Annotated in this window: 59 protein-coding genes and 1 tRNA gene (2 of these 60 running past the window's edge); 43 read left to right on the top strand and 17 right to left on the bottom strand. The window is 57.6% G+C overall.

Going from position 1 to position 55,078, the window contains the following annotated elements; genetic code table 11:
- On the bottom strand, positions 1-191 hold the 5' portion of the coding sequence (locus tag ACI3K0_RS01365) for a hypothetical protein (RefSeq protein WP_404944815.1). It extends 184 nt beyond the left edge of the window; the window shows 191 of its 375 coding nt (coding positions 1-191); its start codon is at positions 189-191; its stop codon lies beyond the left edge, outside the window.
- A gap of 208 nt (positions 192-399) precedes the next feature.
- Here ACI3K0_RS01365 and ACI3K0_RS01360 point away from each other — a divergent pair, with 208 nt between their 5' ends.
- The 3 genes from ACI3K0_RS01360 (at position 400) to ACI3K0_RS01350 (ending at position 2,116) form a co-directional block, all read left to right on the top strand.
- Positions 400-1,524, top strand: a complete 1,125-nt coding sequence (locus ACI3K0_RS01360) for an ATP-dependent RecD-like DNA helicase (RefSeq protein ID WP_148147661.1) — start codon at positions 400-402, stop codon at positions 1,522-1,524.
- Positions 1,525-1,704: 180 nt separating this feature from the next.
- A complete protein-coding gene (locus tag ACI3K0_RS01355) occupies positions 1,705-2,010 on the top strand; it encodes an ETC complex I subunit (RefSeq protein WP_148147662.1) in 306 nt (101 codons plus the stop codon).
- 29 nt (positions 2,011-2,039) lie between these two features.
- Positions 2,040-2,116, top strand: a tRNA-Arg gene (locus ACI3K0_RS01350).
- Positions 2,117-2,227: 111 nt separating this feature from the next.
- On the opposite strand, the gene ACI3K0_RS01345 is transcribed toward ACI3K0_RS01350, so the two are convergent.
- Positions 2,228-2,536 carry a hypothetical protein gene (locus tag ACI3K0_RS01345; protein WP_183821514.1) on the bottom strand — a complete coding sequence of 103 codons (309 nt, stop codon included), beginning with the start codon at positions 2,534-2,536 and terminating at the stop codon, positions 2,228-2,230.
- Between the two features lie 299 nt (positions 2,537-2,835).
- Here ACI3K0_RS01345 and ACI3K0_RS01340 point away from each other — a divergent pair, with 299 nt between their 5' ends.
- A complete protein-coding gene (locus tag ACI3K0_RS01340) occupies positions 2,836-3,492 on the top strand; it encodes a hypothetical protein (RefSeq protein ID WP_148147664.1) in 657 nt (218 codons plus the stop codon).
- A 52-nt stretch (positions 3,493-3,544) separates the two neighbouring features.
- On the opposite strand, the gene ACI3K0_RS01335 is transcribed toward ACI3K0_RS01340, so the two are convergent.
- The 4 genes from ACI3K0_RS01335 to ACI3K0_RS01320 all read right to left on the bottom strand — a co-directional run bounded on the left by ACI3K0_RS01335 (position 3,545) and on the right by ACI3K0_RS01320 (position 7,842).
- Complete coding sequence (locus tag ACI3K0_RS01335; RefSeq protein ID WP_183686040.1) at positions 3,545-4,318, bottom strand: amino acid ABC transporter ATP-binding protein; 774 nt, start codon at positions 4,316-4,318, stop codon at positions 3,545-3,547.
- A 27-nt stretch (positions 4,319-4,345) separates the two neighbouring features.
- Positions 4,346-5,464, bottom strand: coding sequence for an amino acid ABC transporter permease (locus tag ACI3K0_RS01330; RefSeq protein ID WP_394353629.1), 1,119 nt, complete (start codon positions 5,462-5,464; stop codon positions 4,346-4,348).
- A gap of 38 nt (positions 5,465-5,502) precedes the next feature.
- Positions 5,503-6,702 (bottom strand): amino acid ABC transporter permease, encoded by a 1,200-nt coding sequence (locus ACI3K0_RS01325; protein ID WP_183821515.1) that lies wholly within the window; start codon positions 6,700-6,702, stop codon positions 5,503-5,505.
- 117 nt (positions 6,703-6,819) lie between these two features.
- The gene (locus ACI3K0_RS01320) at positions 6,820-7,842 is read right to left on the bottom strand and encodes an amino acid ABC transporter substrate-binding protein (RefSeq protein WP_148148041.1); all 1,023 of its coding nucleotides are present in this window, start codon (positions 7,840-7,842) and stop codon (positions 6,820-6,822) included.
- A gap of 357 nt (positions 7,843-8,199) precedes the next feature.
- Between ACI3K0_RS01320 and ACI3K0_RS01315 the strand changes: the two genes are divergently transcribed.
- On the top strand, positions 8,200-9,387 hold the full coding sequence (locus tag ACI3K0_RS01315; RefSeq protein ID WP_183821516.1) for a cystathionine beta-lyase: 1,188 nt from the start codon (positions 8,200-8,202) through the stop codon (positions 9,385-9,387).
- On the opposite strand, the gene ACI3K0_RS01310 is transcribed toward ACI3K0_RS01315, so the two are convergent.
- Together ACI3K0_RS01310 and ACI3K0_RS01305 are read right to left on the bottom strand one after the other, a co-directional pair.
- Positions 9,388-10,551, bottom strand: coding sequence for an FAD-dependent monooxygenase (locus ACI3K0_RS01310; RefSeq protein ID WP_183821517.1), 1,164 nt, complete (start codon positions 10,549-10,551; stop codon positions 9,388-9,390). It abuts the gene before it with no gap.
- Positions 10,552-10,576: 25 nt separating this feature from the next.
- Entirely contained in the window at positions 10,577-10,822 is a 246-nt protein-coding gene (locus tag ACI3K0_RS01305) for a zinc-finger domain-containing protein (RefSeq protein WP_183821518.1), read from the bottom strand.
- A 146-nt stretch (positions 10,823-10,968) separates the two neighbouring features.
- On the opposite strand from ACI3K0_RS01305, the gene ACI3K0_RS01300 reads away from it, so the two are divergent.
- The 7 genes from ACI3K0_RS01300 to ACI3K0_RS01270 all read left to right on the top strand — a co-directional run bounded on the left by ACI3K0_RS01300 (position 10,969) and on the right by ACI3K0_RS01270 (position 17,498).
- Complete coding sequence (locus ACI3K0_RS01300) at positions 10,969-11,754, top strand: alpha/beta fold hydrolase (RefSeq protein WP_206825937.1); 786 nt, start codon at positions 10,969-10,971, stop codon at positions 11,752-11,754.
- Positions 11,755-11,868: 114 nt separating this feature from the next.
- The gene (gene cysE / locus ACI3K0_RS01295) at positions 11,869-12,693 is read left to right on the top strand and encodes a serine O-acetyltransferase (protein WP_183821520.1); all 825 of its coding nucleotides are present in this window, start codon (positions 11,869-11,871) and stop codon (positions 12,691-12,693) included.
- Between the two features lie 127 nt (positions 12,694-12,820).
- A complete protein-coding gene (locus ACI3K0_RS01290) occupies positions 12,821-13,027 on the top strand; it encodes a DUF3126 family protein (RefSeq protein WP_112457769.1) in 207 nt (68 codons plus the stop codon).
- A 392-nt stretch (positions 13,028-13,419) separates the two neighbouring features.
- On the top strand, positions 13,420-13,773 hold the full coding sequence (gene clpS / locus ACI3K0_RS01285) for an ATP-dependent Clp protease adapter ClpS (protein WP_112503791.1): 354 nt from the start codon (positions 13,420-13,422) through the stop codon (positions 13,771-13,773).
- Positions 13,774-13,783: 10 nt separating this feature from the next.
- Positions 13,784-16,318: an ATP-dependent Clp protease ATP-binding subunit ClpA gene (gene clpA / locus ACI3K0_RS01280; protein ID WP_183821521.1), complete on the top strand. Its 2,535-nt coding sequence runs from the start codon at positions 13,784-13,786 to the stop codon at positions 16,316-16,318.
- Positions 16,319-16,410: 92 nt separating this feature from the next.
- Positions 16,411-17,160: an AzlC family ABC transporter permease gene (locus ACI3K0_RS01275; protein ID WP_183821522.1), complete on the top strand. Its 750-nt coding sequence runs from the start codon at positions 16,411-16,413 to the stop codon at positions 17,158-17,160.
- Complete coding sequence (locus ACI3K0_RS01270) at positions 17,160-17,498, top strand: AzlD domain-containing protein (RefSeq protein ID WP_206825930.1); 339 nt, start codon at positions 17,160-17,162, stop codon at positions 17,496-17,498. Before ACI3K0_RS01275 ends, ACI3K0_RS01270 begins: the two co-directional genes overlap by 1 nt.
- Here the strand turns inward: ACI3K0_RS01270 and ACI3K0_RS01265 are convergent, their stop codons facing one another.
- The 4 genes from ACI3K0_RS01265 to ACI3K0_RS01250 form a co-directional block, all read right to left on the bottom strand.
- Positions 17,499-17,921, bottom strand: a complete 423-nt coding sequence (locus ACI3K0_RS01265; protein WP_183821524.1) for an HIT family protein — start codon at positions 17,919-17,921, stop codon at positions 17,499-17,501.
- Between the two features lie 79 nt (positions 17,922-18,000).
- A complete protein-coding gene (locus ACI3K0_RS01260; RefSeq protein ID WP_404944814.1) occupies positions 18,001-19,197 on the bottom strand; it encodes a GNAT family N-acetyltransferase in 1,197 nt (398 codons plus the stop codon).
- Positions 19,198-19,206: 9 nt separating this feature from the next.
- Positions 19,207-19,935, bottom strand: a complete 729-nt coding sequence (locus ACI3K0_RS01255) for a glycerophosphodiester phosphodiesterase (protein WP_183821526.1) — start codon at positions 19,933-19,935, stop codon at positions 19,207-19,209.
- On the bottom strand, positions 19,932-20,402 hold the full coding sequence (locus ACI3K0_RS01250; RefSeq protein ID WP_404944813.1) for a RidA family protein: 471 nt from the start codon (positions 20,400-20,402) through the stop codon (positions 19,932-19,934). The genes ACI3K0_RS01255 and ACI3K0_RS01250 overlap by 4 nt, the downstream gene beginning before the upstream one ends.
- Before the next feature lie 109 nt (positions 20,403-20,511).
- Between ACI3K0_RS01250 and ACI3K0_RS01245 the strand changes: the two genes are divergently transcribed.
- The 15 genes from ACI3K0_RS01245 to lpxB all read left to right on the top strand — a co-directional run bounded on the left by ACI3K0_RS01245 (position 20,512) and on the right by lpxB (position 35,032).
- A complete protein-coding gene (locus tag ACI3K0_RS01245) occupies positions 20,512-21,354 on the top strand; it encodes a cell envelope integrity EipB family protein (protein WP_183821528.1) in 843 nt (280 codons plus the stop codon).
- A gap of 116 nt (positions 21,355-21,470) precedes the next feature.
- Positions 21,471-21,668: a hypothetical protein gene (locus ACI3K0_RS01240; RefSeq protein ID WP_148148054.1), complete on the top strand. Its 198-nt coding sequence runs from the start codon at positions 21,471-21,473 to the stop codon at positions 21,666-21,668.
- A 197-nt stretch (positions 21,669-21,865) separates the two neighbouring features.
- Positions 21,866-22,633: a 30S ribosomal protein S2 gene (gene rpsB, locus ACI3K0_RS01235; protein WP_148148055.1), complete on the top strand. Its 768-nt coding sequence runs from the start codon at positions 21,866-21,868 to the stop codon at positions 22,631-22,633.
- Positions 22,634-22,873: 240 nt separating this feature from the next.
- Complete coding sequence (gene tsf / locus ACI3K0_RS01230) at positions 22,874-23,800, top strand: translation elongation factor Ts (RefSeq protein ID WP_148148056.1); 927 nt, start codon at positions 22,874-22,876, stop codon at positions 23,798-23,800.
- A 115-nt stretch (positions 23,801-23,915) separates the two neighbouring features.
- The gene (gene pyrH, locus ACI3K0_RS01225; RefSeq protein ID WP_148148057.1) at positions 23,916-24,638 is read left to right on the top strand and encodes a UMP kinase; all 723 of its coding nucleotides are present in this window, start codon (positions 23,916-23,918) and stop codon (positions 24,636-24,638) included.
- A 62-nt stretch (positions 24,639-24,700) separates the two neighbouring features.
- A complete protein-coding gene (frr, locus tag ACI3K0_RS01220) occupies positions 24,701-25,261 on the top strand; it encodes a ribosome recycling factor (RefSeq protein ID WP_148148058.1) in 561 nt (186 codons plus the stop codon).
- 49 nt (positions 25,262-25,310) lie between these two features.
- Positions 25,311-26,054, top strand: a complete 744-nt coding sequence (locus ACI3K0_RS01215) for an isoprenyl transferase (protein WP_183821529.1) — start codon at positions 25,311-25,313, stop codon at positions 26,052-26,054.
- Positions 26,054-26,887, top strand: coding sequence for a phosphatidate cytidylyltransferase (locus ACI3K0_RS01210; RefSeq protein WP_404944812.1), 834 nt, complete (start codon positions 26,054-26,056; stop codon positions 26,885-26,887). Before ACI3K0_RS01215 ends, ACI3K0_RS01210 begins: the two co-directional genes overlap by 1 nt.
- Before the next feature lie 39 nt (positions 26,888-26,926).
- Entirely contained in the window at positions 26,927-28,048 is a 1,122-nt protein-coding gene (rseP, locus tag ACI3K0_RS01205; protein ID WP_148148061.1) for an RIP metalloprotease RseP, read from the top strand.
- A 194-nt stretch (positions 28,049-28,242) separates the two neighbouring features.
- On the top strand, positions 28,243-30,579 hold the full coding sequence (gene bamA / locus ACI3K0_RS01200; protein WP_148148062.1) for an outer membrane protein assembly factor BamA: 2,337 nt from the start codon (positions 28,243-28,245) through the stop codon (positions 30,577-30,579).
- A 51-nt stretch (positions 30,580-30,630) separates the two neighbouring features.
- A complete protein-coding gene (gene lpxD / locus ACI3K0_RS01195; RefSeq protein WP_404944811.1) occupies positions 30,631-31,698 on the top strand; it encodes a UDP-3-O-(3-hydroxymyristoyl)glucosamine N-acyltransferase in 1,068 nt (355 codons plus the stop codon).
- Positions 31,691-32,158, top strand: a complete 468-nt coding sequence (gene fabZ / locus ACI3K0_RS01190; protein ID WP_148148064.1) for a 3-hydroxyacyl-ACP dehydratase FabZ — start codon at positions 31,691-31,693, stop codon at positions 32,156-32,158. The genes lpxD and fabZ overlap by 8 nt, the downstream gene beginning before the upstream one ends.
- Entirely contained in the window at positions 32,155-32,970 is an 816-nt protein-coding gene (gene lpxA / locus ACI3K0_RS01185; protein WP_404944810.1) for an acyl-ACP--UDP-N-acetylglucosamine O-acyltransferase, read from the top strand. Before fabZ ends, lpxA begins: the two co-directional genes overlap by 4 nt.
- Before the next feature lie 5 nt (positions 32,971-32,975).
- Entirely contained in the window at positions 32,976-33,872 is an 897-nt protein-coding gene (locus ACI3K0_RS01180; RefSeq protein WP_404944809.1) for an LpxI family protein, read from the top strand.
- Positions 33,869-35,032, top strand: coding sequence for a lipid-A-disaccharide synthase (gene lpxB, locus ACI3K0_RS01175; RefSeq protein WP_404944808.1), 1,164 nt, complete (start codon positions 33,869-33,871; stop codon positions 35,030-35,032). The genes ACI3K0_RS01180 and lpxB overlap by 4 nt, the downstream gene beginning before the upstream one ends.
- Before the next feature lie 99 nt (positions 35,033-35,131).
- Here lpxB and gltA read toward each other — a convergent pair whose 3' ends face one another.
- On the bottom strand, positions 35,132-36,421 hold the full coding sequence (gene gltA, locus ACI3K0_RS01170; RefSeq protein WP_148148067.1) for a citrate synthase: 1,290 nt from the start codon (positions 36,419-36,421) through the stop codon (positions 35,132-35,134).
- 274 nt (positions 36,422-36,695) lie between these two features.
- Here gltA and ACI3K0_RS01165 point away from each other — a divergent pair, with 274 nt between their 5' ends.
- On the top strand, positions 36,696-39,266 hold the full coding sequence (locus tag ACI3K0_RS01165) for a ComEC/Rec2 family competence protein (RefSeq protein WP_343226852.1): 2,571 nt from the start codon (positions 36,696-36,698) through the stop codon (positions 39,264-39,266).
- Here ACI3K0_RS01165 and lexA read toward each other — a convergent pair.
- Positions 39,247-39,960 (bottom strand): transcriptional repressor LexA, encoded by a 714-nt coding sequence (lexA, locus tag ACI3K0_RS01160; protein ID WP_148148069.1) that lies wholly within the window; start codon positions 39,958-39,960, stop codon positions 39,247-39,249. The genes ACI3K0_RS01165 and lexA overlap by 20 nt on opposite strands.
- 198 nt (positions 39,961-40,158) lie before the next feature.
- Here lexA and ACI3K0_RS01155 point away from each other — a divergent pair, with 198 nt between their 5' ends.
- From ACI3K0_RS01155 to lipA, 12 genes are all read left to right on the top strand, one after another.
- The gene (locus ACI3K0_RS01155) at positions 40,159-41,031 is read left to right on the top strand and encodes a VOC family protein (RefSeq protein ID WP_183821534.1); all 873 of its coding nucleotides are present in this window, start codon (positions 40,159-40,161) and stop codon (positions 41,029-41,031) included.
- A gap of 4 nt (positions 41,032-41,035) precedes the next feature.
- Positions 41,036-41,884, top strand: coding sequence for a 3-deoxy-8-phosphooctulonate synthase (kdsA, locus tag ACI3K0_RS01150; protein WP_183821535.1), 849 nt, complete (start codon positions 41,036-41,038; stop codon positions 41,882-41,884).
- A 119-nt stretch (positions 41,885-42,003) separates the two neighbouring features.
- Positions 42,004-43,278: a phosphopyruvate hydratase gene (eno, locus tag ACI3K0_RS01145; RefSeq protein WP_183821536.1), complete on the top strand. Its 1,275-nt coding sequence runs from the start codon at positions 42,004-42,006 to the stop codon at positions 43,276-43,278.
- A 198-nt stretch (positions 43,279-43,476) separates the two neighbouring features.
- Complete coding sequence (locus ACI3K0_RS01140) at positions 43,477-43,794, top strand: septum formation initiator family protein (protein WP_183821537.1); 318 nt, start codon at positions 43,477-43,479, stop codon at positions 43,792-43,794.
- 192 nt (positions 43,795-43,986) lie between these two features.
- Positions 43,987-45,045 (top strand): pyruvate dehydrogenase (acetyl-transferring) E1 component subunit alpha, encoded by a 1,059-nt coding sequence (pdhA, locus tag ACI3K0_RS01135; RefSeq protein WP_183821538.1) that lies wholly within the window; start codon positions 43,987-43,989, stop codon positions 45,043-45,045.
- Positions 45,046-45,065: 20 nt separating this feature from the next.
- On the top strand, positions 45,066-46,445 hold the full coding sequence (locus ACI3K0_RS01130; RefSeq protein ID WP_183821539.1) for a pyruvate dehydrogenase complex E1 component subunit beta: 1,380 nt from the start codon (positions 45,066-45,068) through the stop codon (positions 46,443-46,445).
- A gap of 15 nt (positions 46,446-46,460) precedes the next feature.
- A complete protein-coding gene (locus ACI3K0_RS01125; RefSeq protein ID WP_404944807.1) occupies positions 46,461-47,798 on the top strand; it encodes a pyruvate dehydrogenase complex dihydrolipoamide acetyltransferase in 1,338 nt (445 codons plus the stop codon).
- An 18-nt stretch (positions 47,799-47,816) separates the two neighbouring features.
- The gene (locus tag ACI3K0_RS01120) at positions 47,817-48,455 is read left to right on the top strand and encodes an SGNH/GDSL hydrolase family protein (RefSeq protein ID WP_183821541.1); all 639 of its coding nucleotides are present in this window, start codon (positions 47,817-47,819) and stop codon (positions 48,453-48,455) included.
- Between the two features lie 71 nt (positions 48,456-48,526).
- Positions 48,527-48,799, top strand: a complete 273-nt coding sequence (locus ACI3K0_RS01115; protein ID WP_183821542.1) for a YdcH family protein — start codon at positions 48,527-48,529, stop codon at positions 48,797-48,799.
- Positions 48,800-48,874: 75 nt separating this feature from the next.
- Positions 48,875-50,320: a dihydrolipoyl dehydrogenase gene (lpdA, locus tag ACI3K0_RS01110; RefSeq protein WP_404944806.1), complete on the top strand. Its 1,446-nt coding sequence runs from the start codon at positions 48,875-48,877 to the stop codon at positions 50,318-50,320.
- A gap of 84 nt (positions 50,321-50,404) precedes the next feature.
- Entirely contained in the window at positions 50,405-50,653 is a 249-nt protein-coding gene (locus ACI3K0_RS01105) for a GlsB/YeaQ/YmgE family stress response membrane protein (RefSeq protein WP_139677981.1), read from the top strand.
- A gap of 111 nt (positions 50,654-50,764) precedes the next feature.
- On the top strand, positions 50,765-51,739 hold the full coding sequence (gene lipA, locus ACI3K0_RS01100) for a lipoyl synthase (protein WP_183821544.1): 975 nt from the start codon (positions 50,765-50,767) through the stop codon (positions 51,737-51,739).
- A gap of 21 nt (positions 51,740-51,760) precedes the next feature.
- Here lipA and ACI3K0_RS01095 read toward each other — a convergent pair whose 3' ends face one another.
- The gene (locus tag ACI3K0_RS01095; protein ID WP_148144882.1) at positions 51,761-51,946 is read right to left on the bottom strand and encodes a hypothetical protein; all 186 of its coding nucleotides are present in this window, start codon (positions 51,944-51,946) and stop codon (positions 51,761-51,763) included.
- A 174-nt stretch (positions 51,947-52,120) separates the two neighbouring features.
- Between ACI3K0_RS01095 and ACI3K0_RS01090 the strand changes: the two genes are divergently transcribed.
- On the top strand, positions 52,121-52,681 hold the full coding sequence (locus ACI3K0_RS01090; RefSeq protein ID WP_183821545.1) for an AAA family ATPase: 561 nt from the start codon (positions 52,121-52,123) through the stop codon (positions 52,679-52,681).
- 31 nt (positions 52,682-52,712) lie between these two features.
- Entirely contained in the window at positions 52,713-53,171 is a 459-nt protein-coding gene (locus ACI3K0_RS01085; RefSeq protein ID WP_206825881.1) for a type II toxin-antitoxin system RatA family toxin, read from the top strand.
- A 7-nt stretch (positions 53,172-53,178) separates the two neighbouring features.
- Here the strand turns inward: ACI3K0_RS01085 and ACI3K0_RS01080 are convergent, their stop codons facing one another.
- Both ACI3K0_RS01080 and ACI3K0_RS01075 read right to left on the bottom strand, forming a co-directional pair.
- A complete protein-coding gene (locus tag ACI3K0_RS01080; protein ID WP_183821547.1) occupies positions 53,179-53,679 on the bottom strand; it encodes a CinA family protein in 501 nt (166 codons plus the stop codon).
- On the bottom strand, positions 53,676-54,869 hold the full coding sequence (locus ACI3K0_RS01075) for a bifunctional 2-C-methyl-D-erythritol 4-phosphate cytidylyltransferase/2-C-methyl-D-erythritol 2,4-cyclodiphosphate synthase (RefSeq protein ID WP_183821548.1): 1,194 nt from the start codon (positions 54,867-54,869) through the stop codon (positions 53,676-53,678). The genes ACI3K0_RS01080 and ACI3K0_RS01075 overlap by 4 nt, the downstream gene beginning before the upstream one ends.
- A gap of 166 nt (positions 54,870-55,035) precedes the next feature.
- On the opposite strand from ACI3K0_RS01075, the gene dusB reads away from it, so the two are divergent.
- Positions 55,036-55,078, top strand: the start of a protein-coding gene (gene dusB / locus ACI3K0_RS01070; RefSeq protein ID WP_183821549.1) for a tRNA dihydrouridine synthase DusB. It continues 986 nt past the right edge of the window; only the first 43 of its 1,029 coding nucleotides appear in the window; its start codon is at positions 55,036-55,038; its stop codon lies beyond the right edge, outside the window.

Here is a 55,078-nt window from a genome sequence, read left to right as displayed (position 1 = left end):
CAGTTCTGGGCGCATTTGTCGTAGCAGTTCGATGTGCCAGCCTTGTCGTTCTTGAAAGTGTAGACCGTCATGCCTTTTTCGCCGGCAAGCACGTTTCCCTTGTCGGTCTTGACCGTCGTAAACGGGCTGGCGGCTAGGGCTGCGGTGGCGAGCGCGGCGAATGCGGTAGTAGCGAGGATGAGCTTTTTCATCGGGCGTCTCCTGATTTGAGGTGGCTCTCTCCCGGCCACCGATGTCATGACACCGGCATGCGCGAACTTATTCCCGACGAGCCGAAGTTTTTTTCATTTTCGACAGACAGGCGGCCGATAAGCGCAGCAGGCGCCGTTATCCTCGGCTTTGATTCATCTTTCGTTCTTTTATGTTGCGCTTTCTCCGAGAATCCTGCCAAGTCCCGGCATGCAATTTGCACCGCAACAGGATGAGGCCCTCAAGGCCGTTTCGCGCTGGCTGAAGGATGGGCGCAGTCAGGTTTTCCGGCTGTTCGGTTATGCCGGCACCGGCAAGACGACGCTTGCCAAACATTTCGCCGAACATGTGGATGGCGAGGTTCTTTTCGCCGCCTTTACCGGCAAGGCGGCGCAGGTGTTGCGCTCCAGAGGCGCCCGCAATGCCAAGACCATCCACTCGCTGATCTACCGCCCGCGCGGCGAGGAGGCGGTCGAAGACGAAGAGACAGGCAAGACCTCGATCGCGCCGATGTTCGCCATCAATCGCCAGAGCCCCGTCGCCAAGGCAGCCCTCATAGTCATCGACGAATGCTCTATGGTCGACGAGGCGCTTGGCAAAGATTTGATGAGCTTTGGTACGCCAATCCTGGTTCTCGGCGATCCCGGTCAGCTGCCGCCCGTTTCAGGCGGCGGTTTCTTTACCGAGCAGGAACCGGATTATCTCCTGACCGAAATCCATCGCCAGGCGCAAGACAACCCTATCATCCAGCTCGCCATGCAGGTGCGCGAGGGCAAGGAGATCATGTATGGGGATTATGGAAAGGCGCAGGTCATTTCACGCGACGAGGTGACTCAGGATCTGGTGCTCGGTGCCGACCAGGTTCTTGTCGGCACCAACCGCACCCGCAAGCGCTATAACCAGCGCCTGCGCGAGCTGAAGGGCTTTACGGCCGATTATCCGCAATCCGGCGACAAGCTGGTCTGCCTGCGGAACGATCAGGTAAAGGGCCTGCTCAACGGTTCGCTCTGGCAGGTGATGAGCGCCTCACGAGAAACGGTGAAGCCGGGCATCAACCTGATGATCCGCCCGGAAGACGACGACATGGATCGCGGTGCCGCGAAAATCAAGCTTCTCAAGGCCGCCTTCGAAAGCGAGGAAGAAATTCCGTGGTCTATGCGCAAGCGTTACGACGAGTTCGATTACGGTTATGCGCTGACGTGCCATAAGGCGCAGGGTTCGCAATGGAACAATGTCGTGTTGTTCGACGAGAGCTTCGCGTTTCGCGATACGCGTGAGCGCTGGCTTTACACGGCGATCACCCGGGCCGCCGAGACGCTGACGATTGTAAGATAGAAGTCGGGGCTTGGCCCTAGCCTCCGCTGTTTCAATGGCCATGGAGGTCGTTGACAATGAACGGGGGACACGGCAAAAGCGTTGGTACCGCAATGCTGCGATATCGTTGAATCGGTTGGCGGCGTTCTCAGGCAGATAGGATGCCTGGATCGCGGACGAATTTATGGGGTTGGTGAACTCATGGCTGCGAAGATTTATCGTCCTGCAAAAACTGCAATGCAGTCTGGCAAGGCCAAGACCCGTCTATGGGTTCTGGAATTCGATCCTGAAACGCCGCGCAGCATCGATCCGATCCTGGGTTATACGTCATCCGGCGACATGAAGCAGCAGCTCCGTCTGACTTTCGAGACGCAGGAACTGGCTGAAGCCTATGCGCAGCGCGAGGGCATCGAATACCGGGTCATCCACCCGAAAGACGCAAACAGGCAGGCGGTATCCTATACCGACAATTTCCGGTTCAATCGCCTGCAGCCCTGGACGCATTGATTATTGCGGCACTTAGCTGCCGCCTTAAAGGCCCCTTAGCTCAACTGGATAGAGCAGCTGCCTTCTAAGCAGCAGGTCGCAGGTTCGAGTCCTGCAGGGGTCGCCACTCTCTTCTTTCTCCATATCGCAGATACATGCAGCTTGTTGTAACCCGGAGGCGGGTAAAGAACTCCTGATGAACCCGATTTGTAGAGCTTGCTGACCGGCACCACCCTGCTTATCGGCTACGCACGGGATTGCCGAATAGGGGAACCGGATAGACATAATCCCCCTTGCTCGAAAAGCCTTGGCGATAGAGGCAGGCTCTCAGCGCAGCCTGATTGAGGAAATTGTCGAAAAATGGGTGTCCGCGCGGCGGCGTTGAAGCTTCAAGCGTGCATTCGTCGCGTGCGCTCAAGAAGCGATTTTCGACATCCGATCCCTTGATAATTCCCAAGCTGCCATAGGTTATCGACGCGGCAGAGGCGCTTTCGGTTAGTGCTGGCGCCAAGGCAATCAGTAACGTTGACACAAATGTCAGCTTCATCGCTGTCTCCCTCAAATCGGCAGACAGCAACGACTCAAGGCCGATCTTGTTCCCGTTGGGGTGAAATTTTACCCGCGCTTGTTCGCATATGCGAAAGGACTTTTGGAATTTCGCTGCGTCGCATTCTCAGCTATTATCCAGTTCATCGGTTCCGTTGCGTCACGCAGGGGAAGGTAATTTTGGTGCCGGGAGCAGGAGCTTCGCGTTTGGCGCCTTCAATACACTGAAATGGTTTTTGCGGGCCGCGCTGAGCGGCCCGGACCTTTGCATTGTCTTTGAGCCTTCGAGTGGGGATACATATGAACAGAAATATTCTCGCCCTGGCGGGTGCGGTTTTGCTTGCAGCCTCCATCTCTAGTTCAAGTTGGGCGGATGAACGTCCATTGATATGGCAGCCGATCAAGAACTCGGACACAAGTTACGCCGTGAAGCTGGGACTTCGGCTGCCCGTGCGGCTCGAAACAGAGGCCGGATTCAATGTCGGTGTGGATTCGTCGAAGACTGGTGAGGTGGTGAATACACCTCTCAAGTTCTGGAGCAGGATAAAAACCGAGGATAGGAAGCGCCCCGCTTACCAGATGAGCCGTGATATCGGGATCAATATGGATGGCAATGCAGGCAGCGCTGCGATCAGCATGAACTATTATGAAAAGCAGATTGCTACGCCAACCTTCAATCTTGAGCGTCAATCCAGCTATGTGGTTCGCTATGACGGTGTGCAAAAAGACTGGGCAGGACTGGACGCGAGCCAATCGATCAAGTTGAGGCAGCGTGAGAGCGGAACCGCCTTCGTAGCCGTTGCCAATGGTTCCGCGAATTTTTCGGCAGTTGCTGCCAGTTTCGGGATCGAGCAACCTCTCGGTGAGAACATAACGCTGAGCGGCAGCGTGAACCGAAACTTCACCGATGCAACGACGGTATCGAGCGTTAACGCGAGTTATTCCTACAAATGGTGAGATGAAAAAGGGCGCTTCAGGCGCCCTTTTTCATCTCGATATTTAGCTGTCCTCAGTGCAGGATCTGGCTGAGGAAGAGTTTGGTGCGCTCGTGCTGCGGATTATCGAAGAACTCGGCCGGCGAGTTCTGCTCGACGATCTGGCCCTGATCCATGAAGATGACGCGGTTTGCGACCTGGCGGGCAAAACCCATCTCATGGGTCACGCACAGCATGGTCATGCCTTCTTCGGCAAGCGAGACCATGGTGTCGAGCACTTCCTTGACCATTTCCGGGTCGAGCGCCGAGGTCGGTTCGTCGAACAGCATGATCTTCGGCTTCATGCAGAGCGAGCGGGCGATCGCCACGCGCTGCTGCTGGCCGCCGGAGAGCTGGCCCGGATATTTGTTGGCCTGTTCCGGGATCTTGACGCGCTTCAGATAGTGCATCGCGATCTCTTCGGCTTCCTTCTTCGGCATCTTGCGAACCCAGATCGGAGCCAGCGTGCAGTTTTCCAGGATGGTCAGGTGCGGGAAGAGGTTGAAGTGCTGGAACACCATGCCGACCTCGCGGCGCACCTCGTCGATCTTCTTCAGATCGTTGGTAAGCTCGATATTGTCGACGAGGATATTGCCCGACTGATGTTCTTCCAGCCGGTTGATGCAACGGATCATCGTCGACTTGCCGGAGCCCGAAGGCCCGGCAATGACGATGCGCTCGCCCTTCATCACCTTCAGATTGATGTCGCGCAGCACGTGGAAATCACCATACCACTTGTTCATGCCGATGATTTCGACTGCAACCTCGGTCGAGGAAACGGTCAGTTTTTTCGTTAGGGCTTCAGCCATTGTTTTCCCCTTTAACTCTTGTTGCGGCTAGTGCCTGTGGCTGGTGTCGAGGTGTCGCTCCATAAAGGCGGAGTATCGCGACATGCCGAAGCAGAAAAGCCAGAATATGAAACCGGCAAAAATGTAACCGGTGACCGGCGTGACCGGCGTCGACCAGTTGGCATCCGACTGGTTGAGCGTAACGATCCCCAGAAGGTCGAACATGCCGATAATCGAGACGAGTGACGTATCCTTGAACAGGCCAATGAAAGTGTTGACGATGCTTGGGATGACCAACTTGATTGCCTGCGGCAGAATGATCAGCCGCGTCTTTTGCCAATAGGTCAATCCCAGCGAGTCCGCCCCTTCAAACTGTCCCTTCGGAATCGCCTGCAAACCGCCTCGAATGACTTCCGCCATATAGGCGGAGGCGAAGATCGAAACGCCGATCAGCGCGCGAAGCAGTTTGTCGAACGTCCATCCATCCGGCAGGAAAAGCGGCAGCATGACGCTTGCCATGAATAGAACCGTGACGAGTGGAATGCCGCGGATTATCTCGATGAAGACGACGCAGAGCGTCTTGATTACAGGCATTTGCGAACGCCGTCCGAGCGCCAGGATAATGCCAAGCGGCAGAGATACGGTGATCCCGAAGAAAGAGAGGATCAGCGTTACCATCAATCCGCCCCAGAGCTGGGTCTCGACATGCGGAAGGCCGAAGCCGCCAATCAGCAGGAAGAACGAGATGAACGGCAGGATGATGAAGAGCGCCAGCGCATTCCATCCCTTATGGGGGGCCTTCGGAATGAGCATCGGAATGAGCAGGATCACAAAAAGGACCGCGACGAGGATCGGCCGCCAGCGTTCATCAGCCGGGTACCGGCCGAACATGAACTGCTGGAATTTTGCTTCGACAAAAGCCCAGCATGCGCCGGATTGACCGTCTGGAAGAATGCCGCCCTGGATGACGGTCGCACAGGCCGTGCGGTCCGAACCGGTCCAGACGGCATCGATAAACAGCCAATTGATCATGCCTGGGATGACATAGACTAGCAGCGCAAGCGCCAGGATGGTCAGAACCGTATCCTTCGGCGTTGCGAACAACTTGGTTCTGAACCAGTGTGACGGGCCGCTGACACCGAGCGGCGCCGGTTGCTGCGCCAGCATGTCCTGGCGCACGAAAGTTGAAGAGGTCGTGGCCATGATTATCTCTCCACCAAGGCCATTTTGGCATTGAACCAGTTCATGAATATCGCCGTTGTGATCGAGATGGACAGATAGACGACAAGGAAAAGAGCAACGATCTCAACTGCCTGGCCGGTCTGGTTCAACATCGTTCCGCCGATTGCATAAATGTCTGCAAACCCGCACGCGACCGCCAAAGACGAGTTCTTGGTGAGGTTCAGATATTGGCTTGTCAGTGGTGGGATGATGATCCTGAGCGCCTGCGGGAGGACGATCAGTCGCGTAATAGCATTCGAGCGTAGCCCAAGCGCGTTTGCAGCTTCGGTCTGGCCCTTCGGCACAGCCTTGATGCCCGAGCGGACGATCTCGGCAATGAAGGAAGCCGTGTAGAAGGAGAGCGCCAGGTAGAGCGAGATGAATTCCGGTCCCAGAACCGAACCACCTGTCAGGTTGAAGCGACCTGCAACGGGGAAGTCGAAGGTGATCGGTGCGCCGAGTGCCAGGAAAGTCAGGATCGGCAAGCCGATGATTAGCGCCAAACCCGTCCAAACGGTATGAAACGGCTTTCCGGTGAGCATTTGTCGCTTCTTTGCCCAACGCGCTACGAACACCGTAGCGATGATACCGATCAGAAACGCTACGGCGATTGCCCAGGCACCATCTCCGAATATCGGTTTTGGCACAAACAGGCCGCGATTGTTGAGATAGCTCTGGAAGGGCAGATTCAGAGATTCGCGCGCTTGCGGAAGTACGGCGATGACGCCCTTGTACCAGAACAGGATAACGAGCAGCGGCGGGATGTTGCGGAAAAACTCCACATAGACCTGCGCGAGCTTGGCAATGAGCCAGTTCTGCGAAAGGCGGGCGATGCCGACGATAAAGCCGATGATAGAAGCCGTAATGATGCCAAGAACGGCTACCTGCAAGGTGTTCAGAATGCCGACGAGCAGCGCGCGGCCATAGGTGGAGTCACTTGTATAGGCGATCAGCGACTGGCCGATGTCGAAACCGGCGCGGCCCTGAAGAAATCCGAAACCGGAGGCAATGTTTGCCTTCTGCAGATTGTGGATCGTGTTTTGGGTGACGGTCCACACGAAGAGGACGAGAAGCGCCAATGTCAGGACCTGATAGAATATCCCGCGCACTTTCGGGTCGTTTATCAGGGACGAGGCCCGCTTTTTGGTGTCAGACGTTTCGGAATTGAGGGCCATGCCGGCCATAAACGAATCCCCTTAGTTTATTTATCTCCTTTTTGGAGACTTTTTGCCCTTGCGGGAATTTTAGATGCATGGAGGCGGATTTCTCCACCTCCATGCCCATGTCCACTGTCGGTCCGATTAACGGATCGGCGGGGCGTATTGCAGACCGCCCTTGGTCCACAGAGCGTTCAGGCCACGCTCGATCTTGAGCGGAGTGTTCGGGCCGACGGTGCGGTCGAAGACTTCTCCATAATTACCGACCAGCTTGACAATGTTGTAAGCCCAATCGTTCGTAAGGCCGAGATCGGTACCGATCTTGGAGCCTTCTTCGCTGCCGAGCATGCGCTTCACGTCCGGTCCGCCGCTGGTCTTCAGCTCATCGACATTCTTCGATGTGATGCCGAGTTCTTCGGCGTTGACCATGGCGTAGTGAACCCACGACACGATGTCGAACCACTTGTCGTCACCCTGGCGAACGGCCGGGCCAAGCGGCTCCTTGGAGATGACTTCCGGCAGAACCATGTTCTCGTCCGGGTTCTTCATCTTCAGGCGGATTGCATAGAGGCCGGACTGGTCGGTCGTGTAGACGTCGCAACGACCGGAGTCGTAAGCAGTCGTAGCGTCGGCTTCCTTTTCGAAGACGACCGGATTGTACTGAAGGTTGTTGGACTTGAAGTAGTCGGCGAGGTTGAGCTCGGTGGTCGTGCCGGTCTGGACGCAGACAGCAGCGCCGGAAAGCTCAAGTGCCGACTTCACGTTGAGGCTCTTCTTCACGATGAAGCCCTGGCCGTCGTAGTAGTTGACGGTACGGAAGTTGAAGCCGAGCGATGTGTCGCGGCTGATCGTCCAGGTGGTGTTGCGCGTAAGGACGTCGACTTCGCCGGACTGCAGCGCCGGGAAACGGTCCTTGCTCGACAGGGCAACGAACTTAGCCTTCGTCGGGTCGCCGAACACGGCGGCAGCGATACCGCGGCAGTAATCGACGTCGATACCGGTCCACTCGCCCTTGTCGTCTGGATTCGAGAAACCCGGAATGCCAGCGCTGACGCCGCAGGTGACGACACCCTTTGCCTTAACGTCATCAAGCGTGGCTGCCGATGCTGCCGAGGCCAAGCCCAGGGCTGCAGCGCCAATCGCGGCTGACAGAATTGTCTTTTTCATTTTCCCAACCTTTGTTTGTGTTTTATTTTCTGACGTCACCGGGCCGCTCCCCTTGATCGTTGTTCGAATACGGCCGGTTGCTCGCCAACCCTCCAGCGGCGAGCCAGCCTATCTCATTCGCAAATGCTGTGGGGGTCAAGTCTCACCAGCAGGAATTGCGTTTGAAATAAGGTAAAATTTAGTTTTTTGCTCAGTGATTGAGCAATTGCCGATGGCTTATGCAGTATGTGCTGAATTCAGTGCCTTTATGTTTTGCATCTGATCTATGCTCAACTTTACGACGTATCGACCGGGCTTGACCTCCAGGCTTCGCAGCGCGACAAGAAAGCTTTCCCGCCTAGAGAGTTTTCCCACCAGATGACCAGAAAATCTTCCATGCTCGGCGCTGCCGGCGCTAATACGCGACTTGCGCATATCGGAAATGATCCGCGCTCCTACCACGGCTTCGTCAATCCCCCGGTCGTTCATGCCTCGACCGTGCTGTTTCCTGATTCTGCGACGATGGAGAGCCGAGGCCAGCCTTACTCTTACGGTACCCGTGCAACACCGACCACAGACGCATTGTGTGCTGCTTTTGACGAATTGGAAGGTTCAGCAGGCACGATTCTGGTCCCGTCAGGGCTGGCAGCTATCTCGGTGCCGTTTCTGGCCTACCTGTCGGCGGGCGACCATGCTTTGATCGTCGATTCGGTTTACACGCCCTGCCGAAATTTCTGCAATACGATGCTCACGCGCCTTGGCGTGGAAATCGAGTATTACGACCCGGAAGTCGGTGCCGGTATCGAGGCTCTGATCAAACCAAATACGAAGCTGGTGCACACCGAGGCGCCGGGTTCCAATACATTCGAGATGCAGGATATTCGTGCGATTGCCGATGCCGCACACAAGCATGGTTGCGTCGTGACGATGGACAATACCTGGGCGACGCCGCTTTATTTCCGACCGCTCGATTTCGGTGTGGACGTGTCAATCCATGCAACGACGAAATACCCTTCGGGCCATTCCGACATCGTGATGGGATCGGTGTCCGCCAATGCCAAGTGGTGGCCGCAGCTGGAGGAAGCCCGCATCCTCATGGGTATCTGCGGTGCGCCGGATGATTCCTACATGATCCTGCGTGGTCTGCGGACCATGGGTGTTCGTCTGGAGCATCATCAGAAAAGCGCGCTTGCTCTCGCGCAGTGGCTGGAAGGGCGCGACGATGTGGCGCGTGTGCTGCATCCGGCATTGCCGAGTTTCCCAGGACACGAGATCTGGAAGCGTGATTTCAAGGGTTCCAGCGGCATTTTCTCCTTCGTGCTCAAGGCTGACGCAGACAACGCCAAGGCAAAAGCGCATGCGTTCCTCGATGCATTGAGCTATTTCGGTCTCGGTTATTCCTGGGGTGGGTTCGAAAGCCTGGCGCTACAGGTTAATCTGTCTGACCGCACGATCCGCAAACAGCCCGAAGAAGGCCCGGTCATCCGCCTGCAGATCGGCTTGGAAGACGTTGCCGACCTCCAGAAGGATCTCGAGCAGGGCTTCCTCGCAGCCGCTGCCGTCTGATCAACTGACGCGGTATCCGTAAAGCCAATCCAGATCCGCCGCGAGAGATTGCGGCGGACGCAGCGACAGGACGATATCGCGACCGATACGGAATGGACCGCGAGCATGATACGCGAAGCGGTTGAACGACCCGCGAGCCTTGACCCTCGCCGCGCGGCTGGTTCTCTGTGCTTCAAAGCCGGCCAGGGCGGCGGGCAGGGAACTTGACTTCTTCACTTCGTTGGCGAGCACGAACCCGTCCTCGATTGCCATGGCAGCGCCCTGTGCAGAGAATGGCATCATCGCGTGTGCGGCATCTCCGATCAGCACCACGTCGCGGCCATTGTGCCAGCGACCCGACGTCACTTCGTGAAGTGGCCAGAATGTCGGTCGGGGCAAGCGGCTCAACAGCGCGGTGATTTCCGCATTCCAGCCACCAAACTGCCTGACCAGCATCGCTTTCTGGCCTTCGTTCGCCTGCGCTTCCCATGTGGCACCGGGGCTTATGCCTGACGCGATGGCAACGATGTTGAACTCGCTCATTTCTCTCAAAGGATAAGCAACGAGATGTGTCGACGGCCCCATGAACGCGGTAACGCAATCGCGCGCAAGCCAGTCGGGTGCTTCATCGAGCGGAATGGTAAAGCGCCACGCGATATTCCGGGAGAAATCGGGCTGGGGAGCATCCTCCACCGACGCGCGTGCATTGGACCACACTCCGTCGGCACCGATCACGAGCGGGTAGGAGTTTCCGGTGAGTTCCCGAACGGCTTTTGGCAAGCCGCCTCTTATGGGTGTGCCAAGCCGGATCGAGCAGAGCGGATCTCGCTCCACCGCTGAAAGCAATGCTGCCTGCAGCGTCGCACGGTGAAGTACGCCGTAGGGTGCTTTCCAGCGATCCCTGGCAAAATCACCTGCCGGAACGGATGCCAGCTTCTTGAGGGATGTGCCGGAGACAAGGGCGATTTCGCGCGGCTCGGTCCAGATTTTTTCGAGTCCGGCCAGCACGCCCAGTTCGCCAAGGATTGCTGATGCGTTCGGCGACATCTGCAGGCCCGCACCGACTTCCACAAGGTCGCCGGCTTCTTCAAAAATGTCACAAGCCATGCCCAAGCGGGAAAAGCTAAGCGCTGCAGCCAGGCCGGCCATGCCGGCTCCCACAATCGCAATCCTGTCGAGATGCATCGGCTTGCTGCCTGAAAGTTTAAACTTATGCTGCCTTGACGTGGAAGACGCAACCCGGAGGATCGGTCTGATCGGCTTTCAGGCCCGGATTATAGCGATAGAGGGTGGAGCAGTAGGAGCACACCTTCTCGCTGTCGTCGCCGAGATCGATAAAGATGTGCGGATGGTCGAAGGGCACGGAAGCACCGGTGCACATGAATTCCTTCACGCCGATCTGGATAACCGGATATCCGCCATCGTTTTGAAAGTGAGGAATGCTGTGGCCAGCCATGGTCGTCTCCCTGCCATTTGATTTCGCCGGACATTATCTGCCCGCGCATCGATTGTGTAGGGGGGAAACATCCGCATTTTTTTATCGAGCGGGTTCATTGGCGATCCCTGATCCACTATAGGTCGCCCGAAACAAGGGATAGTCCGATGAATTTGAATGCGCCCGCCTTCTCGTCCTTCATTCATGACGGAATCAATCTTCGTTATTTCGACGAGGGTGAACCGTCCGGCGAACCGGTGCTTCTCATTCATGGCTTTGCTTCGAGCGCGCTGGTCAACTGGGTGCATCCCGGCTGGTTGAAGACGCTTGGCGATGCCGGCTACAGAGTTATTGCCATCGACAATCGCGGCCACGGCGGAAGCGACAAGCCGCTCGACGCGGAAGCCTATCGCCCATGGGTCATGGCCGATGATGCCGTGGCGCTGCTCGACCATTTGCGCATTCCGGACGCTCATCTGTTCGGATATTCGATGGGAGCAAGGATTTCCGTCTTTGCGGCGCTCGCTCATCCGGAACGGGTCCGTTCGCTGGTTTTAGGTGGTCTCGGAATCGGCATGACCGATGGCGTGGGTGACTGGGACCCGATTGCGGACGCTTTGCTTGCGCCGGATGTCGATGCGATCACGCACGAGCGTGGTAAGATGTTTCGTGCTTTTGCGGACCAGACGAAGAGCGACAAGCTGGCTCTTGCGGCCTGTATCCGTGGCTCGCGCGATCTGGTGGCGCGTTCCGATATGGGGCGGATCGAGGCCCCGACGCTGATCGGTGTCGGAACTAAGGATGATATCGCCGGATCTGCCCAGGAATTGGCCGACCTCATGTCGGATGCGCGGGCGCTCGATATCCCGAACCGCGATCACATGCTTGCGGTCGGAGACAGGGTGTTCAAGAAGGCGGTTCTCGAATTTTATGCGGCACTGTCAGGTCGGTAACAGGTTCTCTGATCGTAATGATCAACGGAATGCGATTTTACCTGCGTTGGCGTTCCGGTAATCCTGTTCTATATAATGGTCTTCCAAAGCCTGCAGGCGACTATGGAGTGGGTCATGCCCTCAAGAGTGGACATTCGCATCAAAGAACCCGTCGCGACGGTCGATCCGATATGGGATACGTTGCAGCAGGAAGCGCGGCTTGCAATCGAGCAGGATCCGCTTCTTGCCGCGTTTCTCTATTCCACCGTGCTGAACCATCGTTCCCTGGAAGAATGTGTCGTTCACCGGATCTGCGAGCGTCTCGATCATCCGGATCTGCAGGCGGTTCTGCTTCGCCAGACTTTCATGGAAATGCTGGATGCCTGGCCGGAATGGGGTTCCATCCTGCGCGTCGATATCCAGGCATTTTACGATCGCGATCCGGCATGCCTGCGCTTCCTGGAGCCTGTGCTCTATTTCAAGGGGTTCCATGCGATCCAGACGCATCGCCTGGCCCATTGGCTTTATGCACGTGGGCGCCGTGATTTCGCGCTCTATCTGCAGAGCCGTTCGTCCAGCGTCTTCCAGACGGACATCAACCCGGCGGCGCGGATCGGCAAGGGCATTTTCCTTGATCATGCCACGGGCCTCGTCGTCGGCGAGACTGCAGTCATCGGTGACAATGTCTCGATCCTGCATGGTGTGACGCTTGGGGGAACAGGCAAGGAAGGTGCCGATCGCCATCCGAAGATCGGCAATGGCGTGCTGATCGGCGCCGGTGCGAAGATCCTCGGCAACATTGAGATCGGATCGTGCTCGCGTGTCGCGGCCGGTTCGGTGGTGCTGAAACCCGTTCCGTCTAAGTCGACCGTTGCCGGGGTGCCGGCGAAAGTGGTGGGGGAGGCGGGCTGTTCGGAGCCAGCGCGCGTCATGGATCAGCTGCTGATGTCGGAAGACTGAGTGCTGCCGGCTATAGAAACGCCGGTGGATAATCGTCGAAGCCGGCAGGCCCAAGGCTTGTCGGCTTTACTTTTGCCGCGGTCGCATGCAACAAGCGCGGCAACGTGAATAGAAAACGGAGATTGTCGTGAAGCCCGACGAAATCAAGAAAATCGACGCTTACTTCAAGCGCCTTTTGAATCCGCAGATCGTTGTCAAGGCACGGCCGCGCAAGGACGATTCGGCAGAGGTCTATCTGGGTGAAGAGTTTCTCGGTGTCGTCTATGTTGATGACGAGGACGACGAGCGCTCCTACAATTTCTCGATGGCCATCCTCGACGTCGATCTCGACTGAGCATTGGTGCCAACACATTCCGGCGGGCCGCTTAGGCCCGCTTTTTGATTCCGCCTTCGGTCGCGCCGTTATCGCTCGTTCGCCTCTTGTAACGCGGCGAATGCAATCCCATTAATAGGGAGCGACCTTATCCGGTCGTCCCTGTGAGATTAACCCCACACCGCGATTTAATGTCTTCGTCGCTGACAATCGTCAGGTGCGGACGCTTGGCGTTTGCATCCGATGGGCTGATGGGTGTTAATTTTTGCAGGTTGAACGGCTCTCTGGCGGAATAGTGATTGCGCCGCCGCAAAGGGGGCTTAAAATCTGTGTCCAATGGACTAAGTTAGTAAGACTGGAGTCCGGCAGACCGCAATGTTCAAATGGTTGTCGGCACCTGGGGATGATGAATGATGATCGCACTGCCGATCTCGATGGAAAAAGAAAAAGATGGTGATGGGGATAACGCCAACCGCGGAACCTCGGTCATCACGCGTACCAAACCCAAGACGAAACGTCCGAACCTGTATCGCGTACTCCTCTTGAATGACGACTACACCCCGATGGACTTCGTCATCCACATATTGGAGCGGTTCTTTCAGAAGGACAGGGAGGCTGCCACACTTATCATGCTCCACGTTCATAACCATGGAGTGGGTGAATGCGGCATTTATACCTACGAAGTAGCGGAAACGAAGGTGAGCCAGGTAATGGATTTCGCCAGACAGCATCAGCATCCGCTACAATGTGTCATGGAAAAGAAGTGAGGAACCCGACGTGCCCACATTTTCGCCTAGTCTTGAAAAGGCGCTGCATCAGGCACTGACCTTCGCCAACGAGCGGCATCACGAATATGCCACGCTCGAACATCTGCTTCTCGCGTTGATTGATGACGCGGATGCGGCGGCGGTCATGGGCGCTTGTAACGTCAACCTTGAAAACCTGCGCAAGACCGTTGCCGACTATGTCGATAACGAACTTGCCAACCTCGTGACCGGCTATGACGAAGACTCGAAGCCTACCTCCGGCTTCCAGCGTGTCATCCAGCGGGCCGTCATCCATGTCCAGTCTTCCGGTCGTGAAGAAGTAACTGGTGCCAATGTGCTCGTGGCGATCTTCGCCGAGCGCGAAAGTCATGCTGCATTCTTCCTGCAGGAGCAGGAGATGACCCGTTACGACGCGGTCAATTACATCTCCCACGGTATCGGCAAGCGCCCGGGTTCCTCCCAGTCCCGTACGCCGCGCGGTTCCGAAGAACCCGATTCCGAAGCCAAGCCCTCGCGTGGCGGGGAGCCGGAAGAGGGTGCAGCCAAGAAGCCGGCCGATGCGCTCAAGGCCTATTGCGTCAATCTGAACGACAAGGCCAAGGACGGGCGGATCGATCCGCTGATCGGTCGCCATTCGGAAGTCAACCGGACGATTCAGGTCTTGTGCCGTCGCTCCAAGAACAACCCGCTTTATGTGGGTGATCCGGGCGTGGGCAAGACTGCGATCGCCGAAGGTCTCGCCAAGCGTATCGTCGAAGGCAAGGTGCCGGAAGCGCTCGCCGATGCGACGATCTTCTCGCTCGACATGGGCACGCTGCTCGCCGGCACCCGTTATCGCGGCGACTTCGAAGAGCGTCTGAAGCAGGTCGTCAAGGAACTGGAAGATTTTCCGGGTGCGGTCCTGTTCATCGACGAAATCCACACCGTTATCGGTGCGGGTGCAACATCCGGTGGCGCGATGGATGCGTCCAACCTGTTGAAGCCGGCTCTGTCCTCCGGGCAGATCCGCTGCATCGGCTCGACCACCTACAAGGAATACCGCCAGTTCTTCGAAAAGGACCGGGCGCTGGTCCGCCGTTTCCAGAAAATCGACGTCAATGAGCCGTCGATCCCGGATGCGATCGAGATCATGAAGGGCCTCAAACCCTATTTCGAGGACTACCACAAGCTTCGTTACACCAACGAGGCGATCAAGTCGGCCGTCGAACTGTCGGCCCGCTACATCTCAGACCGCAAGCTGCCGGACAAGGCGATCGACGTGATCGACGAGACCGGTGCGGCGCAGATGCTGCTGCCGGCCTCCAAGCGCCGCAAGCTGATCACCGAGAAGGAGATCGAGGCAACCATCGCGACGATGGCGCGGATACCGCCTAAAACCGTTTCCAAGGATGACGAGGCTGTTCTCGCCAACCTGGAAAAGGAACTGCGGTCCGTCGTCTACGGTCAGGATGCCGCGATCGAAGCACTTTCAACCGCTATAAAGCTGGCGCGTGCCGGCCTGCGCGAGCCGAACAAGCCGATTGGTTCCTACGTCTTCTCCGGCCCGACAGGCGTTGGTAAGACGGAAGTGGCCAAGCAGCTTGCCGCCTCGCTCGGCGTGGAACTGCTGCGGTTCGACATGTCGGAATATATGGAACGCCACACGGTCTCGCGGCTGCTTGGCGCACCTCCCGGCTATGTCGGGTTCGATCAGGGCGGTCTTCTGACCGATCAGGTCGATCAGCATCCGCACAGTGTGCTGCTGCTCGACGAAATCGAGAAGGCGCATCCGGATATCTACAACATCCTGCTGCAGGTCATGGACCACGGTTCGCTGACCGACCACAACGGCAAGAAGATCGATTTCCGCAACGTCATCCTGATCATGACGACCAATGCGGGCGCTTCGGAAATGGCCAAGGCTGCCTTCGGCTTCGGTTCCTCCAAGCGCACCGGCGAAGACGAAGAGGCATTGAACCGCCTGTTCACGCCGGAATTCCGCAACCGTCTCGATGCGACGATCCCGTTTGCGCCGCTGCCGACGGCCGTCATCCATCAGGTCGTGCAGAAGTTCGTCATGCAGCTGGAAACCCAGCTGTCCGAACGCAACGTCACGTTTGACCTGCATGAGGATGCGATCGCTTGGCTGGCCGACAAGGGTTACGACGAGAAGATGGGCGCTCGCCCGCTTTCCCGCGTGATCCAGGAATACATCAAGAAGCCGCTCGCCAACGAGATCCTGTTCGGTGCGCTGCGCAAGGGTGGTGTAGTCCGCGTCACGGTCGGCAAGGACGACAACGGCAAGGACAAGCTGGTGCTCGATTCCATTCCGGAAGCCGTGCCGGTAAAGCCCAAGCCGGAGGCCGAAGTGGAAGAGGCTGCCGAAGAGGCAAAGGCCAAGGTTGTAAAGCCGAAGGCCGCCAAGAAATCCTCGTCCAAGGGCAAGGATGGCGGTAAGGGCGCAGCAGCCAAAGCCAAAGCAGATGACGACGGCGACGTAATCGCCGAAGAAGCGCCGAAGCCACGCAAGAGCAGCACCGTTCCGCGTGTGCCGAAGAGTAAGTAATCGCTCTCATATCGATTGAATGAAAGATGCCGGGCTTGTCCCGGCATCTTTGTATTTGTAGGCATATTTGATCAACAGCAAATGGAATGCCTATGTCTGCAGAGCAGCGCAATGAGCCCGGTAACTTGAAATGGTTCCTGACTGGCATGCGCGGCGTCATCTCGCTTCCCGCCATTATTCTGATGACGTCCTATGTCGGGTTTGCCGCATTCGCGCTACAGGCAGGGTTGACGCGTTGGGAGGCCGTGATCATGACGCTCGGCGTCTGGGCCCTGCCGTCGCAGATGATCCTTGTCGGCTCGATGATCGGTGGAGCCAATATCGTTGCGTCGTTTCTTGCAGTGACCTTGTCCGCCATTCGTATGATGCCGATGGTTGCGTCCATCGTGCCGGAAATGCGGACGCAGAAGACGCCCGTCTGGCTGCTTCTGTTTCTTTCGCATTTCATTGCGATCACCTCCTGGGTGTTCGCCTCGACGCATCTGCGTGACGTGCCGCGCCAGAACCGGGTCGCCTTTTTTGCCGGTTTCGGCCTCACGCTTACCTGTGGTAATGCGGCGATCGTCGGCATCAGCTATGGCATCGTTTCGCAGTTTCCGCCGGTCGTCGCGGGCGCACTCTTCATGCTGACGCCGGTCTATTTCATCTCGTCGATCTGGGCGAGTTCCAGGCAGTTCGTTGTTAAGCTCGCCTTTATCATCGGCATCGCCGCAGGACCGCTGCTGGCGCTTGTTGTTCCGCAATTCGATGTGCTGATTGCCGGCCTTGGCGGCGGAACCGTTGCCTACCTGATCGATCGATACCGGCGACAGCGTCGGCGTGCCGTTGAGGAGGCCGCGTGATGCTTGAGGAATACTGGACCTATATCCTGATCATCGTTGCCGGCTTTATCGCAACGGACTTCTGGCGCTGGCTCGGCGTTCTGGCCGGCAACAGGCTGAATGAGGAATCCGAGGCGCTGAACTGGGTGAGGGCGGTTGCGACAGCGCTCGTGATGGCCGTCACCGCCAAGCTGATCGTTTTTCCAACAGGCGTATTGGCCGATTCTCCGCTCTGGCTTCGGCTTTCTGCCGCGGGTATCGGCTTTTGCATTTTTCTGCTGACGGGCAAGAAGGTGGCGATCGGCGTCATCGCACCGATCGCCATCCTTGTCGCAGGCCTGTTTCTGCTCAAAGCCTGATCAGGCGCCGAGTGCATCAACGACCTTTTTGGCGTTGGCAGCCAGAACGCCATGGTCTTCCATCTGGCCGCTATGCGGCTTCAGGCCGGCGCCTTCATAGCGCGGGATGATGTGGAAATGCAGGTGATAGACGGTCTGGCCGGCAGCCGGTTCGTTGAACTGCGTGACCGTGATGCCATCGGCGTCGAACGCATCTTTGGCCGCATTGGCAAGCTTCTGCACGATCGGAATGACTTTCGACAGGGTGGCCGGGTCAGCGTCGAGAATATTGCGCGAGGGCGTCTTCGGTATCACCAGGAGGTGACCTGGGGATTGCGGCATGACATCCATAAAGGCCAGAGTGTCGGCATCCTCGTAAACGCGGTGGCAAGGGATCTCGCCGCGCAGGATCTTCGCGAAGATGTTTTTGTCGTCGTAGCTCATGGAAGTCCTCTCCTATCTGCTTCTTTCAACGCAATTCCGAACGCAAAACCGGTGCTCGCTTTTGCCGGAATTACTTCAATCAATCATCCTGCTGCCGCTCGCCTTTTCGGAAAGGGCTGTGCTCGGATAGGTATTCGTTCATGCCGTCCACCTCCTGCCGCTCGCGCTCCAGATAATCGGAAATCGCGCGGCACAGGCCCGGATGGGCGATGTAATGCATGGAATGGGTGGTGACTGGAAGATAACCGCGGGCAAGCTTGTGTTCGCCCTGGGCACCGGCTTCGACGCGCTTCAGCCCCTTGGCAAGGGCGAAGTCTATGGCCTGATGATAACAGACTTCGAAATGCAGGAAGGGATGATCCTCGATACAGCCCCAGTGACGGCCGTAGAGCGTATCACCACCGATAAAATTGATCGCGCCGGCGATATAACGACCATCGCGTCTTGCCATGACCAACAGAATGTCATCGGCCATGCGGCTGCCTATCAGCGAATAGAAGCTACGGGTCAGATATGGTCTGCCCCATTTGCGGCCGCCGGTATCCATGTAGAAAGCGAAGAATTGATCCCAGATATCCTCGGTCAGGTCGGCGCCGGTCAGCCAGTCGATCGAAATTCCATTCTCCAATGCGGCGCGGCGTTCCTTTTTCAGCGCCTTGCGCTTGCGTGACGCCAGCGTTTCGAGGAATGCGTCGTGATCGACATAGCCTTCGTTGATGAAGTGGAATTGCTGATCGGTCCGATGGAGGTAGTCGGCCTCCTCGAATGTCTCAATTTCGTTTTCCGGCACGAAGGTCACATGCGCCGACGATATTGCGAGTTGTCGTGTCACTTCCTGGAGACCTGCGGCGAGCGTCGTCTGCATCGTCTCGCGATCATAACTGGAAGCGACCAGCAGGCGAGGGCCGGTAGCCGGCGTGAAGGGGATGGCGCATTGCAGTTTCGGATAATAACGCCCGCCCGCCCGCTCGAAAGCGTCAGCCCAGCCGTGGTCGAAGACGTATTCGCCCTGGCTATGGCTTTTCAGATAGGCGGGGATTGCGCCGATCAGCGTGCCTTCTTCGGTTTCGAGAAGAATGTGATGCCCATGCCAGCCGGTCTTGGCCGTGGCAGAGCCTGATTGTTCCAGCGACGAAAGGAAGGCATGCGAGAGAAACGGATTGTAGGGGACCGCTGCTGAAGAGCTTTCCCGTGAAGCACCCGCAAGCCGCGACCAGCTTTCAGGGCTGATCGCGGCAAGGGATTGTTCGATGCGGATTGAAAGATTACCGGCCATGTACCTGAATTATGCAGTGGGCGACGTGCGCGGGTCAAACCCTTCGAACGTCATCTGATCTGCATATTTATAGGTAGCCTCGCGCGCGTTTTCATCCCTGACAGTCCAGGTAATCAACGCAATGCCGGTCTGTCTCTGGGCGGTGATAAAGCTGTTCGGCAGGTCGGACCAGTGATAGGAGATGAAATCCAGCCCAAGCTGGGCCATTTCATCATGCTTGAAGAACTCTTCCGGCTGGCTGCCTTCAGCGGTCAGGCCGATCGGATAAGGTCCGTCGGCCTTCTTCAGATCGCGGATCAGATGATGGTCGAAGCTCATCAGCGCGACCTTGCCCTGATAACCTTCCAGCTCTTCGAGAACGATATCGACGAAGCCGTCATCTTCTTCGGCGGTGCGGCCTTTCAATTCGATCACCAGCGGTACGCGACCATCGACCAGTTTGAGCATCTGCTTCAAGGTCGGGATCCTGTCGGCCGTTCCGCCAATGGATAGCAGGCCGAGTTCAGAGGCGGTGCGCTCCCGCACGTCGCCCTTGATGCCGCAGACGCGCTCGAGCTTGTCGTCGTGGAACACCATCGGGATGCTGTCTGCAGAGAGCTGCAGGTCGCATTCGATGGCAAAGCCGGCATCCGCAGCGCGGGCGAAGGCCGAGAGGGAGTTCTCCCATACGGCCTTGTTCATGTCGTGATAGCCGCGATGCGCGACGGGCAGATCCTTGATCCAGGCTGCAGATGTCATGCTTCGATCTCGATAACGGCTTCGATTTCAACGGCGGCATTGAGCGGCAATGCGGCCATGCCAACGGCAGCGCGAGCATGCTTGCCAGCTTCGCCCAGGACGTTTGCAATCAGGTTCGATGCGCCGTTGGTGACGATATGTTGCTCTGTGAAGCCGGGAGCGGAGGCGACGAAACTCGACAGCTTGACGACGCGCTTGATCTTGCCGAGATCGCCGCCGAGTGCTGCCTTTGCCTGCGACAGGATGTTGATGGCGCAAAGTTCAGCTGCGCGGCTCGCCAAAGCCACGTCGACGTCGCTGCCAACAAGGCCTTTGATCTCAAGCTTGCCATTTTCTGTCGGCAACTGTCCGGAGATGTAAAGCATGTTGCCGCTGATGACGTAGGACACGTAATTGGCTGCGGGTGCCGCTGCCACGGGGAGGGTAATTCCAAGTTCCTTCAGGCGGCTTTCGATGGCATCGGACATTTCGGTCTCCGGTTTGTTGTCAAGCGTACAAAAATCCTTCATCAAGGTCATAACCTTGGCTGATGGCGTTCTTATAACACCCGCGCCCGAGTCCAACAGGAGAATATGAATGCTGCGCACGAGCCTCGCGCTGTTCCTCGTCACCAGTGCCGGTGTCGCCTCCGCTGCGCCGATCAGCGCCGACAGTGCTGCGCGCCTGCTTATTCCTCACAGGGCGGTCTATGACCTAAAGCTCAAGGATGCGTCCGAGCGCTCCGGTATCGAGGGCATGTTCGGCCGTATGGTCTATGAATTCAACGGCTCTGCCTGCACCGGGTTCACGACCAATTTCCGCCTCGTCACCAAGATCAGCACGGGCGAGGAGACGCGTGTCAGCGACCAGCAGACCAAGACGTTCGAAGATCTTTCCGCGAAGCAGTTTCATTTCGAGACCAAGTCCTTCACCGATGAGCAACTCGACAAGAGCGTGACCGGCGATGCGAGCGAAGGCGAGAGCGGGGTGAAGGTCGAGCTGCAGGGAGCAAATGGCAGGGAAGTGGAGCTGCCGGCAAGCGCGTTCCCGACCAGTCATATGCTCGACATCATTCAGCAGGCCAAGGACAACAAACGTATCTTTGAGACGCGTGTCTTCGATGGCTCAGAAAACGGCGATCAGGCACTTCTGACCTCAACCGTGATCGGCAAGGCGGAGGCACCGGAAAAAGGCGATACCGAAGCCGGTGCTGCCGGGGAGTTTGCCAAGACTCCCTACTGGCCGGTCACGATCGCCTATTTCAACGATGGCGCCGCCGGCGATCCTATGCCCGTCTACAACATGTCTTTCAAGCTCTACGAGAACGGCATAACCCGTGATCTGACCATGGATTACGGTGATTTTTCGCTGGAAGGCAGCCTCGTAAAGCTGGAGTTGCTGAAGACACAGCAGGATCCGTGCCCTGCGGTGCCGCGTTAGTAACGATCCTGCCATTTGATTTGGAACACGCGGTCGCAGTGCCGAATCTAGGCGTCACAATACTCGACACATTGTTAGTTTCGTGTCTGTAGTTGCGCCGCAATAAGGAGTGATTCATGGCATTGATCGGATTTAAAAACACCCACAATCAGGAAGTCTACATCAACCCGGCGCAGATCCTTTATGTGATGCCCTTCGAAGAAGGTGTGACGATCGTTACGTTTGCTGCGGTCAATGGCGCCGGGCAGCCGCATACGATCTATATCCGTGGGAGTGTCGAGCAGGTCCGCCAAAGGCTCGGGGCCAAGGCCTGACCGGTTTCGCTTGTGTCGTGCGGTGAAAGCTGCACCACAGCGCTTGCAATTTTCCACAATCGCCTGTATGGGCACCGATATTCCACACGTGAGGCATGGGATCATCCGGGAGAAATCCGGATTTTTCCGCCCGGTGGCATTCTCGAAGAGGGTGCTGTTTGCCTTGCGGAGGTTCAACCGGAAAAGGATAACTAGGCATGGCATTGCCCGATTTCTCTATGCGTCAGCTCCTCGAAGCAGGCGTCCACTTCGGCCACCAGACGCACCGCTGGAACCCGAAGATGAAGCCGTACATCTTCGGCGACCGTAACAACATCCACATCATCGACCTGGCCCAGACCGTTCCGATGCTGTCGCGCGCCCTGCAGGTCGTGTCCGACACCGTTGCCCGTGGCGGCCGTGTTCTGTTCGTTGGCACCAAGCGTCAGGCTTCCGAGCTTGTTGCTGATTCCGCCAAGCGTTCGGCTCAGTACTACGTCAACTCCCGCTGGCTCGGCGGCATGATGACCAACTGGAAGACCATTTCGAACTCGATCGCCCGTCTGCGCAAGCTCGATGAAATCCTGAACTCGGAACAGTCCGGCTATTCCAAGAAGGAGCGTCTGAACCTTGAGCGCGAACGCGAGAAGCTGGAAAAGGCTCTCGGCGGTATCCGCGACATGGGCGGCGTTCCGGACCTGATGTTCATCATCGACACCAACAAGGAAAAGATCGCGATCGACGAAGCCAAGCGCCTCGGCATTCCGGTCGTTGCCATCATCGACTCGAACTGCGATCCGGACCTGATCGACTTCCCGATCCCGGGTAACGACGACGCTTCGCGCGCCATCGCTCTCTACTGCGACCTGATCGCTCGCGCTGCCATCGACGGCATCGCTCGCCAGCAGGGCGCTTCTGGACGTGACCTCGGCGCTTCCGCCGAAGCTCCGGTCGAGCCGGCTCTCGAAGGCGAAGCTGAAGCCTAAGGCCAAGGTTGGAACGGTTATCAGTTCCTGCTTTTTCAATTCGACCGAGGCCAGAGAGACGATCCCTGGCCTCGGTTTGTTTAAAAGTCCTGTTCGCCTGCGATCCATCGGATTGTGGTTGAAGGGCAGGCCGGCGGTGTCTTCATCACCCTGTCACACTTCCGGGTACATTCGTTCCCAAAACCTTGAGTTCGCCGAGTTTTTCGGCGCTACGCAATTTAAACCGACAAGAGGCTTACAATGGCTGAGATCACCGCTGCACTGGTGAAGGAACTGCGCGAAAAGTCCGGCGCAGGCATGATGGACTGCAAGAAGGCGCTGACCGAAAACAACGGCGACATCGAAGCGGCAATCGACTGGCTGCGCGCCAAGGGCATCGCCAAGGCCGACAAGAAGTCTGGCCGTACGGCTGCCGAAGGTCTGATCGGCGTTGCATCGACCGGCACCAAGGCCGTTGTCGTCGAAGTCAACTCGGAAACCGACTTCGTTGCCCGTAACGACGCCTTCCAGGCAATCGTTCGCGGCATCGCCGACGTTGCACTCACCACTGACGGTTCCGTCGAAGCTGTCGGCGCCGCCATCTACCCGGCAACCGGCAAGTCGGTCACCGACACGATCAAGGACGCTGTTGCCACGATCGGCGAAAACATGAACCTGCGTCGTTCGGCGGCACTCGAAGTGGAAGATGGCGTCGTTGCCACCTACATCCACAACGCTGCTGCTGATCGTCTCGGCAAGCTCGGTGTTCTGGTTGCGCTCAAGTCGACCGGTAACAAGGACGCACTGAACGCCATCGGCCGTCAGGTTGCCATGCACATTGCCGCAACGGCTCCGCTCGCCGTACGCGCCGAAGAAGTCGATGCTGCCGTCGCCGAGCGCGAACGCCACGTCTTCATCGAGCAGGCTCGCGAATCCGGCAAGCCGGAAGCCATCATCGAAAAGATGGTTGAAGGCCGCATGCGCAAGTTCTTCGAAGAAGTCGCGCTTCTGTCGCAGGCTTTCGTCATCAATCCTGACCTGACCGTCGGCGCTGCCATCAAGGAAGCTGAAAAGGAAGTCGGCGCACCGATTGAAGTGACCGGCATGGCTCGTCTTCTTCTCGGCGAAGGCGTCGAAAAGGAAGAAACAGACTTTGCTGCAGAAGTTGCTGCTGCTGCAAAGGGCTGATTTCCTCGCCTAATCCAGTGAAAACTATGAGGGCACCGGTGACAAGCCGGTGCCCTTCGTGTATCCGCAAGCCGTTTGATCTCTCCGTTTCCGTTTCGCTTTTAAAGGAGCCGTCATGTCGTCTCAGCCCATATATAAACGCGTTCTCCTCAAGGCCTCCGGCGAGGCTCTCATGGGCAGCCAGGGGTTTGGCATCGATGTCGCGGTCGCCGACCGTATCGCTTCCGATATTGCCGAAGCACGGCGCATGGGCGTCGAGGTTGGTGTGGTCGTCGGCGGCGGCAACATTTTCCGCGGCGTGGCTGTGGCCTCCAAGGGCGGCGACCGGGTGACCGGCGACCATATGGGCATGCTGGCCACCGTGATCAACGCGCTGGCGCTTGCAACGTCGCTGCGCAAGCTCGATATCGATACCGTCGTTCTTTCGGCTATCGCCATGCCGGAAATCTGCGAAAGCTTCTCGCAGCGACAGGCACTGCATCACATGGCGCAGGGCCGGGTGGTTATTTTCGCCGGCGGCACAGGCAATCCGTTCTTCACCACCGATTCGGCAGCTGCGTTGCGCGCCGCAGAAATCGGTGCCGAAGCTATCTTCAAGGGCACCCAGGTGGATGGCATCTATTCCGCCGACCCAAAAAAGGATCCGAATGCTACCCGCTTCGACGCGCTGACGCATAGCGAGGTTCTGGAAAAGGGCCTCGCAGTGATGGATGTCGCCGCGGTCGCGCTTGCCCGCGAAAACCATATCCCGATCGTCGTCTTCTCGATCCATGAGCCAGGCGGCTTTACGCAGATCTTGACCGGCGGCGGCCTCAAGACGATCGTATCCGACAACTGAGAAATTACCGCGATCTTTCTGCCGATCAGAAAGTTCAACGATAACAAGATGGAGTTCCAACGATGAGTGGATCAGTCGATCTCAACGACATCAAGCGCCGCATGGAAGGCGCAGTCAATGCCTTCAAGAGCGATATCGCGTCTCTGAGAACCGGTCGCGCGTCGGCCAACGTTCTGGATCCGATTACCGTTGAGGCCTACGGCTCGCGCGTGCCGCTGAATCAGGTGGCGAACATCACCGTGCCGGAGCCCCGCATGCTGGGTGTCTCGATCTGGGACAAGTCCATGGTTCGGGCTGTAGAAAGTGCCATTCGCGAATCGCACCTTGGCCTCAACCCGATCGTCGATGGGCAGAACCTTCGCATCCCGCTGCCTGAACTCAATGAAGAGCGCCGCAAGTCGCTGGTCAAGGTTGCGCATGATTATGCGGAGAAAGCCAAGGTCGCTGCCCGACATGTTCGTCGCGATGGCATGGAAGGCCTGAAAAAAGCCGAAAAGGATGGCGTAATCGGCCAGGACGATAGCCGCTCGCAATCCGAAAAGGTTCAGAAGATGACCGACGACACGATTTCTGAAGTCGACCGCTTGCTTGCGGATAAGGAAAAGGAAATCATGCAGGTCTAGGTTGGGTATCTTTATCCCTCCCTCGGCCGTTGAAGGAAATGCATAGGACATGCTGACGCCAGATATTGCGATCATTCCGGAGCACGTTGCCATTATCATGGATGGCAACGGTCGGTGGGCCAACAAGCGCGGTCTGGCCCGGACGATGGGGCACAGTAAGGGTGTCGAGGCCGTCAAGGAAACGGTCCGGGCGGCTGGTGAGCTCGGCGTCCGGTATTTGACGCTGTTTGCGTTCTCGTCGGAAAACTGGAGCCGGCCGGAAGCCGAGGTCAGTGATCTGCTAGGCCTCCTTCGCCGTTTTATACGACGCGACCTGGCCGAACTTCATCGAGAAAACGTACGGATCAAAGTTATCGGTGAGCGCGACAAACTGCGTGGCGATATTCTGCCGCTTCTTCTGGAGGCCGAGGAGACTACGCGTAACAATACAGCGCTTACGGTGGTGATCGCGTTCAATTACGGGTCTCGCGACGAAATTGCGCGTGCAACCACAAGGATTGCGCAGAAGGTCAAGGCCGGCCTCCTTGATCCGGATTCCATCAGTTCCGAGATGATCAGCGATCATCTCGATACGGCGGGCATACCGGATCCGGATCTCATCATCCGCACGAGCGGCGAGGAGAGGCTTTCGAACTTCCTGCTCTGGCAGGCCGCGTATTCGGAATTCGTTTTCCTTCCCGACTATTGGCCGGATTTCAACCGGGATCTTTTTGTCGAAGCGCTCAAGATCTATGCGTCGCGTAACAGGCGCTTTGGCGGTTTGTCTGCAAGACCTGCGGCGGTGGTCGGCTGATGGGGCAGGAGCTCAAACTTCGCATCGCGTCCGCTATTGTGCTGGCCGTGATCGTCCTTGCCGCAACATGGATAGGTGGCTGGGCGTTCAATCTTGTGGCTGCCGTGATGGCACCGCTGATCTATTATGAATGGTCAACGATCACCGGCCTTTCGGAGCGGAGCTTCAAGGCCAATGCGTTCGGTTGGCTGGTCATTCTGCTTATCGCTGCCGATCTCATCATCGGAGAAGGCGAGCTGTCCATGCCGCTGCTTTGCGGTGGTGTCGTTACGGGCGTGCTGCTGGCGATCCTTGGGCACGGCTCCTGGTGGCTTCCGGGCGGTATTGTCTATGCCGGATTGAGCGGCATCTCTCTTGCAGCCATCCGCGGTGATAATCAGGCGGGGTTTGTCGCCACGCTTTTCATCTTCGCAGTGGTGTGGGGGACCGATATCCTGGCCTACTTTGTCGGCCGTGCTATTGGCGGTCCGAAGCTTGCACCGCGCATTTCCCCCGGCAAGACATGGTCCGGGGCGATCGGCGGAACGGTTGCCGGCGTTGCCGCCAGTGGTTTGCTTACGCTTGGCGTATTTTCGCGGCTTTCACTGTGGACGATGGCGCTTGCCTTCCTGCTGTCTGTTGCGAGCCAGATCGGCGATCTTTTCGAATCCTTCATCAAGCGACGTTTCGGTGTGAAGGACAGCAGCCATCTCATTCCCGGACACGGTGGCGTGATGGACCGTGTGGACGGCTTGGTTTTTGCCTGTTTTGCCGTATTTCTGCTGACGCTTGTGGACACGGCCATGAAAGGCCATGTTAGCAACTCGGTCGCTGCCTTCATCTTCGGTCTCTAAAGCGGCGACCAGCCTCGATATCGTGAAGCGGAAACACTGATGGCCATCTTCGGTTTCATAACGGGCTACATTATCCCGTTCATCCTCGTCCTCTCTCTGCTCGTTTTCGTTCATGAGATGGGTCACTATCTCGTGGGGCGATGGAGCGGAATTCGGGTGACTGCATTTTCGGTCGGCTTTGGTCCTGAATTGATCGGCTTCACCGATAGCCATGGTACACGCTGGAAGCTTTCTGCTATTCCGCTCGGCGGCTACGTAAAGTTCTTTGGTGACGAGGATGCTTCGAGCCTGCCCGATGCATCAAGCGTTTCCCACATGAGCGAGGCCGACAGGGCTCGGACACTTGCGGGCGCAAAGTTGTGGAAACGCGCCGCTACCGTTGCTGCAGGCCCTATCGCCAACTTCATCCTCGCGATCGCCATTTTCGCCGTATTGTTTTCTGTCTACGGCAAGATGATCGCCGATCCGGTTGTCGCCGAAGTGCGTCCGGACAGTGCGGCCGCTGAAGCCGGCGTGCGGCCCGGAGACCGGCTCGTTGCACTCGACGGAAGCAAGGTTTCCACATTCGAGGATGTCCGCCGTTATGTCAGCGTTCGCCCGGAGACGCCAATCGTCGTGACGGTGAAAAGGGACGGTCAGGATCTCGATCTGCCGATGGTGCCGAAGCGCACGGAGATCAACGATCAGTTCGGAAACAAGGTCGAACTCGGGCTTATCGGTGTCGTTACCAATGAGGAGCGCGGCAATTTCCGGCTGGAGACGTTCACTCCGCTTGAGGCTGTCGGCGAGGGCGTGAAAGAGACCGGCAACATTATCACCGGTACATTCCGCTATATCGGCAATCTGGTGACCGGCCGTATGAAGGCTGACCAGCTGGGTGGCCCGGTTCGTGTTGCCCAGGCTTCAGGGCAGATGGCCACGCTCGGCTTTGCCGCGGTAATCCAGCTTGCCGCAGTCCTGTCCGTTTCCATTGGACTTTTGAACCTTATGCCTGTTCCGGTGCTTGACGGCGGCCATTTGGTTTTCTACGCAATAGAAGCTGTGAGGGGGAAGCCTCTGGGTGCGGGAGCTCAGGAGATCGCATTCCGTATCGGTCTTGCGATGGTACTCAGTCTGATGGTGTTTGCCACCTTCAACGATATCACCAACCTTATTGGCTAAGCGAGCTGCGGGTGAATAAACCAATTATTCACCATGTTTACAATGTTGCGTGGCGCGAGAGCCACGCTTCAAAAGGAAGTAAATAGAAATTAACGCGATAGCTTGCTTGTAGGGCAAAAGAAGGTAAAACGACACACGTGGCCGGAGTCGGGCTCCACCCGCCGAGGGACAACGGGAAAAGGTAAGAATTGAAAATGAAGGCTGGTTCAAAGTTTTTGAACGCAGTGTCGGCGTTTGCGCTGTCTGCTAGTGTTGTTGCGTCGGGTTCGGGCGTCATGGTGCTTGCCAGTGCTGCGAGTGCCGAAGCTGCTGTCATCCGCAGCGTTCAGGTGCGTGGCGCCCAGCGCGCCGGCGAGGAAGCTGTTCGGTCCAACCTGACGATTCAGCCCGGTGTTGCCTTTTCCGGCGCTGATATCGACGAATCGGTCAAGCGTCTTTACGCGACCGGTTATTTTTCGGATGTGAAAATCAGCGTTTCCGGCAGTTCGCTTGTGGTGACTGTCGCTGAAAACGAGCTGGTCAACCAGGTCGTCTTCAACGGCAATCGCAAGATCAAGGACGACAAGCTGGCAGGCGTCGTGCAGACGCAGCCGCTTGGTCCTTACAGTCAGGCGATGGTCAATGCCGATATCGAGCGCATTCGCACCGCCTATTCGCAGATCGGTCGCAGCGACGTCGAAATCACGACCCAGACGGTCAATGTCGGTCAGGGTCGTGTAAATATCGCTTTCGTTATCAACGAAGGTGATCGCACAAAGATCGCCGATATCAATTTCGTCGGTAATCAGGCTTACGGCGACGGTCGCCTCAAGGCCGTTATCGCTACCAAGGAATCCGGTCCGCTCTCGTTCCTTACCCGCAAGGACGTTTACAGCCAGGACAAGCTGCGCGCCGACGAAGATGCGCTGCGCCAGTTCTACTACAATCACGGTTATCCGGATTTCCGCATCGTTTCCTCCGATGCGCAGCTCGATACAACGACCAACAAGTACACGATCAACTTCACGGTTGAAGAAGGTGCTCGCTACCAGTTCGGCGATATCAACGTCGAATCCAGCGTCGAAGGCGTTAGCGGCGATGAACTCAAGGGCCTGGTCGAGACCAAGTCCGGCGCTGTTTACGATGCTCGTGAAATTCAGAAGTCTATGGAAGCCATATCCAAGCAGGTTGCGTCGAAGGGGTATCCTTTCGCTCGTGTAACCCCGCGCGGCGACCGTAACCTTCAGACGAATACGATCGGCGTTTCTTACATGGTCGATCAGGGCGAGCGCGCCTATGTCGAGCGTATCGAGATCCGCGGTAACACGCGTACCCGTGACTACGTCATTCGCCGCGAGTTCGATTTCAGTGAAGGCGATGCCTTCAATCAGGAAATGATCTCGCGCGCAAAGCGTCGCCTTGAAGCTCTCGGCTACTTTACGTCGGTCAATATCTCGACCACGCAGGGCAGTGCTGCAGACCGCGTCGTTATCGTCGTCGACGTCGAAGACCAGTCGACCGGCTCGTTCGGTATCGGCGCCGGTTATTCGGCTGGTGGTGACGGCTTTATCCTTGAAGCTTCGGTTGAAGAAAAGAACTTCCTCGGTCGCGGCCAGTATGTTCGTATCGCTGCCGGTGGCGGCCTGAATGACTCGCGTACTTACACGCTGTCATTCACCGAGCCTTATTTCCTCGGTTATCGTCTTGCTGCTGGTTTCGACGTCTTCCGCAGTGAAACGTCATCGAATGATAATTATGATTATTCGGAAACGGGTTTCACGCTGCGCGTGACTGCGCCGATCACCGAAGATTTGGCGACCACCTTCCGTTATACCTACAAGGAGATCAAGTACGAGAGCGACGGCAGCGACTATGCCGATCTGTCGCCTATTTATCAGGATCTCGTTGATCACGGAAAGTATACACAGTCTTCGGTCGCTCAGACGCTGACGTATAATACGCTCGACAGCCAGACCATGGCTCGTGAAGGTATCTATGCGACCTTCACGCATGAGTTCGCTGGCTTGGGCGGCGATTCGGAATTCTATAAGATCTCCGGCCGTGCACGTTACTTCCATACGCTGTCAACCGAGGCCGATCTCATCGGTTCGATCGCAGTCGGTGCAGGTCATGTTTTCGCTACCGGCGACAACCTGAACGTCTTCGACCAATTCACGCTGGGTGGCCGTCAGGTTCGCGGCTTCGACAATAACGGTATCGGTCCGCGCACGAAGGACGACGGCGACGCACTGGGCGGCACGACCTACTTCACGGTTTCGGCCGATGCGTCCATGCCGATGCCGGCTGTTCCGGAAGACATCGGTCTGCGTCTGGCTGCCTTTGCAGACGCAGGCACGCTTTACGGTAACGATGTCAAGACATCTGGAACCGATATCGAAGGCACTGGCATGTCCTGGCGTGCATCCGTCGGTGTCGGCGTCATGTGGGCTTCGCCTTTCGGTAATATCCGGATGGATTACGCAATCCCGGTTCTCAAGGAAGACTTCGACGAGACCCAGGAATTCCGTTTCAGCATGGCAAACCAGTTCTGATCGTTTCCGGCCGCGAAAGCGGCCGGAAGCCTGTTCTGGAGCTTTAGCTTTATGGATCAAAATAATTTCTTTCCGCCCCATCATGGCGTGAGCCTTCGTGAGCTTGCGGTCCATCTTGGGGCAGAGCTTTTGGATGATACTGCCGGGGATCGCGTGATCCGTTCGGTGGCCCCGGTTGTGCGCGCTCAGGAAGGTCAGGTTTGTTATATCCTGTCGCGCAAGAACCGTAAGGAACTTGAGACCTGCATGGCTTCGGCGATCCTGTGCGATCCCGGTCTGGCCAGCATCGTGCCGGGTCACATAGCCGTTCTCCAGACAAAAATGCCGCACTCAGCTTTCGCAATGGCGGGGGCCTTTTTGCATCCGCTTGCGATGCGGCCAAGCCCTGTAACATCGGAAGGTGGGGGTGTGTCACCGGCTGCCTATGTCGATCCGACTGCGCGTCTGGAAGATGGTGTGACGGTTGAGCCCATGGCGGTCGTTGGCGCGCATGCGCATATCGGCTCGGCTACTCGTATCGGAGCCGGTGCTGTTGTCGGCGCGGACGTCCAGATCGGCCGTAATTGCAGCATTGCTGCTGGCGCGAGTGTTGTGGCGGCTCTGATTGGCAACAATGTCATCATCCATAATGGAGCGCGAATCGGCCAGGACGGTTTCGGCTTTGCCCCCGGACAGCGCGGCATGCTGAAAATCGTGCAGATCGGGCGCGTGATCATTCAGGATAATGTCGAGATCGGTGCGAATACCACGATCGACCGCGGCGCCATGGACGATACCGTCATTGGTGAAGGTACGAAAATCGACAATCAGGTCCAGATCGCCCATAACGTCCATATCGGACGCCATTGCGGCATTGCTTCAGGGGCTGGAATCGCCGGTTCGACAAAGATCGGCAACGGCGTCTTGATCGGCGGTGCTTCTGGCATAAATGGTCATATCTCGATCGGAGATGGTGTTCAGATCGCCGCAATGAGCGGCGTCGTGGCAGATATTCCGCCCGGCCTCAGGTATGGTGGAATACCGGCGCGACCAATGAAAGACTTTCTCCGCGAGATGGCCGAAAAGATGAGCCAGGTGGATGATAGGGCAAAACGCAGAGGAGAGAAAAACAATGACTGATGAGACCAAGCCGGAACTCGGCGCGGCCGACATTCAGGAAATCATGAAGCTTCTGCCTCATCGCTATCCTTTTCTGCTCGTTGACAAAATCATCGACATCGATGGTGACAATTCAGCTATCGGTATCAAGAACGTGACGGCGAACGAGCCGCAATTTCAGGGACATTTTCCTGAACGTCCGATTATGCCGGGAGTCCTTCTGGTCGAGGCGATGGCGCAGACCGCCGGTGCGATCTGTGCGCGCAAGGAAGGCGAAGGCGGCAATCTCGTCTATTTCATGACGATCGATAATGCCCGCTTCCGCAAGCCGGTTGTGCCGGGTGATCGCGTGGAATTCCATGTCGTGAAGCAGAAGCAGCGCGGTAATATCTGGAAGTTCCATTGTGATGCCAAAGTCGAGGGCGCACTTGTGGCAGAGGCGGATATCGGCGCAATGATCGTCCGTAAGGAAGGCGAATGAGCACGATTGCAGCCAGCGCCCGTATTCATCCGACGGCGATTGTCGAGGATGGCGCGGTCATCGGTGAGAATGTCATTGTCGGACCATTCAGCCATGTCGGACCTCGCGTCGTTCTCAAGGACGATGTTGAACTGGCATCGCATGTCGTGGTCACCGGCAAGACCAAGATAGGCAGGGGTTGCCGCGTCTTCTCGATGGCCGTTATTGGCGGCGTATCTCAGAGCCTGCATGAGGCCGGAGAAGAATCCACACTGACGGTCGGCTCCAACTGCGTCATGCGCGAAGGCGTAACAATGAATACCGGCACGGTTGGCGGTGGTGGCGAGACAGTTGTCGGTAACAACTGCCTGTTCCTTGCCAACAGCCATGTGGCGCATGACTGCCAGCTTGGCAGCGACATCATCATGTCCAACAATGTGATGCTGGCCGGGCATGTTCATGTCGCAGACCGCGCCATTCTGGGTGGCGGCTGTGCTGTTCATCAGTTTTCTCGCATCGGTCGCCAAGCCTTTATTGGCGGTCTTTCGGCGGTCAACTATGATGTCATTCCCTATGGCATGCTGAACGGTAACCCGGGTGTTCTGGGCGGGCTGAACGTGGTCGGAATGACGCGCGCCGGCATGGATAAGCAGACGATCCATCGTGTGCGCCGCGCCTACAAGGATATCTTCGAAGGTGAGGGCAATGTTCGGGCGAATGCGGCCGCCGTTCGCGATGCCTATGTTGATTGCGCGGAAGCGATGGAAATCATCGATTTCATCACTGCCGACAGTGATCGTGCAATTTCCTCTCCCTTCCGCAGGAAGGGATGAGGTCCATGCCCGGCACGTCCGGCATGGCGCAAGAAGGTCATTCCGATGGTCGCCTGGCTATTATCGCAGGCCGTGGATTGTTGCCGCTCTATCTGGCGCAGGCTGCCAGAGCTGAAGGGGAAAATCCTTTCATCGTCGCTCTCAAGGATGAAGCCGATCACCGTTTCGATGGTTTCGAAATCATCTCCGTCGGCGTCGGCAATCTTGCAGCGATTGAAAAGTCTTTCCGTGAGTTGAAGATCGGCCGCGTCGTCATGTCCGGCGGCGTTGCCCGTCGGCCTGAATGGCGCGATATCCGGCCGACGTTAAAGACCATACTCAGCATGCCGTCCGTCGTGCGCACGCTGATGTCACATGGTGATGACACGGTCCTGCAAATGGTGATCAAGCTCATCGAGGGGATGGGTTGCACGGTGATCGGCGCCCACGAAATTGCGCCCGGCCTGCTTGCGCGCCTGGGACCGTTAGGACAAATGTCTCCGACCGGTGATGATTTGCGGGATATTGCCAGAGGGGTCGAGGCCGCGCTGGCTCTCGGTCATCTGGATATAGGGCAGGGCGCTGTTTCCGTCGGTGGCCGCGTTGTCGCCATGGAAGGCGTCGAAGGCACCGATGCCATGCTTCAGCGGGTTGCGGAACTGCGCATCGGCGGTAGAATTTCGGCGCGTCGGCGTGGCGTGCTGGTCAAGCTTTGCAAGCCGCAGCAGGACATGCGCGCAGATCTTCCGACGATCGGGCCGTCAACCGTCGAAAATGCGGCGCGGGCAGGCCTTGCCGGTATCGCCGTGGAGGCTGGTAGGGCGCTTGTGCTTGAGGAAGCGGCACTGATCTCGGCGGCGGATGCGGTGGGTATTTTCGTTTGCGGGATCGACCCGACGCTTGAAAACGGAGGGCTTTCATGAGCCGTGTCCTGAAGGTTGGCGTTATCGCAGGCGAGGTATCCGGTGATCTTCTGGGTGGCGATCTGATCACGGCGCTCAAGGCTGCTCATGATGGGCCGGTGGAACTCGTCGGCGTGGGCGGAGATGCGCTGGCGGCGCAGGGTCTGCGTTCGCTTTTCGACTTTTCCGAGCTGTCGATCATGGGCTTGACGCAGGTTCTGTCCAGGTTGCCGAACCTGATCAAGCGCATCAACCAGACGGCAAGTGCGGTAATTGCGGCGAGGCCGGATGTGCTCGTCATCATCGACAGCCCGGACTTTACACATCGCGTGGCGAAGAAGGTGAGGGTGGCACTACCACGGCTGCCGATCGTCAACTATGTCTGCCCGAGCGTGTGGGCATGGAAAGAATATCGAGCCAAGGCAATGCTCGCTTATGTCGATCGCGTGCTTGCAGTCCTGCCGTTCGAACCGGAGGCGATGCAAAGGCTTGGCGGACCGGAGACGATTTTCGTTGGTCATCGTCTGACCAATGATCCGGACCTTCTTGAGGTCCGGCGCCAACGAGCGGCGCGACCGACCAAGGCGGTCAGCGAGAAAAAAACGATCCTGCTTTTGCCCGGCTCCCGGTCCGCGGAAATCAAAAGCCTTTTGCCTGTCTTCGGTGAGGCGGCAAAGGAGTTTTCGGAGCGTAACGGGGCCACGCGTTTTCTGCTGCCGACCGTTCCGCGTAGTGAAGCGCTGGTGCGGGAAATCGCTGCCAGTCTTCCGGTTGCCGTGGAGGTGGTTTCGGGTGCCGAGGCGAAGTGGGGTGCCTTCATCGAGGCCGATACTGCGATGGCAGCCTCCGGTACGGTCATCCTTGAACTTGGTCTTGCGACCGTTCCGGTCGTTTCCGCTTACAAGACGGATTGGCTGATCAAGCTGCTCGCGGGTCGGATCAAGATCTGGACAGGAGCCTTGCCCAACCTCATCGCCGATTATCCCGTCGTGCCAGAGTATATCAACGAGGTGGTTCGACCCGGCAGCCTGTGCCGTTGGTCGGAGCGGCTGTCGAACGATACCGTACAGCGCCGGGCAATGCTGGAAGGATTTGATCTCGCATGGCAGCGGCTGCAGGTGCCGGTTCCTCCGGGCGAGGCGGCCGCGACAGCTGTCCTGGATCTATTGAACCGCAGCTAGCTTCACCGGCTGTTCGTGTGGAGCTGCCGATGAAGGTCTCTTCGTCCAATAAAAAACCCGGTCATACGACCGGGTTTTTTGTTTTTATCCAGATGGCGCTTAGCGCTTCGAAATCGGCAGGTAGTCACGCTTGGCTTCGCCCGTGTAGAGCTGGCGCGGGCGGCCGATACGCTGCTGCGGATCTTCGATCATCTCGGCCCATTGGGCGATCCAGCCGACGGTGCGGGCGAGTGCGAAGAGCACGGTGAACATGGTGGTGGGGAAGCCCATCGCCTTCAGCGTGATACCCGAATAGAAGTCGATGTTCGGATAGAGCTTCTTCTCGATGAAGTATTCGTCCGTGAGCGCGATCTTTTCGAGTTCCATGGCAACCTGCAGGAGCGGGTCGTCCTTGTGACCGAGTTCGGCCAGAACCTCATGCGTGGTCTTCTGCATGATCTTGGCGCGCGGGTCGTAGTTCTTGTAGACGCGGTGACCGAAGCCCATCAGGCGGAACGGATCGTTCTTATCCTTGGCGCGTGCGATGTATTCCGGGATCTTGTCGACCGAACCGATTTCCTGAAGCATGTTGAGCGCTGCTTCGTTGGCACCACCGTGCGCTGGACCCCACAGGCAGGCAATGCCGGCGGCGATACAGGCAAACGGATTTGCACCGGAAGAACCGGCAAGGCGAACCGTCGATGTGGAAGCGTTCTGCTCATGGTCGGCATGCAGAATGAAGATGCGGTCCATGGCACGGGCCAGAACCGGATTCACCTTGTACTCTTCGCAAGGAACGGCAAAGCACATGCGCAGGAAGTTCGACGAATAGTCGAGGTGGTTCTGCGGATATACGAACGGCTGGCCGATATGGTACTTGTAGGCCATGGCCGCTATCGTCGGCATCTTGGCGATCATGCGCAGCGAAGCGACCATGCGCTGGTGCGGATCGGTGATATCGGTCGAGTCATGATAGAAGGCCGACAGAGCGCCGACGCAGCCACACATGACGGCCATCGGATGCGCATCGCGGCGGAAACCGGTGAAGAAGCGGCTCATCTGCTCGTGCACCATGGTGTGGTGCGTCACGCGATGATCGAAGTCCTTCTTCTGAGCTGCGGTCGGCAGTTCCCCGTAAAGAAGCAAATAGCAGGTTTCGAGGAAGTCACCCTGTTCGGCAAGCTGCTCGATCGGATAGCCGCGATGAAGAAGCACGCCTTCGTCGCCGTCGATATAGGTGATTTTCGATTCACACGAAGCGGTCGAGGTAAACCCGGGGTCGTAGGTGAAGGCCCCGGTATGTTTATAGAGCGCGCCGATATCGATAACGTCAGGACCGATCGTACCGGACTTGACCGACAGGTCGACCTTCTTGTCACCGAGAGCGAGAGTTGCGCTTGTTTCCGTCATTCTGATCCTCCAACCGGTTGGCGGCATGACGCCTCAAAAGCGCCATAAGCATTAAGCGTTCCACGTTTAGCTATATGATCCTTTAGCAGATGCCAAGCTGTTCTGACGGCAAATTGTGCAGCGCGATACGATATTGGGCATCGACATTTGACCCTGTGGCCAACCCCTTGTTGCAATCAGAAAATCGGTTCTGGTGGCAAGCCCATATGCGTCAGGTTGACGCACTCAAAAAGAACGCTCAGGTTGTATTTTATGATCGGGGCAGGCTGGTTCAATGCGGGCTGAAGGTTTCGAGAAGATAGATACCAAAACGTTGAGCCGGCGCTCTAATGCTGCTGCCGAGCCGATATCGCATTTTCAACCGGCGCCTGATGATTTGGCCATCAGAACTGCAGCCCATCGATATACTGCAGCGATAGCGCCGGTTTCTTACGGAAGGCGAATTGGTGCGCCATTCGCGGAGGCGCGAGCATTTCTTTCAATTTCGCTCCGCGAGGAGCGCCTCCATGGTCACGGCTTTCTGTTCATGCCTGTTGCAATTGGCATCGGTTCGGCAGTGTGGTTCCTCAGCCCGGTGGAGCCGTTGGCATGGGTGCCGTTCCTTGCTCTTGCCGTGCTGGCGGCTCTGGCGTTGATAACAAGAGATGGTTGCGCGCGTGTCTTTTTCACATTTGCGTGTCTGGGCTTTTGTGGCATGGCGCTGGCCGAGATCGAAGCGTGGCGGCAATCGACGGTCATTCTCGATTCACCGGTAACAACGGATGTCATGGGCGTTGTCGAGCGTAGTGAGGCTGCCGGTCCCGGGCGACTGCGTTATATCGTGGCTGTGCGACAGACAGCAAACCCCATTCTTCGGCGCCCGCCTGTCCGGGTTTCGCTGCTGGCAAGGGCGCAGCATCAGCCGTTTGACAACGGGGCAGCTATTTCCGGACGCGCAAGGCTGTCACCGCCTTCCGGGCCGGCCTTGCCCGGTCTGCACGACTTTGCCTTCTCGGCATATTTCGATGGCATTGGTGCGGTGGGGTATTTCTATAGCGCTCCGCAGCAGGCTGGAGGGTCGGATGTGGCGACCGGCTGGCCACAGCTCGCCTTACGCTGGCTCTTCGATCTGCGCAGGCAGATCGGCAATCGTATTCGCGAGATTGCGCCGGGTGATGCCGGTGCCTTCGCCGCCGCCATTGTCACCGATGAGAGACGGGCAATTTCCGAAGATACAGTCGAGGCGCTACGGGTCTCCGGCCTCGCTCACATCGTTGCCATTTCCGGATTGAATATGGCGCTTGCCGCCGGGATTTTCTTCGTGGGATTGCGTAGCGTCTTTGCTCTTTTCCCTGGCCTCGCACAGGCCCTGCCAATCAAGAAGATTGCCGCCGGCGGGGCGCTTGCAATGGTTACGGCCTATTATCTGGTATCGGGCTTCGGTGTATCCGCCCAGCGCGCCTATATCATGATGGCGGTGATACTTGTTGCCGTGCTTTTGGACCGGCCCTCGATAAGTTTGCGAAATGTAGCCTTGTCTGCGCTGATCATCCTCATCTGGACGCCTTCGGAAATTCTGGGGCCAAGTTTCCAGATGTCGTTTGCTGCCACGGTTGCGCTCGTGGCCGGTTATGCGGCCTGGTCGCGACGCCCTGAAACGGAAGAGCGGGAGCGATTTCCCATCCGTCATCCTCTGGTGACATTGGCTGCCGTTGGCTGGCGCTTTATCGCCGGCATTATCGCGACATCGCTGATTGGTAGTCTTGCGACGACGATGTTTTCCGTCGAGCATTTCCATCGCGTCGCCACCTATGGGCTTGCCGCGAACCTGGCTGCCATGCCGATCATCAGCTTCCTGGTGATGCCGGCCGGGCTTGCTGCGATGTTGTTGATGCCCTTCGGCCTCGATGCTCCCTTCATCGGGATCATGGCCTGGAGCCTCGAATGGGTCATCTTGATCGCGAAGCATGTAGCGGGATGGGGCGGGGACATTGTCGTCGGAGAACAGCACCCCTGGTTTTTGCCGCTTGGGGTCTGCGGTTTTCTGCTACTGACGCTCCTCAGGACACGGCTTCGCTATTCGGGCTTACCTTTCCTGTTTACCGCTGCGGCCCTGTTCTGGGTGGGGGTGCAACACGCCCAATCAAGTCTTCTCATCGCTGAAGATGGGAACCTCGTTGCTTATCGAGATGCAGAACGTGCTGCCGCCAACAGGAAACGTCCCTCCGAGTTCGTCTATGGGCAGTGGATGTATGCGCGACAGCTTCCAGTGCTGGCTATGCCGGAGATGTTGGAAAGTGAAATTCTAAAAAATATGCCGGGTTCTTCCAGTGAAAGACTTCCGGAACACGTTCTGATCGAAGCGCAGCGACTGATGAAGGAGGCAGGGAGTGTCAGATTCTCATGTCAGCTCAAGGCCTGGTGCGCATTCATGTCACCGGAAGGTGTTTTGGTCGTTGTTGTTGATGATGGCCGTTATGCCGGAGCGGCTTGCGACGTTGCCGGCCTTGTTATCGCGCCGCGTGCGCGTTTCCATTCCTGTCGGTCTGGTACCCCGATGCTGAGCGGCGCCAGCCTGCGCAAGACAGGGTCAATTGAAATCGATCTTTCCGGGGCGGCGGCAGCCGGAAAATGGAGTGTCACGACAGCAATGGCTGGCACGGTTCGCCCATGGACCATTCATCGCCAATACGACTGGCGACGCAATCTCTATGACCCGTATCTGCCGGAATGGATTTCCAAACCAAAATCGAGTGGCCGTCTTGAGGCGCAGTTTGCTGTCTCAGATCAAGCAGGAACGGATTATCGATCAGAAGCGCCAACTGATGTTGGCAACAATTCCGGTGTCAGTGATAACGGCGAATGAGGCCGACGAGCCTGCCCTGGACCTTGACCCGATCCGGTGGAAAAATTCGTGTCTCGTAAGCCGGGTTTGCCGCTTCCAGCGCAATCGAGCCACCCTTGCGGCGGAAGCGCTTGAGTGTGGCCTCTTCATCATCCACGAGTGCAACGACGATATCGCCCGGATTGGCGGTGTTGCCGTTGCGAATGATGACGGTGTCGCCATCCAGAATTCCGGCCTCGATCATCGAGTCGCCCTTGACTTCAAGCGCATAATGCTCGCCGGATCCCAACATCTCTACGGGGACGGAAATGTCGTGGGTATTATTCTGAATTGCCGAGATCGGTACGCCGGCGGCGATGCGGCCCATGACCGGCACGCTTGCAGACGCGCTGTCATTGGCGGAGACAGGCGGGGCAGCAGGCGTCGCCGGCTTCTTGCCAAGGCTTCCCTCGATCACGCTCGGTGAAAAACCGCGTTTCGGCTGCAGCGTGGGAACATAGGCTTCGGGAAGCTTGATGACCTCGAGTGCGCGCGCTCTGTTGGGGAGACGGCGAATGAAACCGCGCTCTTCAAGTGCCGTGATGAGCCGATGGATGCCCGACTTCGACGCAAGGTCGAGAGCGTCCTTCATTTCATCGAAAGACGGAGGTACGCCCGACTCCTTCATCCGTTCGTGAATGAACAAAAGCAGTTCCTGTTGCTTGCGAGTCAGCATGTGAGGCGCACCTTCAGATTTGAAACAAATGCAGAACGAACACTATATGTTCCATATGTGTTCCGCAAGTCCTTAAATTTTCGTGACAATATAATCAGTTTCTTGGATGCCGAATGACGTTCTCAGTCGGAATCTACTTGCGCTCCCCGGCGGTCTGCCCAATCTACGCCTAGCGGATCAGAAGTCTGGGGGACATGTGTGACTGCTAGGAATATCGATCATCTCGTTTTGCCTGTTGGAAATCTCGGCAAGGCACGCGAGCGGCTGTCGTCTTTGGGTTTCACTGTCGCGCCTGACGGCGTGCATCCCTTCGGTACGGCCAATGCCTGTGTTTTTTTTGAAGACGGTACCTATCTGGAGCCACTGGCTGTTGCGGACAGGCGCAAGGCGGGGGCTCATGCCAAGAAAGGCAATGTCTTTGTCGAGCGCGATCTGGCTTATCGCGGTCGCCGCGGACGTGAAGGCTTGTCGGCCATCGTGGTCTCCAGTGAAGACGCGTCGAACGATCATCGGCATTATGTCGCGGCCGGAATTTCCGGCGGTGAGCCCCTCGAATTCGGCAGAGCTGTAAAGTCTCCGGACGGTGACGAGGTCGAAGCTCGTTTCCAGCTTGCTTTTGCCGCGATGGATGGTGCGGCTGATTTCTTTACTTTCTCCTGCCAGCGGCTGGTATCTTTCCCTCAGGATATGGCTGAATTGCGTATCCATGCCAATTCGGTTGCCGGTTTGAAGGAAGTCATTTTGGCAAGTGATGATCCGCATGCTTCGGTTGCCTTTTTTGACAATGTGCTGCGAGCGCCGGGTATCGAAGTTGAAGGTGGACTGGTGTTCCAGGCTGAAACGGGAGCCGTGCGCGTTCTCAGGCGCGAGCAAATTGCGCATGACTTCGGTCTTCCTATCGAAGGGGTGGCAGCCGGGTTGGTAGGGGAGGCCGTGATCTTTCGCAGTCTTGATCTGGCCGTGACAGAGATCATCCTTGCTGCTAATGACGTCGCATTCATTCGCCGGGATGGTCGCGTTCTCGTGTCGCCGTCGCCCGGCCAAGGCGTTTTGTTCGGCTTCGAGGAATAGTAGAATGGCAGTCTCCCCCAATTCAGAAGTTTCGGTCGGCGAAGGCGACAAAAAGGTCGTATTCTCCAATGCAGGCCGGCTTTCGCTGATCGCGGGGCCTTGCCAGATGGAAAGCCGTGATCATGCCTTCATGATCGCCGGCACGATGAGCGAGCTCTGCGGCAAGCTCGGCATCGGGCTGGTCTACAAGTCCTCCTTTGACAAGGCCAACCGTACGTCGATCTCCGGCAAGCGCGGCATCGGACTTGAAAATGCGATGGAGATTTTTGCCGACCTGAAGAAGGAATTCGGCTTCCCGGTCCTGAGCGACATCCATACGGAAGAGCAGTGCGGGCTTGTTGCGCCAACCGTCGACATCCTGCAGATCCCGGCCTTTCTGTCGCGTCAGACCGATCTTCTGGTCGCAGCCGCCAAGACCGGCCGGGCGATCAACGTCAAGAAAGGCCAGTTCCTGGCCCCCTGGGACATGAAGAACGTCCAGGCGAAATTTACCGAGAGCGGTAATCCTAACGTGATGCTGTGCGAACGCGGCGCCTCCTTCGGTTACAACACGCTCGTCTCCGACATGCGTTCGTTGCCGATCATGGCTTCGCTCGGATCGCCGGTGATCTTTGACGCCACGCACTCGGTGCAGCAGCCGGGCGGGCAGGGTGGCTCCAGCGGTGGCCAGCGCGAATTCGTTGAAACGCTGGCGCGTGCGGCCGTCGCAGTGGGTATTGCCGGTGTATTCATCGAAACCCATGAAGATCCGGACAACGCCCCGTCGGATGGTCCGAACATGGTGCATCTGAAAGACATGCCTCGGCTTCTGGAAAAGCTGATGGCTTTCGATGCGGTGGCCAAGGCTGCCTGAACTTCAAAAAAGCGCTTGAGCGTTGTCAAAGCGCAGAAAGCGCCAACACTGTAATTGGCGTGTCATTGAACGTGATACATTTTCAATGACTGCATGGACTTAACTCTGAGGAGAGACCCTTGACTGCTATTACCGATATTATCGCTCGCGAGATCCTCGATAGCCGTGGCAACCCGACCGTCGAAGTTGACGTCTATCTGGAAGACGGCTCGATGGGCCGCGCCGCTGTTCCGTCGGGCGCATCGACGGGTGCCCACGAAGCTGTCGAATTGCGCGATGGCGGCAAGCGCTTTGGCGGCAAGGGTGTCGAGAAGGCCGTTGAAGCGGTCAATACGGAAATCTTCGATGCCATCGGCGGTTTCGATGCCGAAAGCCAGATCCATATCGACAAGACGATGATCGCGCTCGACGGCACGCCGAACAAGTCGCGTCTCGGCGCAAACGCCATTCTCGGCGTGTCGCTGGCCGTTGCCAAGGCTGCCGCCGAATCGGCTGGCCTGCCGCTTTACCGTTATGTCGGCGGCGCTGGCGCACATGTTCTGCCGGTTCCGATGATGAACATCATCAATGGCGGCGCACATGCCGACAACCCGATCGATTTCCAGGAATTCATGATCATGCCGGTCGGCGCCGAAACGCTGAAGGATGCCGTGCGGGTTGGTTCGGAAATCTTCCACGTCCTGAAGAAGGAACTGGGCGCACAGGGTCATAACACCAACGTTGGTGACGAAGGCGGCTTTGCGCCGGGTCTGAAGAGTGCGCCGGAAGCCCTTGATTTCATCGTCAAGTCGATCGAAAAGGCCGGCTACAAGCCGGGTGAAGACGTATTCCTCGGCCTCGATTGCGCCTCGACCGAATTCTTCAAGGATGGCAATTACGTTCTCGAAGGTGAAGGCCGCACGCTGGAATCGGCTGCCATGGCTGAATACCTGGCCGAACTTGCTGGCAAGTATCCGATCATCTCGATCGAAGACGGCATGGCCGAAGACGACTGGGAAGGCTGGAAGATCCTGACCGACAAGATCGGCTCCAAGGTTCAGCTGGTCGGCGACGATCTGTTCGTCACCAATTCCGCCCGCCTGCGCGACGGTATCAAGATGGGCGTTGCCAACTCCATCCTGGTCAAGGTCAACCAGATCGGCTCGCTGACGGAAACGCTCGATGCCGTCGAGACTGCCCACAAGGCTGCATACACCGCCGTCATGTCGCACCGCTCGGGTGAAACGGAAGATTCGACGATTGCCGATCTCGCCGTTGCCACCAATTGCGGTCAGATCAAGACCGGTTCGCTTTCGCGTTCGGACCGTCTGGCCAAGTACAATCAGCTGATCCGTATCGAGGAAATGCTCGGCCCGCAGGCCGTTTATGCAGGCCGCTCGATCCTGAAGGGCTAAGGAATGGTCGGCCGGAAGGCCGCTCTCCTGAAGGCAGAATGACATTCGAAAAGCCCGCGTCCTCGACGCGGGCTGTTTCATATCTGCGCTGCAGCGCGGCAAACGAAACGAATGCTTAAGCAAGTTCTGCGATTTTCAGATCCTATCCTGGGACGATGAATCGCTCCCGCCGCGTAAGCTCAAGGTTTAAGAACAGGCATGTGGACAAGACATCACAAACAAAGAAAGTTTGGCCGTTTCATCCTGCCTGCAATCACCGTCGCGTTTCTTTCCTATTTCGGCTATCATTCTATCCACGGTGATCTTGGTCTTATCGCGACCGAGGAGTTCGAGAAGCAGCGCATCGCGCGTAGCAGCGAGCTTGCGGCGCTCACCTCCAAGCGCGAAGCATTGGAGCGTCAGGTCCATCTGATGAGTGATGGCTCACTCGATAAAGACATGCTTGATGAAATTGCGCGTTATCAATTAAATGTATCCCGCTCGGACGAAATAGTCATATTTAACAATTATTTCTGAGTTAACCTAATTTCGGTTAACTTGATTTTCGTGATTTATTTCAGTGGCTTATGCGGAATGAGAGCCATGCAAATATGTCATTGCTGGGGCGCGCTTTCTTCCCTATGTTAGCTGCAGAAACCGGAGTGGGTTGCGGCGTGCATGTGCTCGTCTCGATGCCGCTCTTTCAATGCAGCACATAGGGAGGGATCGATGGCGCAAACCAAATCCGCGTCTGCATCCGGCCGCAAGCCAGCGGCAAAATCTGCCAGCAAAACAGCCTCGAAGGAATTTACCGGCAAGAATACGCCGGAATTCGGCAAGGACGACGATCTGCACGCGTATCGAGAGATGCTGCTGATCCGTCGCTTCGAAGAGAAGGCCGGCCAGCTCTATGGCATGGGCTTCATCGGCGGTTTCTGCCATCTCTATATCGGCCAGGAAGCTGTCGTCGTCGGCATGCAGATGGCGCAGCAGGAAGGCGATCAGGTCATCACCGCCTATCGCGACCACGGCCACATGCTTGCTTGCGGCATGAGCCCGCGTGGCGTCATGGCCGAGCTTACCGGTCGTCGCGGTGGCTTGTCCAAGGGCAAGGGCGGCTCGATGCACATGTTCTCCAAGGAGAAGCATTTCTACGGCGGTCACGGTATCGTCGGTGCGCAGGTGTCGCTCGGCACCGGTCTCGCCTTCGCCAATGCCTATCGCAACAATGACAGCGTATCTGTTGCCTATTTCGGCGATGGCGCTGCCAACCAGGGTCAGGTCTACGAGAGCTTCAATATGGCTGCTCTGTGGAAACTGCCGATCATCTACATCGTCGAGAACAACCGTTATGCCATGGGCACCTCGACCGCGCGCGCAACCGCACAGTCGAACTATTCGATGCGCGGCGTCGGCTTCGGCATTCCGGGTATCCAGGTGGATGGCATGGATGTGCGCGCCGTCAAGGCTGCGGCTGACGAGGCGCTCGCCCATTGCCGCTCCGGCAAGGGTCCGATCATTCTCGAAATGCTGACCTACCGTTACCGCGGTCACTCCATGTCCGACCCGGCAAAGTACCGCTCCAAGGAAGAAGTGCAGAAGATGCGCTCGGAGCAGGATCCGATCGAACAGGTTCGCAACCGTCTGCTCGAAAAGGGCTGGGCGTCCGAGGACGAACTGAAGGCGATCGACAAGGATATCCGCGACATCGTTACGGATAGCGCCGACTTCGCTCAGAACGATCCGGAGCCGGATGCATCCGAGCTCTACACCGATATCCTGCTCTAAGCGCGGGGAGGAAAGAACCTATGCCTATCGATATCCTGATGCCTGCACTTTCTCCGACGATGGAGGAAGGCACGCTTTCCAAATGGGTCAAGAAGGAAGGCGACACCGTCAAGTCCGGCGATGTCATTGCTGAAATCGAGACCGACAAGGCGACCATGGAAGTGGAAGCCGTCGATGAAGGCGTGATCGGCAAGCTGCTGGTCGAAGCCGGCACCGAAAACGTCAAGGTCAACACCAAGATCGCGATCCTGCTTGCCGAAGGCGAAAGCGCCGATGCGATCGGTTCTTCCGCTCCGGCAGCCGAAGCTCCGAAGGCCGAGGCACCTGCCGCTGAAGAAGCAAAGCCCGCATCCGCTTCGGTCCCGGCTCAGCCGAAGGTCGAAGTCGCTGCTGATCCGGATATCCCTGCCGGCACCGAAATGGTTTCGACGACCGTTCGCGAAGCTCTGCGCGACGCAATGGCTGAAGAAATGCGCCGCGATGGCGACGTATTCGTCATGGGTGAAGAAGTCGCCGAATATCAGGGCGCCTACAAGATCACGCAAGGGTTGCTGCAGGAATTCGGTGCCAAGCGCGTTGTCGATACTCCGATCACCGAACACGGTTTTGCCGGTATCGGCGTCGGTGCAGCCATGTCCGGCCTGAAGCCGATCGTCGAGTTCATGACGTTCAACTTCGCCATGCAGGCGATTGACCAGATCATCAACTCTGCTGCCAAGACGCTCTACATGTCGGGTGGTCAGATGGGTGCTCCGATCGTGTTCCGCGGTCCGAACGGCGCTGCTGCCCGCGTTGGCGCACAGCACAGCCAGGACTTCTCCTCGTGGTACAGCCAGATCCCCGGCCTCAAGGTCGTCATGCCTTACACGGCTGCCGACGCAAAGGGTCTCTTGAAGGCTGCTATCCGCGATCCGAACCCGGTCGTCTTCCTCGAAAACGAAATCCTCTACGGTCAGCATTTCGATGTGCCGAAGCTGGATGATTTCGTTCTGCCGATCGGCAAGGCGCGCATCCACCGCAAGGGCAAGGACGCAACGATCGTTTCCTTCGGTATCGGCATGACCTACGCCGTTAAGGCGGTTGCCAAACTCGAGAAGGAAGGCATCGATGTCGAACTGATCGACCTTCGCACGATCCGTCCGATGGACCTGCCGACCGTCATCGAATCCGTCAAGAAGACCGGTCGCCTCGTCACTGTCGAGGAAGGTTACCCGCAGAACTCGGTCGGCACCGAAATCGCCACCCGCGTCATGCAGCAGGCCTTCGACTATCTCGATGCCCCGGTTCTGACGATCGCCGGCAAGGACGTTCCGATGCCTTACGCCGCCAACCTCGAAAAGCTGGCTCTGCCGACTGTCGGCGAAGTCGTTCAGGCGGTCAAAACCGTCTGCTACAAGTAAGGGAAGGGTGATAGGATGCCTATCAACATCACCATGCCTGCCCTTTCTCCGACCATGGAAGAGGGCAACCTCGCTAAGTGGCTGGTCAAGGAAGGCGACAAGATCAAGTCCGGTGACGTGATCGCCGAGATCGAAACCGACAAAGCGACGATGGAAGTCGAAGCTGTCGACGAGGGCACGATCGCCAAGATCGTTGTTCCGGCCGGCACTGAATCGGTCAAGGTCAATGCACTGATCGCCATCATTGCCGAAGAAGGCGAAGACGTTGCGGCCGCTGCTGCCGGTGCGGGTTCCGCCTCGAAGGCGGAGGCTGCTCCGGCCGAAAAGACCGCTGAAGCTTCGAAGGCCGCCGTTCCGGTCACCGACGCTGCGCCGGCACCGTCGACGCCTGCTCCGGTTGCCGATGGCAAGCGCGTCTTCTCGTCGCCGCTCGCCCGTCGTCTCGCCAAGGAAGCTGGTCTCGATCTTTCTGCCGTCACCGGCACCGGCCCGCATGGCCGTGTGGTCAAGGCAGACGTCGAAAAGGCTGCCGCCGGCGGTGCAAAATCTGCTCCGGCTGCTGCACAATCCGCTGCCGCCCCGGCACCGGCTGCCGCAAAGGGTCCGTCGGACGAAAGCACGCTCAAGCTGTTTGCGGAAGGCTCCTACGAGCTTCTGCCGCATGACGGCATGCGCAAGACGATCGCCGCACGCCTGACCGAGTCCACCCAGACGGTTCCGTCCTACACGGTATCGATGGATTGCGAACTCGACGCGCTCCTGGCTCTGCGTGCCGAGATCAACAAGTCGGCTCCGGTGAACAAGACCGAGAAGGGCGAGGTTCCGGCCTTCAAGCTCTCCGTCAACGACTTCATCATCAAGGCGATGGCGCTGGCGCTGCGCGACGTTCCGATGGCAAACGCCTCCTGGACTTCGACCGCACGCGTGCTGCACAAGCATTCCGACGTCGGTGTCGCCGTTTCTATCCCGGACGGTCTGATCACGCCGATCGTTCGCAAGGCCGAAACCAAGGCCCTGTCGGTCATCTCCAACGAGGTGAAGGACATGGCCAAGCGCGCCCGCGACAAGAAGTTGAAGCCTGAAGAATACCAGGGTGGCACGACCTCGGTGTCCAACCTCGGCATGTTCGGCGTCTCTTCGTTCACTTCGATCGTCAATCTGCCGCAGGCCTCGATCGTGTCGATCGGTGCCGGCGTCGAGAAGCCGGTCGTCCGTAACGGCAAGATTGAAGTCGGTACGGTGATGTCGGCGACCTTCGCCTTCGACCACCGCGTCATCGATGGTGCGCTCGGTGCGGAACTCGCGTCCGCCTTCAAGCGCTACATCGAAAATCCGATGTCGATGCTGGTTTAACGGCAAAAGGACGGCGGGATGAGGACCGTTCTCTGCTTCGGCGACAGTCTCACCTGGGGGTATGACCCCGAAGGGCCGGGACGGCATGCTTTCGAGGATCGCTGGCCAAGCGTCCTCGGTGCAGCCCTCGGGCCCGGTGTGACCGTGATTGCCGAAGGGTTGAACGGCCGCACGACCGGCTATGACGATCACCTGGCCGATTGTGATCGCAACGGTGTGAAGAACCTTCCAACGGCGCTTCACACCCATATGCCGCTTGATCTCGTCGTCATAATGCTCGGTACCAACGATATGAAGCCGGCGATTGCCGGGACCGCTTATGCGGCCCGCGCCGGCTTGCAGAGGCTCGTAGGGCTGATCCGCCACCACGAGTATTCGTTCGATTATGATGCGCCGGAAATCCTGATCGTTTCGCCGCCGCCACTCTGTGAAACGGCCGATCCAGTGTTTTCGGCGATCTTCCGTAATGGCGTCGAGGAATCGGCGATGCTTGCATCGCTTTACCGTGATCTTGCCGATGATCTTGGCTGCGGTTTCTTCGATGCAGGTTCGGTTGCCCGTACCAGCCCGGTCGACGGTGTACACTTGACGCCTGAGGGAACTCGGGCAATTGGTCGCGGTCTGGAGCCGATCGTTCGAATGATGCTTGGCCTTTGATCTGGATCAACGGAGGTAATTTTAGGCGGACCTAGCGTGGACACTTCCTCACTAATAAAGGGATTTGTTCCATGTCTGGCACGCTGCATGAACTGGCCGCAGAATTTCCGGATTTCAGGGCGCTTGTGCGCCATCTCCAGGAAACGGATGGGCATTTTGCCCGACTGTGCCGGAGTTATGAAGACCTGAGCCGGAGGGTCCAACTGGCCGAGAGACGCAACGAGCCCGCAGGCGATGCAATGCTCATCGACATGTGCAAGCAGCGCAGGCAGCTCAAGGAAGAAATCTACGGGATGCTGGTTCAGCCTGAACCGGAAGCAGAAGCGATCAAGCTGGCGGTCTGACCGTCAGGCGCTTCCATCCCGTGAAGACCCAAGGTGTTTCGCCGGGGTCTCGACAGAAGAGGATTGGAAGCGCTCATGTCCAACGCTTATGACGTTATTGTAATCGGCTCCGGCCCTGGTGGTTATATCGCTGCGATCAGGGCCTCGCAGCTCGGCATGAAGGTCGCGGTCGTCGAACGCGAACACCTTGCCGGCATTTGCTCCAACTGGGGCTGCATCCCGACCAAGGCTCTGCTTCGCACCGCCGACGTGTTGCACACCGCCACCCATGCCAAGGATTACGGCCTGACGCTTGAAGGCTCTATCAAGCCGGACGTCAAGGCGATCGTTGCCCGTTCGCGCGGCATTGCCGCCCGCATGAACAACGGCGTCGGCTTCCTGTTCAAGAAGAACAAGGTCGATATCATCTGGGGTGAAGCCGAGCTCACCAAGCCTGGCGAGATCGTCGTTGGCAAGTCGACCAAGCCGGTCGTTCAGCCGCAGGGTCCGGTGCCGAAGAACACGCTGGGTGAGGGCACCTATACCGCCAAGCACATCATCGTTGCCACCGGCGCCCGTCCGCGCGCGCTGCCGGGTATCGAGCCTGATGGCAAGCTGATCTGGACCTATTTCGAAGCGATGAAGCCGGAAGAACTGCCGAAATCGCTGCTGGTCATGGGCTCGGGCGCGATCGGCATCGAATTCGCCTCCTTCTACCGCACGATGGGCGTAGACGTGACCGTCGTCGAAATCATGAGCCAGGTCATGCCGGTCGAAGACGCGGAAATCTCCGCCTTTGCCAAGAAGCAGTTCGAAAAGCAGGGCATCAAGATCCATCTGGAAGCCAAGGTCGCCAAGGTGGAGAAGGGTGCAAACTCGATCACTGCCACGATCGAAAAGAAGGACGGAACGTCTGAAAAGATCACGGCTGACCGGATGATCTCGGCTGTCGGCGTTCAGGCCAATATCGAAAACATCGGCCTCGAGGCCGCCGGCGTGAAGACCGACCGCGGCTTCATCGTCATCGATGGTTACGGCAAGACCAACGTTCCCGGCATCTACGCAATCGGTGACGTTGCCGGTGGCCCGCTTCTCGCTCACAAGGCCGAGCATGAAGCCGTTGTCTGCGTCGAGAAGATCGCTGGGCTGCCGAACGTCCATGCTACCGACAAGGGCAAGATCCCGGGCTGCACCTATTGCAACCCGCAGGTCGCCTCGGTTGGCCTGACGGAAGCCAAGGCCAAGGAACAGGGCCGCGACATCCGCGTCGGCCGCTTCTCCTTTGCCGCAAACGGCAAGGCCGTGGCGCTCGGCGAAGACCAGGGCATGGTCAAGACGATCTTCGACAAGAAGACCGGCGAACTGCTGGGTGCCCACATGGTCGGTGCGGAAGTTACCGAACTGATCCAGGGCTTTGTCGTCGCGATGAACCTTGAGACGACCGAAGAAGATCTGATGCACACCATCTTCCCGCATCCGACCATTTCGGAATCGATGAAGGAAAGTGTGCTGGATGCTTATGGGCGCGTTCTTAACGCCTGATACGGCTCCCCTATACGAACAAGAGGCGCTTCCCATTCATGATGGGGAGCGCCGAACGACTATCTGGGTCTTGGAGGAGGAATGATGGAAAGCGTTGGCTGGATCGGAGCGATCATCATCGGCGGACTGGCGGGCTGGCTTGCCGGCAAGCTGATGGACATGCGCTTCGGCATCTTCATGAACATCATCCTTGGTATCGTCGGTTCCGTGGTCGCGATCGCCGTGCTGGGAACGTTCGACGTCCCGGTAAAGGATAGCCGTCTCGGCTATTTCGTCACGGCTTTCCTTGGCGCGAGCCTTTTGCTATTCGTCGCCAAAATCGTCAGGCGCTAAAGTAGCGATCTGGCAGGTTATGCCGCGCAAACATTTGCCGCGGTTCATGCATAGAGAATCTCCGAACGACAACATGCTCCGACATCAATGCGGAGTTGAAGGCAGGATTTCATGGTCACCATTCTCGACAGGACCAATCTCTCCGAAGAGAAGCGCGTCCGCCATCCGGAAAAGGCGCATCGGCCCGATACCGAAGTGATGCGCAAGCCGGACTGGATCCGCGTCAAGGCGCCGGTATCGAAAGGCTACCAAGAAACTCGTGCGATCGTCCGTGAGAACAAGCTGGTGACAGTCTGCGAAGAGGCGGGCTGTCCCAACATAGGTGAGTGCTGGGACAAGAAGCACGCCACCTTCATGATCATGGGCGAAATCTGTACCCGCGCCTGCGCGTTCTGCAATGTCGCGACAGGCAAGCCGAACCCGCTCGACATGTCCGAACCGGAAAGCGTGGCACGCGCCGTCAAGGAAATGGGGCTGCAACACGTCGTCATTACCTCCGTCGACCGTGACGATCTGGACGATGGTGGTGCGGAACATTTCGAAAAGGTGATCTGGGCAATCCGTGCCGCATCACCGCTGACAACGATCGAAATCCTGACGCCGGACTTTTTGAAGAAGCCCGGTGCGCTGGAGCGCGTCGTCGCCGCCAAGCCGGACGTCTTCAACCATAATATGGAAACCGTTCCCGGCAATTATCTCACGGTTCGCCCAGGCGCCCGGTATTTCCACTCGATCCGGCTGTTGCAACGGGTGAAGGAACTCGACCCGACGATGTTCACCAAGTCCGGCATCATGGTTGGCCTCGGTGAAGAGCGTAATGAAGTTCTGCAGCTGATGGATGATCTGAGAACCGCGGATGTCGACTTCCTGACAATCGGCCAGTATCTGCAGCCGACGCGCAAGCATCACAAGGTCGAGAAATTCGTTACACCGGAAGAGTTCAAGTCTTACGAGACAGTGGCTTATACGAAGGGCTTCCTGATGGTCGCTTCGAGCCCGCTCACGCGTTCGTCGCATCATGCTGGTGACGACTTTGCCCGGTTGCGAGCTGCGCGTGAAAAGAAGCTACTGGCTGCCGCCGAATAAGGCGGCAACCTCTCTCACTGGTTATTCAGCGGCCTCGATCTTGGGGCGCTTGTCCTGGCCGTGCCTGCGTTCACGCAGTGTGCCCTTCTGTCCGCGTGCTTCACCTTTTGCCATTTCGATGAAATAGGCGAGCATCGGCATGCCGTTCATATCCGCAAGCTGCTTAGCGGATTCGAGCAGCTTTATCATCTGTGCGAAATCGTCCATGGGTATGCGTCTTTCGGATCGATAGATTTTAGAATGTTGCAATGCACCAATATAGGCGGGATTGCGACGAGGGAATATTACAACTCCCCTCAAGCTACATTAATTTTCTTTAACTTGAAAATCGTCAAACCGAAGATGTGCGTTGCAGCGGACACATAACAGGTGGGAAATCAGTTGCATATTGTCAATCCGGAGGACGCGGCACGAGTGCTTCATGCTTGCGAGCGCGTGCTTGTGATCGGCTGTTCGGGAGGCGGTAAGTCGACGCTTTCGCGGAAGCTGAGCGATAGATTGCGGCTGCCCTATATCTCGATGGACCGAGATTTTTACTGGCTGCCGGGCTGGGTGAAGCGGGATCGTGAGACGACGCGGGCCTTGATTTCGGAAGCGGTGTCCCGAGATCGCTGGATCATGGATGGCACGGGTTCATCCAGTTTCGAACTGAGAATGCCGCGCGCAAATGCGATCATCTGGGTGCGGATGCCGCGCTGGCTTTGCCTATGGGGTGTAATTTCCCGCAGCCTTCGCCATCTGGGGCAAACGCGGCCGGACATGGCGCCGGGATGTCCGGAGAGACTGTTCGATCGCGAATTCCTATCCTTCATCTGGAATTTCGAGCGGCAGACGTCACCGAGGATCGTGGACGGGGTTCGGCGTTTCAGTCCTGACTGTCCCGTATTGATCCTGACCTCCCGCGGTCAGATGCGGCAGCTTCTCTCCCTTGTCGGGGCTTGATCTTCCAAAGACCTCAGCTTAACTCCACGTCATGCCAAAGTTCGACATTCGCCGCCCGGTCAAGCACAGCCCCGAAAAGATGTACGCCCTCGTTGCGGATATCGAACGCTATCCGGAATTCCTGCCGCTATGCGAGGCGCTCAGCATTCGCAGTTCCAAGGAGCGGGACGGCAAGACCCTGCTCCTGGCCGACATGACGGTGGGCTACAAGGCGATCAAGGAAACCTTCACCACCCAGGTGCTCCTCAATCCGGCCGAACAGGCGATCGACGTCAAGTATATCGAGGGGCCGTTCAAGTATCTCGACAACCGCTGGCGTTTCGAGCCGCCGACCGATGGCGGTGACGGTTGTGTCGTGCATTTCTACATAGACTACGAGTTCAAAAGCATGATTCTCGGCGCGCTGATGGGCTCGATGTTCGATCGTGCTTTTCGCATGTTTACCGATGCTTTCGAGAGCCGCGCAGACAAGATTTATGCCGCGGCCTGAGAGCCGCTCAAACGCCTGCCACTTCGATCAGCATCTCAAAGGCCGTGCGCAGGGTTGCAAGGCGCACTTCGTTGCGGCCTATATCGCCGTAGCGCATTTCCCGATGCAGGATCGTACCAGCGCGGCTGCGCGCCGCGATGTGTACGAGGCCGACAGGCTTTTCCGCCGATCCGCCACCGGGTCCGGCGATTCCTGTCACGGCGACCGCAATATCGGCGCGTGAGCGGAAGAGGGCTCCCTGAACCATCTGAAGCGCGGTCTGCTCCGATACGGCGCCATAAGCCTTCAACGTCGCGGCATTGACACCCAGCAGATCCATCTTGGCTTCGTTGGTATAGGTGACGAAGCCGCGGTCGACCACGGCGGAGGAGCCGCTGATATCCGTCAACGCGCCGACAATGAGGCCGCCTGTGCAGGATTCGGCTGTGGAGATCATCAATCCGCGTTCGGAAAATGCCCAGACGATCCGGCGTGCATCATCCTCTATGTCTATCGGAAAAAGGCTCATGCCTGCGATCCGCGATAAACGACGGTCGCGGTTGCGATGGCGGCTATTCCTTCGCGGCGGCCGACAAAGCCGATCGTCTCGTTGGTCGTTGCCTTTACCGAGCAACGGTCGAGCGAAATACCGAGAATTGCCGCCATGTTCTCGCGCATCTTGTCGCGGTGAGGGCCGACTTTCGGTGCCTCGGCAATCAACGATACGTCGGCATTCATGATTGTGCCGCCTTTTTCGCGCACGATTTTTGCCGCGTGGTCGAGGAAGATCTTTGAAGGTGCTCCTTTCCACTGCATGTCGGAGGGCGGGAAATGGTCGCCGATATCGCCGGCGCCGCATGTGGCGAGCAGCGCGTCGGTCAGGGCGTGCAGCGCGACGTCCGCATCCGAATGGCCGGACAGTTTCTGGTCATGGGGAATGAAGACGCCGCAAAGCGTCACGCCATCACCCGGTACGAGCTGGTGCACGTCATAGCCGTTGCCTGTTCGGACGTCAGGGAGGAGGGCGTTTGCTGTAAGCCTTTCATCGGCCATGGTCATGTCCCGTTTCACGGTAAGCTTGATATTGTCGACGGAGCCTTCGACGATTGAAACCGACAGTCCGGACCATTCGGCGATTGCTGCGTCATCGGTAAAATCGTCGCGGCGAAGCGCCGCAGCCTTTTCATGCGCAGAGCGGATTTCCGACAGCAGGAAACTTTGAGGCGTCTGGGCGGCATAAAGTCCTGAGCGCGGAACCGTTTCGTGCACGAGGCCATCACTGCCGCTGCGTTTCAATGTGTCGGTGACGGCGACGGCCGGCAGGACGGCATCGACGCCGTTGTCGAATGCTTCAGCAATTCGATCGAGCATTGCGTGATCGACGAAGGGGCGTGCTGCATCATGGATCATTACATGGGTTGCTTCGGTGGCGGAAAGAGCTTTGAGGCCCTCATAAACAGAGCGTTGCCGCGTGTTTCCGCCGAAGGCGAGAGTGATGTCTGACGCCGCAAGCCCGACTGTCGCCGCCGCATACAGTTCCTCGTCATCCGGATGGATGACGACGACGATCGGTCCGCGTCTTTGCCAGCTCAGAAAGGTGTCGAGCGTATGGGCGATAACCGGCCGGCCGCCGATCGGACGATATTGCTTCGGCCCCTCGTCCGGTGAGCCAACTCTTTCCCCTCGTCCTGCCGCGACGATGACGATGCCGATTGTCATGGAGTTGCTGTTCCCGTCCTGTAGTGGATTTCTTCAATATCGATTTGGATTGACAGGGCGAGAACTATAGCCTCAAAAGCCGTATTTCCAGCACGTCGCTTAAAAATAACGCAGTTCCGGAATTGCTCTTGGCAAACGCTCAAGAGCTGAATAAAAATAGTGCATAATGCGGACTTGCCTGAAAGATCATCAATTGCATTGCAGCGACC

The organism is Rhizobium sp. ZW T2_16, assembly GCF_044987325.1.
GTDB classification, from domain to species: domain Bacteria; phylum Pseudomonadota; class Alphaproteobacteria; order Rhizobiales; family Rhizobiaceae; genus Neorhizobium; species Neorhizobium cellulosilyticum.
Note: the sequence above shows the minus strand (reverse complement) of the source record. Positions and strands in the feature narration are given on the sequence as shown.

Coding starts and splice junctions, on each gene's coding strand:
- ACI3K0_RS01360 (WP_148147661.1), top strand. CDS start 400: ATGCAATTTGCACCGCAACAGGATGAGGCCCTCAAGGCCGTTTCGCGC.
- ACI3K0_RS01355 (WP_148147662.1), top strand. CDS start 1,705: ATGGCTGCGAAGATTTATCGTCCTGCAAAAACTGCAATGCAGTCTGGC.
- ACI3K0_RS01345 (WP_183821514.1), bottom strand. CDS start 2,536: ATGAAGCTGACATTTGTGTCAACGTTACTGATTGCCTTGGCGCCAGCA.
- ACI3K0_RS01340 (WP_148147664.1), top strand. CDS start 2,836: ATGAACAGAAATATTCTCGCCCTGGCGGGTGCGGTTTTGCTTGCAGCC.
- ACI3K0_RS01335 (WP_183686040.1), bottom strand. CDS start 4,318: ATGGCTGAAGCCCTAACGAAAAAACTGACCGTTTCCTCGACCGAGGTT.
- ACI3K0_RS01330 (WP_394353629.1), bottom strand. CDS start 5,464: ATGCTGGCGCAGCAACCGGCGCCGCTCGGTGTCAGCGGCCCGTCACAC.
- ACI3K0_RS01325 (WP_183821515.1), bottom strand. CDS start 6,702: ATGGCCGGCATGGCCCTCAATTCCGAAACGTCTGACACCAAAAAGCGG.
- ACI3K0_RS01320 (WP_148148041.1), bottom strand. CDS start 7,842: ATGAAAAAGACAATTCTGTCAGCCGCGATTGGCGCTGCAGCCCTGGGC.
- ACI3K0_RS01315 (WP_183821516.1), top strand. CDS start 8,200: ATGACCAGAAAATCTTCCATGCTCGGCGCTGCCGGCGCTAATACGCGA.
- ACI3K0_RS01310 (WP_183821517.1), bottom strand. CDS start 10,551: ATGCATCTCGACAGGATTGCGATTGTGGGAGCCGGCATGGCCGGCCTG.
- ACI3K0_RS01305 (WP_183821518.1), bottom strand. CDS start 10,822: ATGGCTGGCCACAGCATTCCTCACTTTCAAAACGATGGCGGATATCCG.
- ACI3K0_RS01300 (WP_206825937.1), top strand. CDS start 10,969: ATGAATTTGAATGCGCCCGCCTTCTCGTCCTTCATTCATGACGGAATC.
- cysE (WP_183821520.1), top strand. CDS start 11,869: ATGCCCTCAAGAGTGGACATTCGCATCAAAGAACCCGTCGCGACGGTC.
- clpS (WP_112503791.1), top strand. CDS start 13,420: ATGATCGCACTGCCGATCTCGATGGAAAAAGAAAAAGATGGTGATGGG.
- ACI3K0_RS01275 (WP_183821522.1), top strand. CDS start 16,411: ATGTCTGCAGAGCAGCGCAATGAGCCCGGTAACTTGAAATGGTTCCTG.
- ACI3K0_RS01270 (WP_206825930.1), top strand. CDS start 17,160: ATGCTTGAGGAATACTGGACCTATATCCTGATCATCGTTGCCGGCTTT.
- ACI3K0_RS01265 (WP_183821524.1), bottom strand. CDS start 17,921: ATGAGCTACGACGACAAAAACATCTTCGCGAAGATCCTGCGCGGCGAG.
- ACI3K0_RS01260 (WP_404944814.1), bottom strand. CDS start 19,197: ATGGCCGGTAATCTTTCAATCCGCATCGAACAATCCCTTGCCGCGATC.
- ACI3K0_RS01255 (WP_183821526.1), bottom strand. CDS start 19,935: ATGACATCTGCAGCCTGGATCAAGGATCTGCCCGTCGCGCATCGCGGC.
- ACI3K0_RS01250 (WP_404944813.1), bottom strand. CDS start 20,402: ATGTCCGATGCCATCGAAAGCCGCCTGAAGGAACTTGGAATTACCCTC.
- ACI3K0_RS01245 (WP_183821528.1), top strand. CDS start 20,512: ATGCTGCGCACGAGCCTCGCGCTGTTCCTCGTCACCAGTGCCGGTGTC.
- ACI3K0_RS01240 (WP_148148054.1), top strand. CDS start 21,471: ATGGCATTGATCGGATTTAAAAACACCCACAATCAGGAAGTCTACATC.
- rpsB (WP_148148055.1), top strand. CDS start 21,866: ATGGCATTGCCCGATTTCTCTATGCGTCAGCTCCTCGAAGCAGGCGTC.
- tsf (WP_148148056.1), top strand. CDS start 22,874: ATGGCTGAGATCACCGCTGCACTGGTGAAGGAACTGCGCGAAAAGTCC.
- pyrH (WP_148148057.1), top strand. CDS start 23,916: ATGTCGTCTCAGCCCATATATAAACGCGTTCTCCTCAAGGCCTCCGGC.
- frr (WP_148148058.1), top strand. CDS start 24,701: ATGAGTGGATCAGTCGATCTCAACGACATCAAGCGCCGCATGGAAGGC.
- ACI3K0_RS01215 (WP_183821529.1), top strand. CDS start 25,311: ATGCTGACGCCAGATATTGCGATCATTCCGGAGCACGTTGCCATTATC.
- ACI3K0_RS01210 (WP_404944812.1), top strand. CDS start 26,054: ATGGGGCAGGAGCTCAAACTTCGCATCGCGTCCGCTATTGTGCTGGCC.
- rseP (WP_148148061.1), top strand. CDS start 26,927: ATGGCCATCTTCGGTTTCATAACGGGCTACATTATCCCGTTCATCCTC.
- bamA (WP_148148062.1), top strand. CDS start 28,243: ATGAAGGCTGGTTCAAAGTTTTTGAACGCAGTGTCGGCGTTTGCGCTG.
- lpxD (WP_404944811.1), top strand. CDS start 30,631: ATGGATCAAAATAATTTCTTTCCGCCCCATCATGGCGTGAGCCTTCGT.
- fabZ (WP_148148064.1), top strand. CDS start 31,691: ATGACTGATGAGACCAAGCCGGAACTCGGCGCGGCCGACATTCAGGAA.
- lpxA (WP_404944810.1), top strand. CDS start 32,155: ATGAGCACGATTGCAGCCAGCGCCCGTATTCATCCGACGGCGATTGTC.
- ACI3K0_RS01180 (WP_404944809.1), top strand. CDS start 32,976: ATGCCCGGCACGTCCGGCATGGCGCAAGAAGGTCATTCCGATGGTCGC.
- lpxB (WP_404944808.1), top strand. CDS start 33,869: ATGAGCCGTGTCCTGAAGGTTGGCGTTATCGCAGGCGAGGTATCCGGT.
- gltA (WP_148148067.1), bottom strand. CDS start 36,421: ATGACGGAAACAAGCGCAACTCTCGCTCTCGGTGACAAGAAGGTCGAC.
- ACI3K0_RS01165 (WP_343226852.1), top strand. CDS start 36,696: ATGCGGGCTGAAGGTTTCGAGAAGATAGATACCAAAACGTTGAGCCGG.
- lexA (WP_148148069.1), bottom strand. CDS start 39,960: ATGCTGACTCGCAAGCAACAGGAACTGCTTTTGTTCATTCACGAACGG.
- kdsA (WP_183821535.1), top strand. CDS start 41,036: ATGGCAGTCTCCCCCAATTCAGAAGTTTCGGTCGGCGAAGGCGACAAA.
- ACI3K0_RS01140 (WP_183821537.1), top strand. CDS start 43,477: ATGTGGACAAGACATCACAAACAAAGAAAGTTTGGCCGTTTCATCCTG.
- pdhA (WP_183821538.1), top strand. CDS start 43,987: ATGGCGCAAACCAAATCCGCGTCTGCATCCGGCCGCAAGCCAGCGGCA.
- ACI3K0_RS01130 (WP_183821539.1), top strand. CDS start 45,066: ATGCCTATCGATATCCTGATGCCTGCACTTTCTCCGACGATGGAGGAA.
- ACI3K0_RS01125 (WP_404944807.1), top strand. CDS start 46,461: ATGCCTATCAACATCACCATGCCTGCCCTTTCTCCGACCATGGAAGAG.
- ACI3K0_RS01120 (WP_183821541.1), top strand. CDS start 47,817: ATGAGGACCGTTCTCTGCTTCGGCGACAGTCTCACCTGGGGGTATGAC.
- ACI3K0_RS01115 (WP_183821542.1), top strand. CDS start 48,527: ATGTCTGGCACGCTGCATGAACTGGCCGCAGAATTTCCGGATTTCAGG.
- lpdA (WP_404944806.1), top strand. CDS start 48,875: ATGTCCAACGCTTATGACGTTATTGTAATCGGCTCCGGCCCTGGTGGT.
- ACI3K0_RS01105 (WP_139677981.1), top strand. CDS start 50,405: ATGGAAAGCGTTGGCTGGATCGGAGCGATCATCATCGGCGGACTGGCG.
- lipA (WP_183821544.1), top strand. CDS start 50,765: ATGGTCACCATTCTCGACAGGACCAATCTCTCCGAAGAGAAGCGCGTC.
- ACI3K0_RS01095 (WP_148144882.1), bottom strand. CDS start 51,946: ATGGACGATTTCGCACAGATGATAAAGCTGCTCGAATCCGCTAAGCAG.
- ACI3K0_RS01085 (WP_206825881.1), top strand. CDS start 52,713: ATGCCAAAGTTCGACATTCGCCGCCCGGTCAAGCACAGCCCCGAAAAG.
- ACI3K0_RS01080 (WP_183821547.1), bottom strand. CDS start 53,679: ATGAGCCTTTTTCCGATAGACATAGAGGATGATGCACGCCGGATCGTC.
- ACI3K0_RS01075 (WP_183821548.1), bottom strand. CDS start 54,869: ATGACAATCGGCATCGTCATCGTCGCGGCAGGACGAGGGGAAAGAGTT.